We start from the raw sequence: 56,823 nt of genomic DNA on the forward strand, positions 1-56,823 counted from the left end.
AATATCCACGCTCGGTGGCCGCTTCAAGCTCGCTGCGCAGGCTTTGCATGAAGGTGTTTTCGTTATCCGGTAAAATGAAATCGAACTGATAAAGCCTGCCGCGTGCGAGATTGGCAGCGCTGACATCACGCACATAGCCAAGCGTGTTCATCGCGTCCGTTACACGCTCGCGGGTTTTCGCTCTTACGCCGGGGCGGTCGTTCAGCACACGGTCAACCGTGGCGAGACTGACGCCCGCAGTTCTGGCTATATCATGCACGGTAGGTTTCATTTTCACTCCTCGGAGCGCAACATATGAGCAAAAATGAGGTACGTAAATCAAAAAATGCTTGCTATTCATTTTTGTTTCCGTATCAATTGCACCTGAGGATGGGGTCGTGCGCTTGCGCGCGGTCCTGCTTTGGTGATCTTGGTGCATTGCACCGTGGGAGGATCAGCCAGATAAAGAATGAAGGGCCTCTTCGGAGGTCGCTTGTCGTGCCAGACTCCGGGGGCGGGTTCGTTCGGGGCGAGGTCTTTTATCAACCGGCATCAAGCCGGCGGTGATTGGAGGAAATGTGCATGAAACGTCGTAATTTTTTGACAGGCGCGCTTGTCGCAGCAGCGCTCGGTATCGGTGCCATGGGTACCACGAGCGCCTTTGCATCGCCTGAAAATCCGGTTATCGGTTTTTCTATTGACGATCTGCGCGTAGAGCGCTGGGCGCGTGACCGTGATTATTTCATCGCGGCAGCGGAAAAGCTGGGTGCCAAGGTCAATGTTCAGTCGGCTGATGGCAATGAAGAAAAGCAGGTTAAGCAGGTTGAAAACCTGATTTCGCAGGGCGTTGATGCCATCGTGATCGTACCAATGAACTCAAAGGTTTTCGATGCGGTCGTGGCGGATGCAAAGGCTTCGGGCATCAAGGTTCTTTCTTATGATCGCCTGATCCTCAACGCCGATATCGACGCTTATATTTCCTTCGACAATGAACGCGTTGGTTACATGCAGGCGGAAGCTGTGCTGAAGGAAAAGCCGGAAGGCAATTATTATCTGCTCGGCGGTTCTCCAACGGATAACAATGCGAAGCTGCTGCGTGCAGGCCAGGAAAAGGCGCTGAAGGAAGCAGTCGATTCCGGCAAAGTCAAGATTGTCGGCTCGCAGTGGGTTAAAGAATGGAGCCCGACAGAAGCGCTCTCCATCATGGAAAATGCGCTGACTGCGAACCAGAACAAGATCGACGCTGTTGTTGCTTCCAATGACGGTACTGCTGGTGGTGCAATTCAGGCACTCGCAGCACAGGGCCTTGCAGGCAAGACAGCTGTGTCGGGTCAGGACAGCGATCTGGCCGCTGTAAAGCGTCTGGTTGACGGTACACAGACCGTGACTGTTTATAAGCCGCTCAAGCTGATTGCTGAAGAAGCAGCAAAGCTCACGGTTCAGCTCGTTCGTGATGAAAAGCCTGAATTCAATGGCAAAATCGATAATGGTTCCAAGGAAGTCGACACACTTCTGCTGACGCCAACGGCTGTCACTAAAGATAATGTCGATATTTATGTAACCGACGGCTTTTACACGAAGGAACAGATCGAAGGAAAGTAAGCCTTTTCTTCTGCCTGTTTGATTGCAGACTATCGGACTGGGTGCGGCATTAAAGATATGCGGCACCCAGTTTAAGATCATTCCTGGTCTCCTGTCTTTGACAGCGTTGTCGGTACTGGCTTGCGCAAAGCAAGGTTTTTGAAATTTACTGCAAGGTCATTGTTGATGTCCGAATACCTTCTGGAAATGCGAAATATCGGTAAAGAGTTCAACGGCGTGAAGGCGCTCGATGGCATTTACCTGAAAGTGCGCGCGGGAGAATGTGTCGGGCTGTGCGGCGAGAACGGTGCAGGCAAGTCCACACTGATGAAAGTGCTTTCAGGGGTCTATCCCTATGGCACGTGGACCGGCCAGATTTTCTGGGAAGGCAAGGAACTCAAAGCCACTGGCATTCGTGATACGGAAGCTGCTGGCATCGTCATTATCCATCAGGAACTGATGATGGTTCCCCATCTTTCGGTGGCTGAAAACATTTTTCTGGGGTCTGAGCCCACCACTGGCGGCTTCATTGATTATGACCAGATGAATGCGCGTGCGGCAGAGCTGCTTGCACGGCTCAAGATTAACGACATCAATGTTGCTTTGCCCGTTTATCATTATTCCGGTGGCAAACAGCAATTGATTGAGATTGCGAAAGCGATCAACAAAAACGCAAAACTTCTGATCCTGGACGAACCGACATCGGCGCTGACTGCTTCTGAAACGCGCGTGCTGCTTGATCTGATCAAAGACTTCAAACAACAGGGCATGGCTTGTGTTTACATTTCTCACAAGCTTGATGAAGTGGCGGAAATTTCGGACACCGTTACAGTTATTCGCGATGGCGCACATATTGCGACACGCCCCATGGCCGAGCTTACAACGCCAGACATTATCACCATGATGGTGGGACGCGAGATGAAAAACCTCTTTCCGCGTGAGCCCCATGACATTGGTGAGGTGGTGTTTGAAGCACAGAATATCAGTTGCTGGGACGTGACCAATCCCGAGCGCAAGGTGGTTGATAATGTTTCCTTCGCTCTGAGACGTGGCGAGATTTTGGGTATTGCGGGCCTCGTCGGGGCAGGGCGCACCGAGCTGGTCTCAAGTCTGTTCGGCGTCTGGCCGGGTGCACATGAAGGAAAGGTTTTCCTCGAAGGGCGGGAAATCAAAATCAAAACTCCGCGGGATGCGGTGCGCCAGGGCATTTGCATGGTGCCGGAAGACCGCAAACGCGACGGAATTCTTCCGATCATGCCTGTCGGTCATAATATGACGATTTCCGTGCTCGAGCGGTTTTCGCTGCGCGCTTTGATAGACAAAGAAGCGGAGCTTGCAACAATTCAGCGCGAAATTCTGCGCCTTAAAGTGAAGACGGCTGATCCGATGCTGGAAATTGCTTCGCTGTCGGGTGGCAATCAGCAGAAAGCAGTGCTTTCAAAAATGATGTTGCCTGATCCTAAGGTTCTCATTCTTGATGAGCCAACGCGCGGCGTTGATGTTGGTGCAAAATACGAAATTTATAAACTTATATTCGAGCTCGCCAAACAGGGCGTATCCATTTTGATGGTTTCATCCGAAATGCCGGAGGTGCTTGGCATCAGTGATCGTGTTCTCGTGATTGGCGAGGGCAAATTGCGCGGCGATTTCCCGAATGAAAATCTCACCCAGGAGAAGGTTCTTGCCGCTGCAATTGGCAAGCCTGCAACCAATGCGGCCTAGTTTTTATAAGTCTAATTCCGCAGTCAATCTAACCGGTGCATGACATGACGTTGACAGGCAAAAGCCTCAGAAAATTTCTCGCAGAATACAAGATCGTGGCGCTTCTTATCGTTGTTGCGCTGATTTGGGCATTCTTTGCTATCATGACTTACGACCCGGAAATGGGGCGGTCGCAGTTTCTGACGGCGCGTAATTTCTCCAATCTTCTACGGCAGATGGCGATTACCGGGATGCTGGCCTCCGCCATGGTGTTTGTCATTGTAGCGGGTGAAATCGACCTCTCTGTCGGGGCTATGCTAGGCTTGCTGGGCGGTATCGCAGCCGTGCTCGATGTGGTTTATGGCTGGCCATTATGGGCAACAATCAGCACCGTGCTGGTTCTGGGCGTGATTTTGGGCGGCTTTAATGGATGGCTGACGGCTTATCTCGGCATTCCGTCCTTTATTGTTACGCTCGGCGGACAATTGGTTTTCCGCGGCATCGTGCTCGGCATTATGGGCGGTGTAACGATTGCGCCGATCTCATCAGACTTCAAATATCTGGGGCAGGGTTATCTGCCGGAATGGTTTGGGAATGTCTGCGCGATGGCTTTGTTCGCCGTGCTTATATTGATCACGCTGCGGACGCGCGCCAGCAAGCGAAAGCACAATCTGCAAACGCTGTCACCGGCAATGGAGATTGCACGTCTGATCGGTACAGGTATCCTGATCCTTGGTTTCATTCTGGTGCTCAACAGCTATCAGGGCGTTCCATTTCCGGTTCTGGTGTTGCTGGTCATTCTGGGTGTTTTCACAATCATTTCGCGACAGACGGTTTTTGGCCGGCATATTTATGCGGTGGGCTCAAATCTCGAAGCAACGCGCTTCTCCGGCGTTAATGTGAATTTTGTCAAAATGGCTGTGTTTGCGCTGATGGGGCTGATGGCGGCTGTCGCAGGGCTGACCACAACAGCGCGTCTTGCAGCCGGTACGCCATCGGCGGGTTTCGGTGGCGAACTTGATGCGATTGCATCGTGCTTTATCGGCGGTACATCCATGCGTGGTGGCGTGGGATCAGTCATTGGTGCGCTGGTCGGTGCGCTCATCATGTCGAGCCTCGACAATGGCATGTCGATGCTCGGCGTTGATACATTCTGGCAGCAGATCATCAAAGGCAGCATTCTGGTGCTGGCCGTCTATCTTGACATTGTATCGTCAGGCACGCGTCGCGCCTGACGGAGCGGGGGTAAGCGGCGCATGGAAGCTGGAATTGATAAGTTCTGCTTCCAATCAAAGACCTGAGAGCGCCGATCTGATCGGATCGGCGCTCTCAGCGTTAAACACAGAGTTTTTCTTCCCTGCTTTCGCCGGTCAGGCTTCTGGAGAGTATCCGAATGTCACGGCAGGGTTTTCCGCCGTTTCAACCCAGATGCTCTTTGCTTGCGTGTAAGCCATCAACGCATCCTTGCCACTGGAGCGGCCATAACCGCTGCGCCCAAAGCCGCCGAACGGGGACATAACAGAAATGGTCTTATAGCCGTTGATCCAGAACGTACCGGCACGCACATTTGCAGCAACGCGATGCGCGCGTGCAACATTTTCGGTCCATACCGCGCCCGCAAGACCATACGGATTATCATTGGCAAGCGCGACGGCTTCGGCTTCGTCATCAAATGGCATAACAGCCACGACAGGGCCGAAGACTTCTTCCTTTGCGATATTCATTGCAGGATCAACCTGATCGAGAATTGTCGGCGCATAATAATATCCGCCGGTTTCTTCAAGTGCTTCCGGCTTCTTGCCGCCCGCTGCCAATACGGCCCCATCTGCAACACCGTCGCGAACCATCTGGTCGATCTTTGACCATTGCTTTGCATTGTTGATCGGACCGATATGTGAATTATCATCATAAGGATCGCCGACAACGATGCGGTTTGCTGCATTGGCATAGCGCTCAACAAATTCCTGATGGATCGAACGATGCACGAGCAAGCGCGAACCAGAGACGCAGCTTTGTCCTGCACCACTGAAGATAGCCGATTGTGCACCGATAATCGCACGCTCGATATTTGCATCTGGAAACACGATGTTCCCGGATTTGCCGCCAAGCTCAAGAATACAGGGAACCACGTTCTTTGCAGCAGAAGCAGCAATGGCCGAACCGGCCTGAGCCGAACCGACAAAGACCACAAGTCCGGTTCGCGGATGCGAAATCGCAGCTTGCCCCGCTGTTGGCCCATTGCCCGCGATTACATTGACCAAACCGCGCGGTGCACCGCCCTGTTCACACATCAGGCCAAGGATAAGCGTGGACAGCGGTGTGAGTTCTGATGGTTTAATGACGACGGCATTTCCTGCGCAGATAGCAGGCGCGATCTGCCAGCCACCGGTAAACAATGGCGCATTCCATGGGGTGATTTGCGTCACAACGCCGATTGGTTCGTGTCGTGTATAGTTAAGGTGGCTGCTCGGCACAGGAATAACATCGCCGTAAAGCTTATCGCACCAGCCTGCATAATATTCGAACATTTCGGCAACGCGAACAGCCTCACCGCGAATATCGCGAATGGGGCGTCCGGCAGAGCGGCTTTCGATTTCCGCAATGCGCTGCGCATGTTCGCGGATATGCCGGGCGATCTCGTTCATCACGCGACCGCGACCGGAAGCCGTCAGAGCCATCCATTCCTTTTGCGCGCGCGCAGCACTCTCCATTGCGGCATCAATAACCGATTGATCTGCATCTCTGTAAGATGCAAAGACTTTGCCCGTCGCCGGATCAGTCAGGTTCTGCTCAGCGCCATTTCCAGTGATAATCTCACCATTCACAAAGCTACCGATCTCACCTGCGGGAAAGAAGCTTTTAAAAAGTTCCGCTATGCGTTCAGACTGTGCGTTTTTATCTACACTTTGCGTCATTGTTTCGCTCACTCTTTGGATGAATCGGGTTGAAAAGCACCCATGCGGGTGAAATCATCGCTGTCTTGGAGATGTTCTGCATTGGCCCAGAGTTTTGCGACCACTGACGTGAGAGGCGTATCCGCGCCGGTGCGCTCGGCCATTTCCTGAGCGAGGCGAACGTCTTTGCGCATCAACCCCATCGAAAAGCCGCTGTCGAAACGATCATTCATAACCCATGTCGGAAAATGGACTTCGCTGATCATGGACTTACCGGACGCCGCGTTCAAAACGCGCAATGCAGCCTCTGGGCTAATTCCGGCAGCAAGAGCCAGTTTCAGGCCTTCGCTGGTCGTGACCATGTGAGCGGCAGCAAGCAGATTATTGACAAGTTTCGCAACATTGCCAGCACCACTTGGTCCAACATGCAGCGCCTTGGCCGCCATCGATTCAATAACCGGCTGCGCAAGCGCCAGATCGGCATCACTGCCACCGATCATCATCGTCAGTTTTCCGGAAGCCGCACCAGCCGGTCCGCCACTGACAGGCGCATCAAGGAAGCCATGGCCGAGGGCATCAAGTTTTTGCGCTAAAGCGCGGCTGACATCCGGCTCAGACGTCGATGTGTCGATAATAACGACCCGTTTGCGATCTTGAGACAGTTGATGGAGTTGTGCATTAACAACCGCTTCAACATCACGGGCAGTTGGCAGAGAGAAAACCAGAAAATCTGCTTTTTCAAACAAAATATCGAGTGTGTCTGCGGGCGTTACATCTGCCTTTTGCGCCAATGCTTTGCGCTCATTTGACAAATCGAAGCCGAGGGTAGGAAAGCCTTTTGCCGCCAGTGTTTGCGCCATGCCTAGCCCCATGCTGCCGAGGCCAACAACACCGACAATTGGTTTTTCCTGTTGCGACATTCCACATCTCCATTGTTTTGCGAACAGACCCGCGTCCACCGCATTTTGAATGAAGAAAAGCTCGCATCAAAGCGTGCAAACGCATAGTCGGCCCGGCAACAACGTTGTGTCCCACGTGGTGCAACAGTCCCTTAAAGAACTTATACAAAGGTGCTAAGACGCTGGTGTATCACGCCTTGAAAATGCTCAATCGTCACACCGGCTTAACCAGGGCTCTATGAGCCATGCTTACCGATCCTCGGTATTTACCTGAACGCAGCCATATTATTGGCAAGAAAGCCACTCAGTCTTTCGACAGAAAGCGGCAAGCGACGGCGTGCTCTCACCAGCAGATGCGCACTTGCTTCCGCAAGTAGCGGATCGGACAGCTCTCTTACGGCGACTGCGTTGCGCGCCAATTCTGTGGAGACAGCGAAACGAGGCAGAAACGATATGCCAAGGCCAGCAATTACAAAACGCCGCAAGACATCGATCGATGTCGTCTCGACGAGTGGCGAAATAACGAAACCCCGGTCTGCAGCAACACGCGTAACAAGCTGTGTAATGCCATGCCCCGGCGCCAGCAGCGCGTTGGCTATGCCCGCACAGTCCGCCAGTTCCAGCTTGGCTTTCGTCAATAAAGCATGGTGCGGCGGCGTCACCACGCACAGCGATTGTTTTGAAATCGCCAGCGAGCGAACGCGTGCGTCCATCAGAGGGTTGTAAGCAATGCCGATATCGGCATCTCCATTGGCAATGCCGTCCAACACTGTTTGTGTCCCGCCCAGTTGAAGGTCGTATTGCACATCGGGGTAGATTTTGACGAAGGAACCGAGGCCATATTGAAGAACATCGGCAAGAAAGCCCTCACCGCATAAGATACGGACACGCCTTTGCTGCACGCCCTTGAGAAAGCCGAGTTGCTCAGTCAGCAAACTGTGCTCTTCAAGAACGCGCCTGCTGTGTTCCAGAACAAGTTCACCTGCCTCTGTCAAAGTCATGCCACGCGCCGTGCGTTCAAACAGAGGCAAACCGATATTGCGCTCTGTTTCAGCAATCTGGCGGCTGACAACCGATGGCGCAACGCGCACATGCTCGGCTGCGGCACGGATAGACCCGAACCGCACTACAGCCATGAACATGCGTAACTCTTTAGCGTCCAGTGTTTCCATGATCGTTTGTTGCTGAGAAGGCACCGCTAATCAATATGCATTGCGTATATTGCAACGCAAAACTCAAGCTGGTGCCAGCTCGCTTGCAACAAGTTTGATCCAGAAATTGGCCCCAATGGGCAAAAGGGCGTCGTTGAAGTCATAGTAAGGTGAGTGCAGCCCCGGATTGGAGCCATCGCGTCGGCTGCCCAGCCAGAAATAGCAACCGGGCTTTTCCTGCAACATAAACGCAAAATCTTCCGCGGCCATGCTTGGCGCCGCATCCAAAACGTTCAGACCGAGGTCGGGTGCAGCGGCAAGCGCACGAATCTTGCGTGCATTTTCTGCCGTATTGATCGTTGAAGGATAGCGCTCCTCATAATCCACACGTGCTGTGCAGCCAAAAGCTTCTGCAACCGAAGCAGACAAATTCTGCATACGACGTGCGATGATCTGGCCGACTTCAGGCAGAAACCAGCGTGTTGTTCCGCGTATGATCATCGTCTCAGGAATGACATTCCAGGCATCGCCGCCATGCATCTGTGTAACGGATACAACTGCCGATTCCAGTGGCGACACATTGCGGCTGGCGATAGTCTGTAGAGCGGTGACCAATTGCGCCGCCGCCACCACCGGATCGGCTCCTTCATGCGGCATTGCCCCGTGAGCGCCTTTGCCCTTCAGTTCAATCTCGAAAGTACCGAAAGCCGCCATCATTGCATCGTCGCGGGCTACACATGTGCCCACATCGAGTGCTGGCCAGTTATGCATGCCATAAACTGCATCGACCGGAAAATCTCTGAACAGACCTTCCTGCACCATTTCCCGACCGCCACCTTCATTTTCTTCCGCCGGCTGGAATATGAAGTGAACCGTTCCGTCAAAGTCGAGCTTACTAACCGCTTTCGCCGCCGCAAGAGCCATGGTGACGTGTCCGTCATGGCCGCAGGCATGCATTTTGCCGGAAGTCTCTGACACATAGGCAACGCCACTCTTTTCGACGATTGGCAAAGCATCCATATCGGCCCGAATGCCAATCGCACGTGGTGATGAGCCGCGTTTAAGGCTGCCGATGACACCCGTTTTCGCATAACCGGTTCGAACATCATAACCCCACAGCCGAAGTTTCTCGGCGATGAATGTTGATGTCCGGTTTTCCTCAAATGCGAGTTCCGGATGTCGATGCAGATCGTGCCGCCATGCTGTGGCTTCCGCAATATCGGCTTCACTCAAAACAGCAGCCATATTTGAACGCTCCCAATAGATTGCTGACGGGTCCTGTGACCGGACCCGCCGGAGAACAATTTAGCCTATGATACGCAACATCAGATCGGCCACAACAACCGAACCAAGATAGGTACCGATCATCACGCATATAGCGACGATGACGATTTTCCAACCGGAGCGACGGGCAATTTCAAATTCATTCCGCGTCAGTGCCAGACCACCATAGGCCAACGCCGGTGTTGCGAGCGCCAGAAAGTTAAGCTCACCCACCTTGGCCAAAACGAATTCTGATCCGGGAACGCCGGGGATCGTAATGATAATAGCGATAAGCGAAACCCAAGCCACACTTGGCAGATAAAACGGCATGTAGCGCGCCATAATCAGGCCACCAAGAGATGCCGCATAAAGCACTGCCATACCCGGCAAAGCCTGCACAGGCGTGACACCTGTGCCAACCCAGTTCGCAATCAGACCCAGAAAGCAAGCAATGATGAGAAGCAGCGCATTCTCAAGAATATCGATTTTGCGTTCGTCTGTGCTCTCGACAGACAAGGTCAATGTATCGACTTTGTTTTTTACTGATTGTGAAGTCATCGATCTCTCCCCTTATGCAGCGTTACGGTATTCATCGGGACGGCACTTTTTATAAAGCCATTCAGTCAGCGGCAGAGCCACAAACAGACCGACATAAAGTCCCGTTGCATAAGTGAGAATGTTACTGGCCGCAGCGAGCGCAAGAATGAGATCCTGTTGTTCGGGGATAACACTCACCAAACCGCCCGTACAGGCAGCAAGCATACTGCCAGAGCCCACGCCACACGACATGGCCAAAGCACGGACATCGAACACGCCCAGACTGTGCACCAATGGCGGCATAATTGCGAATACGAATGTACCGATAAGAGTTCCTGTCGCGTAAACACCCATGACACCTGCCCCTTCAGGGCTGTCGAGGCCATATTTATCCGCGATCAGTGCCAGATTGGGTTCACGATCAATCGAGTAGGTCGCCCCAATCGTCTCACGTCCCATGCGCAGCACGAAGACGGCAATCGGAAAGGCGATGGCGATTGTTCCCAGATTGCCTATTTCTTGCAAAATCAGTGCCGGTCCGGTTGCAATAATATTATCAATCTGTGGACCGACTGTTGTGCCAAATTTTGCAATGAATGGCATAATGGCGATGGTAATCATCGTGCCTGATAGCTTGATAGAATCAGATTTGAGGACTTTTCCAGTCGCTTTCAGGATATGTGGATTGAGAATCACACCGAGCGCAAACGCGTAAAGCATTGGCAGAAAGATAACCGCGCCAATGCCGATGGATATTTTACGAATGCCAATCAGCTCTGAAATACAGATGATAAGCAGGACGAATACGTGCAGCCAGATATGGCGCATCGCAAATACGTTATTCCCCTTCACGCGGGCCTCCTTGTTTTTGTCTTACCGCTGCCTAACAGTATGATCAGTTTAAAAGCAAGCACCAGACTGACATGCGCGAACGGAGCGTTGCTTTGCCAGCAACAGAACAAGCGATCAGAACGGTTCCGTGTTACGTCTTATCCGGTTCGAAAATGACATCCGCGGAAGCCCAAACTTTTACCTTATTAAAAAATGGCGATCGAATTGATTTGAACTGGTCATCAGCCGGGTTGCGGTTTAATCAGATTTATCTTGAAAAACTGGATGCATAAATGACTACCCAATCCGATCCAAATCTGTTGAACGATCTTTCATCATTGGTGCAAAAGCTTGCCGATGAGATTGATCCCCATCTGATTGAAATTCGTCGCGACATTCATGCGCATCCTGAAACAGGGTTCGACGTTGAGCGCACTGCAGGCGTTGTTGCACGCGAATTGGAAAGTCTGGGAATTGAGCATCAAACCGGTGTTGGTCGCACCGGTGTGGTTGGTTGGATAAAAGGCGGGCGTCCGGGCCCCACATTGCTGATCCGCGCCGATATGGATGCACTGCCGATTGAGGAGCAGACAGATCTTCCTTTCGCAAGCCAGTATCCCGGAAAAATGCATGCCTGCGGACATGATCTGCACACAGCAACACTCATCGGTATTGGCAAGGTTTTAAAAGACATTGCGCCACGTCTGAGCGGAAATGTGAAACTCATGTTTCAGCCAGCCGAGGAAACGCAGGAAAGTGGTGCGCGCGCCATGATTGCCGATGGTATTCTCGATGGTGTCGATTATGCTCTGGGTTTCCATAACCACCCGGATGAGCCAACCGGCACTTTCACCTTCGTTGAAGGTGTCGCTAACGGATCGTCCGACGAGTTCGATATTACGGTTCATGCCGCATCCGGCCATGCAGCACGACCGCATCAGGCAGTGGATCCCATTGTTGCAACCGCACAGCTCATCACGCAGCTTCAGACGATTGTCTCGCGTGAAGTCGATCCGATGCTGGCCGCTGTTTTAACGATCGGCTCAATCCATGGTGGTCACACGCATAATATCATCCCGGATTCTGTTGCCATCATGGGGACCGTGCGTTGTCAGGACCGTGGCGCACGCGATATTATCGAAGCAGCCGTTCGCCGCATTTGTGGGGGGCTTGAAGCGTCATTGCGTGTGCGCTGTGCCATCAACTATGTACGCGGAGTGCCATCAATGGTGTCGGATTCCTATTTGATCGAGACCACCGGAGCGGTCATTCGCGAGCATTATGGTGATGTGTTTTTCCAGCGCGGGGGGAGCCTTGGCGCAGAAGATTTCGCATTGGTTGGCGAAAGAGTGCCTTCGTTCCAGCTTGGCATTGGTGCAGCACAGCAAGGTCGCGACGACAAGCTGCATAATTCCGATTATCAGCCCGACGAACGCTGCATTGCCAACGGCGTTGTTGCGCTGTCGCTTGCTGCTGCGCGCATTTTGTCCTGAAATGAAGTGGGCGGCGTAGAGTGCTTTTCAATCTGATTTTATCAGATTGGCGCTCCCAGGCCGCCCTTTTATTTTATGCGCAGAGATATCGGTTCGATAATGCATGGATATGATTGGTGCCAATGCCACAGCATCCGCCAATAATGCCTGCACCGTTCTTGACCCAGCGCGTTGCCCATGCCCCATAGGCATCGGGATCAAGGTCTGCGCGAATTTCGGTCACTTTTGCGTTGGCTTCTTCATCGCCCTGCTGGGACGGAAATGCGTTGGCATAAACACCCACTGGAATATCCTTGCCCAACGCATCAAAGACCTGTTTTGCCGCGATGATTGCTGCATCCATCACTTCAGGCATCGCACAGTTGAAAAGAAGGGCTTCTGCACCCAGTTCGGCTGCAAGCCTTGCTCCATCGGCAACCGATTCACCAGAACGAAGCTGCGCTTCTGTCATGGCATCGGGCGCGATATCATCCCGCAATGTATAGGAAATCCAGAATGGCTTTCCTGTCGCGCGGATCGCTTCATGGGCGGCTTTCACTTCGATGAGGCTGCTTTGGGTTTCTGCAAGCCAGAGGTCAACGGATGGGGACAGCCCATCCACCAGCACATTGAGCAGTTCACCCGCACGCGCAGGATCGAAAAGCTCTGGCTGATAAGATCCAAAAACCGGCGGCAATGAACCGGCTACTTTCACATCGCGGCTGGCTGCATTGGCCGCGTCGCGTGCGATTGTGCCGGAGAGGCCAGCGAGTGCGTGGCCTTGTGATGCGAAACGGTCTTCACCAATGTGAAAAGGCACGACTGCATAACTGTTGGTGGTGATGACATCTGCACCAGCGGCGATATAGTCATCATGCACCTGACGAACAAACTGCGGTGCTTCCATGAGAGCGAGCGCCGACCATTCCGGCTGGCGGAAAGGCGCACCAACGCGCTCCAATTCGCGGCCCATGCCCCCGTCGAGAATGATTGTCTTCTTGCTCATCATTTTATGTCCTTGTTGTTATTCATCGCGGCAACATCTGTTCGCTGGGCAATGATACTATCCAGCCAGCCGGGCTTCATTTGCGGAACGGAGGCCAGAAGCTTTGCGGTGTAATCGTCATAGGGTGGGCTTAAGACGTCTGCCTTCAAGCCATAGCGCACCACGGATCCCTGATGCATGACGGCAATTTTGTCGGCAATGGCACGAACGATTGCGAGGTCATGTGTGACAAAAAGATAAGACGTGCCCGTCTCGCTTTGTATCCGACGCAGCAAGTCGAGAATGCCTTCCGCCACCAGTGGATCAAGTGCAGAGGTTGGTTCGTCGCACAAAAGCAACTTGGGGCGCGCGGCAAGGGCACGCGCGATACAAACCCGCTGCTTCTGACCGCCCGACAATTCTGCCGGATAGCGATCCAGAATAGTTCTTGGCAGCTCATTCAACTCAAGCAACTCATGAACGGCGTTTCGACGTTCCTCACGTCCCATGCGGAAGTAAAACTGCAACGGCCTGCCGATAATATCGGCGATGGTACGACGCGGGTTGAGTGCGAGATCGGGCAACTGGCTGATCATCTGGATATTCCGCAGCGTTTCTTTCGACCGCTGATCCACGCTTGGCGGCAGCTGCGCCCCGTCGAAACGGATGTCTCCGCCGGAGGGCTGAAGAAGGCCGCTGACCACGCGTGCCAGCGTCGATTTGCCGGAGCCGGATTCACCCACGATAGCCAAGGTCTGACCTTCCGCGAGATCTATCGTAACCGCCTTGAGCACCGGTGTTGCCGGGTCGTAGGCGGCAGAAATATTGGCAATAGAGAGAAGGGGGGCGGATGTTTGGGGCTTCCCTTCTATTTCCTTCTGGCGAACAGCAACTAGCTGACGCGTGTAGTCTTCGCGCGGCGCATCGAAAATTGCGCGAACAGAGCCTGTTTCAACCATGCGTCCATGACGCAATACCATAATGTCGTCGGCAATCTGGGCGACGACGGCCAGATCATGGGAGATATAAAGCGCTGCAGTGTGGGTTGTTTCAATCGCTCTCTTAATGGCAATCAGAACTTCAATCTGTGTTGTGACATCAAGCGCGGTCGTTGGTTCATCAAAGATTACAAGATCAGGCTTGGCACAGAGCGCCATTGCCGTCATCGCACGTTGAAGCTGTCCGCCTGATACCTGATGCGGATAGCGTTCGCCAAAATGCTTCGGGTCGGGCAGACCAAGCAAGGTGAAAAGTTCGATTGCGCGGGCTTTGGCTTCCGTGCGCTTCATCAAACCATGCCAGACCGCGGCCTCGGTAACCTGATCAATCAGCTTGTGCGCTGGATTGAAAGCGGCAGCAGCGGATTGTGCGACATAGGCAATGCGGCAGCCACGCAGTTTCTGCGTATCTTTACGGGACAGGGAAAGAATGTTCTGCCCATCCAGCGTGATGGTTCCGCCCGTAATCTCAAGACCACCGCGCGCAAAGCCAAGAGCTGCAAGACCGATGGTCGATTTGCCGGCACCCGATTCCCCGATAAGCCCAAGCACCCGGCCTTTTTCCAGCATCAGATCAACGCCATCAACGACAAGTGTTTCACCCGCGCTGATTTTCAGGCCATCAATTTTCAGCAGTGGGCTTGTGTCCTGATCAGCCATTGTTCTGCACGCCTTTCTTCAGGCTGGACGTGCGCTGCAAAATCCAGTCGACAACAAAATTGACGCTGATCGCAAGCAGAGCAATGGTTGCACCGGGAATAAGGGCCGCAAATACGCCGAACATCAGCCCATCCTTGTTTTCCTTGACCAGACTGCCCCAGTCGGCAATCGGCGGCTGCACGCCAAGCCCCAGAAAAGACAAAGTGGAAAGAAACAGGATCGAAAAAACGAAGCGCAGCCCAAACTCTGCCAACAAGGGTGACAATGCATTGGGCAGAACTTCATTGAAGATAATCCAGCGTTTGCTCTCCCCGCGCAGGCGTGCAATTTCGACGAAATCCAAAACCACAATATCAAGAGCGATAGCGCGGCTGACGCGGAAAACGCGAGTCGCTTCCAGCACCGCCATCACGGCTATCAGAATGAAGACGCTTTTGGGTAGAACGGCCAATACAACCAGCGCAAAAATAAGCGTGGGTATCGCCATGAGCAGGTCGTTGCCGCGCGACAGCAATTGGTCCGCCCATCCGCGCGCCAAGGCCGCAAGAAAGCCGAGCGGCACACCGATCAGAAAGGCAAGCATTGTCGCGGCTGCTGCAATCGATAATGTCAATCGGGTGCCCCAGATGAGACGGGACAGAAGATCGCGGCCAATATTGTCCGTTCCAAGCAGCGCCTCACGCGATGGTCCTTGCCAGACGGTACCGACCACTTCCGAGATAGGATGGGGTGCGAGCCAGTTGGCGAAGATGGCGACGCATAGGAAGAAGGCGATGCCACCAAAGCCGATAGCAGCAAGCAACCGCGAACCTTGTCTGTTTTTTTTCATCGTGGATGCCTCAACCGTGGATTGGTCAGAATGACAATGACATCCGCAATGATATTGAGGCCGATATAGACAGCCGCGAAAATAAGACCACAGGCCTGCACCACCGGTACATCACGCTTGGCGACATGATCGACCATATATTGGCCCATGCCCGGATAAACAAAGATCACTTCGACTACCACCACACCAACAACGAGATAAGCCAGGTTGAGTGCGATCACATTGATGACAGGTGAAAGCGCATTGGGCAGGGCGTGTTTGAGAAGAATGCGCCAGCGTGGCAAGCCTTTGAGCTGGGCGGTTTCGATATAGGGTGATGACATCACGGCAAGCAGCGATGCACGTGTCATACGGACCATATGCCCGGTTACAGCAATCACCAGCGTCATACAGGGTAGAGCAATTGCGGTCAGCCGCTGCCAACCGCTCATTGATGAGTTGACAAGGGCGCTTGATGGCAAAAGCCCGAGCGAAATCGCAAAATAGGCGATTAATATATAGGCTACGAAAAATTCGGGCAGCGATATGGTGCCAAGCGTTGCCACAGCGATGCCGCGATCAATTGCAGTCCCCGCATAGAGAACTGAAACCACCCCCAGCACCAAGGCCAGTGGAATAGCGAACAGGGCTGCCATCGCTGCCAGATAAAGCGTATTGGACAGACGCGGTCCTATGCTTTTCGCAATATTCTGCCTGTTGGAATAGCTGCGTCCAAGATCCCCCTGAACCGCATCGCCAAGCCATTCAGCATAGCGTTGGACAGCGGGTCTTTCCAGCCCCAGTTCCTTGCGGATATTTTCAACGGCCTGTGGGGTTGCCTGTTGCCCCAGCATTGCTGTTGCAACGTCGCCCGGCAAAATCTGCGTTCCGGCAAAAATAACAACGGAAATTGCCCACAAAAGCGCAATGCCAAGAAGGATGCGTCGGACAACCAAACCAAAAAGCGTGTTTTTACGCATAAATCCAATCGAATATCGCTGGCGTTTATCCGCTGCTGTCGTGATTACCGTTTGTGATTGGTGTGTTGGCACGTCTGTCATTGGCGGTCCAGGTCATAGGCGATCAGTGAAGGCGAGTGGTTGAAAGTCCGCCATGCAATCTTGCTGCATTATAAGGCGCCGATGGTGTTAGCCCTTCGACGCCTCTCTGCCAAGACTCTTATTCGGATTACTAAAAAGACGGTCGCTAACCCGTTACCTTATTCTTCAAGCCAAATTTTTTCGGCCAGTCGATAGCCGCTCATGTCACCACCACCGGGAACGGATACATAGCCCTTCACTTTGCCGCTGGCTGCCGCAAGATTGTCGGTGAACACAGGGATCAGCTCGCCACCATCGTCCACGATCAGCACTTGCATGTCGTGATAAATTTGTTTGCGCTTGGCTTCGTCAAGTTCAATACGGGATGCAGCAAGCAGTTTGTCGAATGTCTCATTGCTCCAGCCTGTTTCATTCCACGGAGCACCGCTTTGCAGCAGCATTGAAAGCATTGCATCGGCGGTTGGGCGCACCGACCAGTTGGATGCCACAAACGGCTTTTTCAGCCAGACTTCATCCCAATAGCCATCCGATGGTACGCGCTCGACATCAATGGTAATGCCGGCTTTAGCCGCAGATGCCTGATAAAGCTGGGCTGCATCTGCCGAACCGGTAAAGCCGTTGTCTGAAACGCTAAGTGGGATAGAACCAGAGAAACCTGATTTTTTCAGATGGAACGCTGCTTTTTCAGGATCATAAGCGCGTTGCGGAATATCCTTTGCATACAAGGCGTTCCATGATGGGATCGGATGATCGTTGCCGACCGCACCCGTTCCGACGAGCAGGCTTTTCTGCAGTTCTTCGCGGTCAATCGCATATTTGAGCGCAAGCCGCAGATCATTGTTTTTCAGAAGCTCGGAATCCGTGCGCATCGGAAAGCAATACATCGAATTTTCGGGCGTGCGTAAAATCTGAATGTCCGGACGCGCGCTCAGATGACTGACCATGCGTGGTTCGACCGCATTGATAATATGTGCCTGACCACTCATCAGCGCCGCCATACGTGCAGTCGTATCGTCCATTGCGATGGTTTCAACGGAATCGACATTTGCACGGTCCGGGTGCCAGTAATTCGGATTGCGGCGCGTCAACGCGCGGATACCGGGCTGGAAATCTTCCAGAATAAATGCGCCAGTGCCAATGCCTTTATCGAAGTCTTCGCCATCCGGTCCGATGCCAAGGTGATAATCGACGAAAGCAGCCGGAAAATCGACATTGCCTGCATTCAGCGTGACGGTCACTTCATGCGTGTCCGAAGCAACAATATCGGTTACGGCGAGCAACACACCCTTGCCACCTGATTTGGTGTCGTCTCCCCGGTGATGATTGAGCGAATAAACCACGTCCTTTGCAGTGAGTTCTTTGCCGTTATGGAATGTCACACCTTTGCGAAGGCGGAATATCCACTTGCTGGCATCTGCATTTGCTGGTTCCCAGCTTTCCACCAAAGCGGCCGTAAGTTTTCCGTCGGGGCCAAGTTCCAGCAATGTGTTGAAGAGCTGGAAGCCGACAGTATACATATAGGCCATTGTGTAGGATGCGGGATCAAGATGATCGGAACTCGATGCCGAGTGCATTGCGATTACCAGATTGCCGCCCTTGCGCGGCTGCATGTCCTGCGCGCGCGCCTGTGAGGGCAACAGCAAACCCGTAGCGGTCATTCCCATACCGGTTGCGATAGCTGCACTGGCCGACATGCTGAGAAACTGGCGCCGCGAAGGCTGTAGAGAAATGATCGGGCTCTTCTGGTGAGACATGCTTTGCACTTTGACGCTAGAGGTCTTCAATAGGGGTTTATAAGTCTTGTTAATCCCATTGGAGACAATCCTCAACAAGCAATAAATAAAATAATTGCACACCAAAAATAGAATAATATTCTAATGTCTTTGCGCGTCGTGAGGTTTCGCCTCGTAGGAGCCGTATCATGGCGAGCGCATGCAACTTATCGATTTGCTGCGCACAATCGCCATTGAAGTACGAATAAAGCCGGGATTGATCTTGTGGCGTAACGTCAGGGCTTTATCGTTATTGGATTGGTCTATGAGGGCCGAGAGATCAACAATTTTTGATAAACGGCTCGGCCGTTGTGGTCTTTCAGCTCCTAAGACACGATGCGCCCGAGAGGCGCCTCGCTCATCGTGCCCTGATGACCGTATGTTCGCTCCTCATTTCACTTGCAGGTCTGCCAGATTGTTCTCGACGGCGGCGATATTCAGTTCAAGCTCGGCGATCTGTCGAAGGATGTTTTTATTCGGCAGGTCGTCACACTCCGCAGCTTCTTTGAGAAGCTTTCGTTGCTCTGCCTGCAAAATGTCAGAAAGTCGTTTGAAACGCTTCACAAGCGGTTGATCGTCTGATGAACTCAATGGATTTTCCTTTTTTATTTTCCCGACTACATCTGCAAGCCAATGCGACATTGCAGACTGGAGCGTCTGAAACTGGAAACAACCCGCGTCATGCGCGTGCGCTGCAGGGTTGTCGAAGGTTAGACGATCAGACGCGCTTTATACGTGTCTCACCTTCTATATTCTTGTTGTTGATTTGCATATGGCCATTGTTTGTTCGCGGCACTTACGTAAAAAATCGAAATCAAAACGTTTATACAATAGTATAATGCCTTGTTTGCCCTTGTCGAGGGCATTGCATTCATATGTGTTGTGATGTCGCGAGCGTTTGCCCGCAACGTTGGTCCAGAATGAAAAGGGGCTGGCAGGCGTAGATGAAAAGGCCAACGTTCATTCAAAACGCTGGCCGGTCCGTTGCTTTCGGCTTGTGAATGCGATCAAGGAGCGATGAAATTATGCTTCAAAGAGATTAAAATGCACTCGAAAAGCCAAAAGCGCGATATATGTTTAAAAGCATAGGCAAGAAGGCCATAAATTTTGATCTTTATGGATGCTGTGCGCCCGTGACGGTCAGATAGACCGCATAGAGTGACTTCGTCGCGGTAATAAAAAGCCGATTACGGCGAGGGCCACCAAAGGTGAGATTGGCAACTGTCTGCGGCGTCTTGATCTTGCCAAGAAGCTTGCCTTCTGCTGAGAAGCAATGCACACCGTCGCCTGCACTGGTCCACAGGTTGCCGTCCGTGTCGAAGCGGAAACCATCCGGCAGACCATTATCAATCGTGCAGAAAACCTTGCCACCGGTCACGCGCTTACCTTCGTCTACGACATCGAACACCCGGATATGACGCGGTGCCTTTTCGTCGTGGCTATAGGCGCTGTCGGCGACAAAAAGTTTCGTTTCATCGGGCGAAAAGGCGAGGCCGTTTGGCTGTACGAAATCCGTGATAACCGCCGTTAACGCACCGCTTTTCGGATCAAGCCGATAGACATTGCGAGTTGGCTGTTCGGGATCAGCTTTATAGCCTTCATAATCCGCCATAATGCCGTAGGTCGGATCGGTAAACCACACTGTGCCGTCAGAACGTACGATGACGTCATTGGGTGCGTTGAGCTTCTTACCCTGATAGCTGTCCGCAAGCACGGTGATGCTGCCGTCCAGTTCTGTGCGGGTGACACGGCGTCCGCCATGTTCGCATGAAACCAGCCGTCCCTCGCGGTCGCGCGTATTGCCATTGGCAAAGTTCGAAGGCTGGCGGAAAACAGAAACGCCGCCCTCAGGCACCCAGCGCAGAATACGCTGGTTAGGAATATCGCTCCAGAGCAGGCAATTCAGATCGCCAAACCAGACCGGACCTTCGGCCCAGCGACAATCGCTGTAAAGTTCATCAAGATCCGCGCTTGATACGATCAGATTCTTAAAGCGTTCGTCGTGAATTTCGTAAATCGAATGATTTTGGGACAAGGAAATAACTCCGGGGAATGTTGTTTAACGCTCTGGTCTGCGGCTGCTGGCAAGGAAAATCACCGCAATGATGGTGAGCCCTGTCAGGACCAGACGAACACCGGCACCGAAGCCATAGGTGTTGAGCATCGAGACGATGAGGAACATGAAAAGTGCGGCACCCCAAATGCCGGGGATGTTGGAATCGCCGCCGGCGACGGCCGTGCCACCGATGATGACCACTGCAATCGACATCAGGAGATATTCAGCACCCATATTGAGTGCGGCACCGCCAGAAAAACAGGCAAGCAGGAAGCCGCAAAGCGAAGCCAGAACCGCGCAAAGTAAATAGGTGACGAAGCGTGTTCCATCGACCGGAACGCCTGCCATACGTGCGGCAAACGGGTTTTGCCCGATGGCCGAAATCCAGCGACCATAAATGCTTTTCTTGAGAAGCACCCAGCCTAAGACCGACAGAAGCAGCGCCACGATTGCGACATTGGGAATGCCAAAAACGGAAGACGTGGTGAACTGAGCCAACACTTCAGGCGGCTTTACGCGCAGGCCGCGATTGCTCCAGATAGCGGTCGACTGGATGAGGAAGCTCATCGACAGGGTTGCGATAATCGGCGGAATACGCAGCAGCTTGATCAGCGCATAATTGCAGATGCCAATGCCAAGACCGATCAGCAGTGCGACTGCAAGTCCCGCCAGGATCATGCTGTCCTGCGAGTCCATCAGCTTCAAAGCCAATGTTGCAGCAAGGGTCATGGTGGCAGGAACCGAGAGATCGATATTGCCGGGTCCGAGCGTGATCACGAACATCTGCCCGAGGCCGACAATCACCGAAAAGGATGCGAAGGTGAAGGCTGCATGTGACAATCCTCCGGCACCCGCACCACCGGTAAACAAGACGGTGATGATCCAGACCGCGATGGTTGCGATGAATGACCAGATCCATGGGCGGCTTGTAAGAACGGAGACAGCGCTCATTGCTTATTCCCCTTACGATCGAGGCGGTTGAGGAAGAGGCGAAGTGCAAGCACGAGGATGAGGATTCCGCCTTGCGCACCAATCTGCCAGTCGGGCGAAATGCGCATGAAAGAGAGGAATGAACCTGCGAGCGTGAGCGTCAGCGCACCAATGACAGCGCCAATCGGTGAAATGCGTCCACCGACAAATTCGCCGCCGCCCAGAATGACACCGGCGATGGAAAGCAGCGTATAGCGCAGCGCAATATTGGCATCTGCCGAAGTGGTAAGTCCCACAAGTGCGATACCGGCAAGCACCGCAAAAAAGGCTGCAAGCGCATAGGTTCCGGCGCGGATTGCGGTGATCGACCAGCCAGCGCGCTCAATGGAACGTCCATTGCCGCCAGCACCACGCATCAGCACGCCAAAGGTCGTGCGCATAACGATGAAATGCGTGATAACGGCAATCAGAATGCTTGCGACAATCGCCATGGGTATAAATGGCGGTTTTGTGGTCATGATCCAGCGCGCCCAGTCCGGGGCCTGGCCGCCGGGTGAGGGCAGCAGCAGAACTGCAAGACCACCCCAGACGAACGACATTCCGAGTGTGACGACGATGGAAGGCAGATTGCGCAGATGGATGATGGCACCGAGGGCCGCATAGGCGGCAATCGCTGCGGCAAGGATCAGAACGCCGATGATGGGATCCGTGTTGAGATAGGTCGCAGCCACGCAGACCACAAAGCTCACGAAGGTTCCCATCGAGAGGTCAAGATCATTGACCGCCATGATGAGCATCTGCGCAATTGTTGCGAGTGCAATCGGCACCGCGAGATTAAACAGCAGGTTGAGGCCGGTATAGCTCATGGCACGCGGCTGCATGTAGAAAACAGCAGCCAGCAGCAAAGCGAGCGAGAAAACCGGCGTCAGCAGGCGAAGGGATGAGGCCGAGAGGCGCATTATTCGTGTCCTCCCTCAAAAGATGCAGCAAGCACGTTCTTTTCCGTGATTTCGTCGCCGACGAGTTCTGTCACGATTGCACCGTCGCGGAAGACATAGACACGATCGCACAATTCGATCTCGTCCATTTCGGTGGAATACCAGACAAAGGTACGGCCATTTTCAGCTTCATGGCGCAGGATTTCATAGACTTCCTGCTTGGTGCCGACATCCACGCCACGCATGGGATCGTCCATCAGAATGGCATCGGCAGTGGTGGCAAGCGCACGGGCAAACAGCACTTTTTGCTGATTGCCGCCGGAAAGCGACAGGATGCGATTGCCCATATCCGGCGTGCGGATTTGAATCTTGTCTTTCCATTGTGCGCCAAGCTGATCTTCGCGGCTCTGATCGACAAGCTTCAGCGATGAAAGGCGATCAAGCGAACCGATGGTGAGATTGTGCAGAATGCTCCAGAGTGGAAACGTGCCATTAAGGCTGCGATCACCCGCCACGAAAGCGATTTCGCAATTGCGCGCAGGCAACCAGTTTGGTCGGCGGGCATAATAAAGATCAAGCAGCATTTTTGTCTGGCCATGACCGGCAAGCCCGGCAAGGCCGATCACCTCACCTTTGAAAGCCTGAAACGGCTTGCTGTCATTGGCGCGCTTTTTTGCAGAGAGAACGACGGTGCCTGGCATGTCCGCTTTTGCTGTGCGGCGCGCCGCCTTTTCGCGTTCGACGCTTCCCATCGCTTCGACAAGGCTGCGATTGGTGAAATCGCTTGCGGCGCGATTGGCGACAACCTTGCCGTCCTTCATCACAACGATGCGGTCGGAGGTTGAGAGGATTTCTCCAAGCATATGCGAAATGAGGATCACCGATCCACCCGTGCCGACAAAGCGACGGACATAGGCCATCAGCTGCGCGGCAATGCCTGCATCAAGTGAAGAGGTTGGTTCATCAAGAATGACGAGTTTTGGCGCTGTGCCGGGTGCAGTGAAGTTGATGGCGATTTCAACCATCTGGCGTTCGGCAATGGACAACTCATCAACGGTCGCGGAGCAATCGATCTTGTGGCCGGGAAAAATCTCGCTGAGCTTGTTTGCTATGAGATCAACAGCCTTGCCGCGCCAGTTGGCACCCGCAAGGTCGCGCTGCATGATGCGGACATTTTCGGCAATTGTCAGATTGGGGAAGAGCGACAGCTCCTGAAAGACGCAGCGCACGCCATGCTTACGTGCAGTCGCCACGCCATGACCCGCTTCGCCGTGATAGGTGAGGCTGCCTTCATGTGGGCTAAGGCCACCATTGATGACATTGACGATCGTGGATTTGCCAGCACCATTATGGCCGACAAGTCCGATACATTCGCCTTTATGGATCACAAGTTCGGCGCCATCGAGTGCCTTTACCGCACCGAACTGCACGCGGATATTGCGTGCGACGACGACCTCGCTTTTGTCGATTGAATTTGCCATGCACTCGAACTGTATTGGAGATGAGGGAGGGGTAGGCGTGAGACACGCCCACCCCCTGGGAGATAAGGTGATGAGGTTATTTCGCTTCCGCGATGACCTTCTGCGCGTCTTCAAGCGAATATTCGACATTCGCAACGCCACCCTTTTGGGTGTTGGCAAGCTCCTTATCGAGAGTTTCCTGGCTGACGCTTAGGAATGGAACAACGAGGTCTTTCTTGACTTCCTTGCCGTCAAGAATCTGCTGTGCAACCCAGAAAGCAAGCGTTGAAACGCCCGGCGCAATCGAAACCGACATGGTTTCATAGCCGTTTGCGTCTTTCTGCTGCTTCCACCACTGCAGTTCGTCTTCGCGGTTGCCCATGATGATGATCGGCGTTTCGCGCTTTGCCGCGGCAAAGGCTTGTGCTGCGCCATAGCCGTCACCGCCCTGCGTGACCACGGCGTCGATCTTTGGCAGGCTTGGCAGAACGCCTGCGACCGCACGCTGCGCAACATCAGCCGCCCAGTCGCCATGGACCGAACCGACAATCTTGAAATTCGGATGCTTCTTCACACCTTCCTGAATGCCGGCATGCAGCTCATCATCAACGGAGACGCCAGCAAGGCCACGAATTTCAAGCAGATTGCCACCTTCCGGCAGGCGTTTTGCCAGATAGTCGACCTGACCTTCGCCCATCTTCTTGAAATCGACCGCAATGCGCCATGCGCAAGGCTCGGTTACGATGCCGTCGAACGAAACGACGGTGATGCCTGCATCACAGGCTTCCTTGACGGCACCATTCAGAGCGGTTGGCGACGCGGCGTTGATAACGATCGCATCATAGCCTTGCAGGATCATATTCTGGATCTGCGCGGCCTGTTCCGTCGCTTGATTTTCAGCGGTGGTGAAAGCATCGGCTGCCGAAACTGTGCCAGCGCTGACGGCTTCCTTCGTCACCTTGTCCCAGCTCTGTAGCATCGCCTGACGCCATGAGTTGCCAGCATAATTGTTGGAGAAAGCGATCTTTTTCGATGATGTGTCAGCGAATGCGCTACCGCTCGTCATCAATAGGGCGAGTGCGGCGGATGCCAAAAGAGTTTTCCCAAGCTTCATTTCATTCCTCCCAGTTGCAAATATACGCTCCGCAACGCTTATGAGCGCTTCGGATCGTTCGAATTTGAATGTGGTGCGAAACCTCCCGCACCGCCGCTCCTCAACGACACCAACTCTCCCGTGACATTTCCTATTGTCTTGCGGGCAATTTTCTGGTGAAGCGAGGATGAAATAAATGCGCTGCGCTGTGAAGGCTGATCGAAGCAACCATGCTGCGGGTTCGCGCAGCAAAATTGCGGGAACCCGCAAGACGTGCCGGTAGAAAAGCGGCGTATTATACGTACAAAGCAACCTGTCTTTGGGAGGAGAGTCGCTTGCTGGAACTCGCGCCTGCGCGCCTGCTGGACCGCTACCTGAATATTTCCAGATTGTTAGCGGGGCAACTCGATTTCGATTCCATCATTCAGGCGGTTGCCGCCGAGATCAATCACATCCTGCCCTATGATCATCTCGATGTCTGTATCAAGATGATCGATGGCAAGTTTCACATTGCCTATGAGAGCGGGATTGAAACGGCGTGGAGCCGCAATCCGCCCGCACTTCTATCGGGAAGCCCTATTCGGACAGTGTTGTCCGGTGAAGTGGAATATCTGCTGACCGATGATGCCCGCACCGATCCGCGGTTTCATTTTGAGGGAGCATTTTCGACGCCAATCATCGACCACGACCTGAAAGGTCGTCTGCATGTGCCGCTGAAAGCACAGGGCAATATTATTGGTGCGCTTAGTTGTTCCAGTTTGCAGACGGGCAGCTATTCAATGCGTGATGTGGAAAACGCGCAATCGATTGCTGATCTTCTGGCGCCCTATTTCTTTGCTATCCGTGCCGCCGAACAGGCCAAACGCTCAGCCATCGTTGAGACGGAAGCACGGGCGCGCGAAGAGGGCTTGCGTTTTGGTGCACTCAAGCTCACGGAGGCACTGGAGATTGAGCGGCATCGTATTGGAATGGATTTGCACGATCAGACGCTGGCTGACCTCACGCGTCTCGCCCGTCATGTCGAGCGGTTGACGCGTGCGCCCGACCTTTCGGGCGAACAGCTTGAACCGCTGTTTCGTGGCTTGCAGCATTGTATGCAGGACTTGCGGCAGATTATCGAAGAAGCCAAACCTTCGGTGCTGCAATTGTTTGGTTTTGCGCAGGCAACGGAAAATCATCTTGATCGCTCTATCCGCGAAAGCGGCGCTGCCATTGATTGGTTTCTCGAAGACCAGAGCGAGGGCATGACTGACAGTCTTGAAGAGACGGTCGCGACTTCGCTTTTCCGCATTGTGCAGGAAGCCATCAACAATGCGATCCGGCATGCTCTTGCCGGAGAAATCCGTGTTCGCCTGCGCGATAAGGGTGGCAGGCTTTTGGTGGAAGTGATGGATGACGGCATTGGTATGGACCGTCAGGCCCAGCGTATCGGCCATGGCATTGATAATATGCGCACAAGAGCACGGCTCATCTCAGCGAGCTTTGCCATCAGGAAAAACTCGGAAGGCAGTGGCACTTGCGTGACCATCCATCTGCCGCCGGAAATGCATGAAACAAAGGGAGGGTAAGATGCAGGTTCTGATCGTGGAGGATGATCCGTTGCATCGCACCTATTTGGGGGAGGCGATCCGTGCAGCATTGCCGGAATGCAGTGATGTTTTGGAAGCGGATAATGGTTCAAGTGGCGAGAAGCTCGCACGTATGCATCGATCGGCGCATATTGTGATGGACCTGCAAATGAGCGGGCGCAATGGTATTGAAGCCGCACGCACCATCTGGAAAGAAAATCCGGAAACCCGCATCTTGTTCTGGTCAAATTATGCCGATGAAGCCTATGTGCGCGGTGTCTCGCGCATCGTGCCGGAAGGTGCTGCTTATGGCTATGTGCTGAAATCAGCGTCCGACGATAAGTTGCGGCTGGCGCTGCGCAGTATTTTTGTTGAAGCGCAATGCGTGATCGACCGCGAAGTGCGTGGTTTGCAACAAAAAAGCCTCGGCCACACCAGCGGGTTCAGTGAAAGCGAATATGAAATTCTGATCGACATCGCGCTTGGTCTGACCGACCGCGTTATTGCGCGTCGGCGTAACCTGTCGCTCAGAAGTGTGCAGAATAGATTACAGCAACTCTACGAAAAACTCGGCGTCTATCAGGAAAAGGGCGAGCCGGAGGAGGGGCGTTTTAACCTGCGCTCACGCGCGGTAACAGTCGCTCTGCTTCGGAAGCTTTTGAATTACAGCGCATTGGAGCGCGCCGAAATTGAACTGCGGGATTGGATTGGCTGACAAAGCAGTCGTTATGACCTTCTAGATCGGAGCGTGCTCTAACTGGGCATCAACCTCGCCGGCGCTGCTTCTCATAATGGTTCCCGCCACCAATTCATCGATGAATCGAAGAACAGGAATCCCAAGCTCAGTTGATTGGCGTGTTATGACTTCATAAGGCTCGCTTTTGGATCGCAGATGCATGGGCAAGATACAGGCCATGCCAAAATTGACGAAAAAGGCTGCGACATCGCTCGAAAGCAAAGCTACAGTATTTATGTCGGACTGCATCAGCGACATGGTTGTAAGAGCTGAGCGAGTTTCCAACAAGGCTGTGGGAATGGTTAGTCCCGATTGCCTGAACTCCTGCTCTAACGACAAACGCATGGGCATTGATGCGGTGTAAACAATCCAACGTGAATCAACGAGATCCTTTAATTTGACACGCTTTCGACCGACCAGCGGGTGTGATGGATTTGCGACGACAGCCAGCAGTTCGTCGTGAAAAGCCGTCACATTATAAAGTTGCGGTGTCGCGCTTACCGAACTGCGACCGATGACAAGGTCAAGCAAGCCGCGATCAAGCTGACGCAGCAGCTCGACACTCGTGTCTTCAAGAATCTCTATTGAGGTGCGCGGGTATTGCCGTAGATAATTGCTGATCGTTTCTGTAATGTAGGGCACCGCGCCCATGATCGTCCCGATCCGCAGTCTGCCCCACTCGATATCGGACGCGCTCTGAACCTCCTGTTCCATAACTGTCAGTTGGGACAGCATCGTCTTAGCATGCCGAATCATACAATCCCCTGCGGCTGTCGGTGTCAGTCCGCGATTGGTGCGATTGAAAAGTTTACGGCTTAAAAGCTCCTCCGCCTCCCGTAATGCCTTTGTTGCGCGCGGTTGGCTCATGCCGATTAATTCCGCAGCACGTTTCAGCGATCCGTTGTCATCGATGGCCGAAATCAACAGCATCTGACGGAGAGACAGCCGTAATATCGGCTTGGCATAGGAACGCGGCATCGATAGTAAGTTTCCTTTTTGTTATACCAGTATCATGAAATAGCGGATTTACAGCATTAATGTCACCAGTATTTTGCCTCTCCAGAAAAGCATCCATCGCGTCGATATTCCAATTCGTGACCGGATTGCCATTTTGGAATACAAAGGGAGAGGCGCATGAGCCTAATCAACTATGTGACCCGTGTTCAATTCGGTTTCGGTGAGATCGCAACGCTGAAATCGGAGCTGGCGCTTGCGGGTATTAACCGTCCGGTTATTGTAACTGACAAAGGTGTGCGCGCACTGGGTATGCTCGAGCGGATAGAAGCTGCAACGGGTGTTACACCGGCGGCTGTCTATGATGAAACCCCTGGTAATCCGAACGAAGCCGCCGCCATAAAGGCCACGGAACTCTTCCGTGAAGCAAATGGTGATGGCATCATTGCGATCGGTGGTGGATCTGCACTGGATCTGGCAAAAGCTGTCGCTGTTTTGGCGGCGCATGGCGGTCCTCTGAAGACCTATGCAGTTATTGAAGGCGGTATGGAAAAAATCGCCGCCAAGACATTTCCGATGATTGCAGTGCCGACGACCGCGGGAACGGGCAGTGAAGTCGGTCGCGCCGCAATCATTATTCTGGATGATGGACGCAAGGTTGGGCTGCTTTCACCCTATCTCATTCCCAAGGCAGCAATTGTCGACCCTGAACTCACACTCAGCCTTCCACCGATGCTGACAGCAGCGACAGGTATGGATGCCCTTTCACATTGCATCGAAACCTTTCTTGCACCTTCATTTAATCCGCCGGCCGATGGAATTGCACTTGAGGGTTTGCGCAGGGGCTGGGCCAACATCCGCCGCGCGGTCGAAGAGCCGAACAACCGAGATGCACGCGCAAATATGGCAATCGTCGCGACGATGGGCGCGATGGCTTTCCAAAAAGGTCTGGGTTGTGTTCACAGCCTCAGCCATTCATTGGGCGGTATCAATCCAAAGCTTCATCACGGCACGCTGAACGCAATCTTCATGCCGGCAGTTCTTGAGTTCAATCGCAGCGCGCAGACGGCGATCGACGAGAACAAATATGCGCGTCTTGCAGATGCTATGGGCCTTGAAGCTGGCGCAGATATTGGCGCTGCAATCGAAACAATGACCCAAGCTATTGGTTTGCCCTCCCGTTTGTCGCAGATCGGTGTCACCGAAGACCTGTTTGATCGGGTCGTAATCGGAGCACTCGCCGATCACAGCCATCGCACCAATCCGCGCGACGCATCGTCAGAAGATTACCGCGCAATGCTGCAACAAGCGCTGTGAGAGTGTATCTGTAGGAGAAAAACATGACTTTTAAACCGCATGGCAAACATCTCATTGCTGGTGAGTGGGTTTCTACCGACGAAACTTTCAAAAATGAGCCTGTTTCGGGTGAAGCCTATGCGTTTTCGCTGGGAACGGTCGAACTGGTAAATCGTGCTGTTGAAGCAGCGGAAGATGCGTTTTGGTCTTACGGTTATTCCACAATCTCGGAGCGCGCGGCTTTTTTGCGCGCCATCGCGGATGAGGTCGAAACACGTGGCGAAGCCATTACCCAGATTGGCACTCAGGAGACTGGTCTGCCCGCAGCCCGTCTTCAGGGTGAGCGTGGACGCACCTGTGGGCAGTTGAGGCTTTTCGCCGACCATATTGAGAAGGGTGAATATCTCGACAAGCGCCATGATGCTGCTTTGCCGGATCGTCTGCCCGCGCCGCGTCCTGATATTTGGTTGATACAGCGCCCCATCGGTCCTGTCGCAGTCTTTGGAGCGTCCAACTTCCCGCTGGCCTTTTCAACAGCTGGTGGTGATACGGCAGCGGCACTTGCAGCCGGTTGCCCTGTTGTCGTGAAGGGGCATTCCGCTCATCCCGGCACAGGTGAAATCATCGCTGAGGCCATTTTCGCAGCCATCCGCAAGACGGGCGTCAATCCCGGCGTATTCAGTCTGGTACAGGGTGGCAATCGTCATGTCGGCAGTGCGCTGGTCACGCATCCATTGATCAAGGCGGTGGGGTTCACCGGTTCGCTGGCGGGTGGACGGGCATTGTTTGATCTCTGTGCGCAACGTGCTGAACCTATTCCGTTCTTCGGTGAATTGGGCAGCGTCAATCCGATGTTCATTCTGCCTGAAGCACTCAAAGTACGCGCAGAGGCAATTGGTTTCGGCTGGGCAGGCTCTCTTGTGATGGGCGCCGGCCAGTTCTGTACCAATCCCGGCATTGCCGTGGTGCTCGATGGCCCGGATGCTGATGGATTTGTAGCCGCAGCCAAAGAGGGGCTTTCCAGCGTAGGATCACAGCTCATGCTGACCGGCGGCATCGCAAGTGCCTATCGCGATGGCCAGACGCGTTTCCAGAATAATGATGCTGTTGATGTCGTTTATGAGACTGTGTCGGAAGGGCGGGAAGTAACCCCCAACCTCTACGAGACGACCGCAGAACGTTTTCTTGAAAATCATGCGTTAGCCGAAGAAGTCTTTGGACCGCTTGGCCTTGTTGTCCGGGTGAAGTCACTTGAAGACATGCACAAACTGGCGCGAAATTTCGAAGGCCAGTTGACGACAACAATCCACATGGACGATGCGGATATCCATGCAGCAAAAGCGCTTCTGCCTGTGCTGGAGCGCAAGGCTGGTCGTGTTCTCGTCAACGGCTTTCCAACGGGGGTTGAAGTGGTTGATTCAATGGTGCATGGGGGACCATACCCCGCTTCGACAAATTTCGGGGCGACCAGTGTGGGCACGATGTCTATTCGGCGCTTTCTTCGCCCGGTTAGCTACCAGAATTTTCCCGCAGCTCTGCTGCCGGAGGGGGCGCTTTAGCGTCCTCTCTATATTCATTTCCCTGCGGCGATTATTCGATATGGAGGAGGAACCATATGACACTTCGAACTAAAGTAAAAACAGCGGTCCTGGCCAGCCTGCTGCTGGCCGGAACCACGCTCACCGCGACGGCTCAGACCGTATTGACCATCACGCATTCGTCACCCATCGACAGCCATTTTGGCGAAGGGGCGCTTGCCTTTAAAAAAGTAGCCGAGGAACGCTCCAATGGGACGTTGAATGTTGTGATCCAGCGTTTGGACAACGAACGGGAAGCCATCGAGAGCGTGCAGCTTGGTTCACAGGAATGCGCTATCGGTTCGGCTGGGCCTCTGGGTAATTTCGTTCCCGAGACCCGCGTGATCGACATTCCGTTTTTGTTTAATGACTACGCACATGCGCGTGGTGTTCTGGATTCGGACGTTGGTCAGGAATTGCTCGCTCTGTTTCCAGCGCGTGGACTTTACGGTCTTGCCTGGACGGAAAATGGCTTCCGTAATCTTACAACGGGCACCAAGCAGGTGAATTCGCCTAAAGATCTGCGCGGCATGAAGATTCGTACTATGGAAAACCAGATCCATATGCAAGCCTGGCAGGCTGCCGGTGTGCTGCCGACACCAATGGCCTTTTCTGAGCTGCCTTCGGCACTGCAGCAGGGCACAATTGATGGACAGGAAAATCCGATCCCGGTTATTCTGTCAAACAATCTTGATATGATGCAGAAACATCTGTACCTCACCCGGCACGTATACTCGCCCGGCATTTTTGTCTGCAATCCAGACTTTATTGCAAGCCTGACAGAAGAACAGAAAAAGGCTGTTGATGAGGCTGGCGTTGCGGCCACTGCTGCCAATCGCGCGCGCGTTGAGCAAGACGATACAACTGGTATCGAAACATTGCGCAAGCGTGGTATCGAAGTTATTGCGATTGAAGATCGTGACGCTTATCGCGATGCCATGGCGAGCGCGAACAAAGGCTTCGAAGATCAGTTTGGCGCCGAGTTTCTGCAGCGCATTCGTGACTGGAAAGCCAAATGAGTGCAGTGTCCAGGTTCATCCGTCAAATCGACGGGGCTCTGGCAGCAGCGGTGGCTGTTGCCGCCTCCATCGCGCTTGCGATAGCTGTCGTATCAAGCTTCTGGCAGGTGATGGGGCGGTTTGTTTTTCATTCACCGTCTACCTGGTCTGAAGCGTTAACGCGGCTTTCTTTGGTTTGGATGGTTCTTCTGGGAATTTCTACAGCGCTTCGTAAAGGTGCGTTCATTGCGATTGATCTGGCGCGGGAAAACACATCAGGATTGCTTCGTCGTAGCATTGAAGCAACGACGCTGGTCTCCTGCATGATCATGTTCGCAACGCTGTTCTGGTTCGGCCTTGCAATGGCCCAGCGCGTCCGGTTTCAGGAAATGGCGGGTCTCGATATTTCCATTGCATGGGGCTATGCGGCGATTCCGGTTGGATCAGTGTTTGCAGCACTCGGGGCAATTGTCCATTTCATAGATCTGGGCAGGGAGAGAGCAGAATGACCGCTGCAATGATTACTGCCATGATGGTGTTGTTTGCCATCTCGGTACCCGTCGCTATTTCTGTGGGCCTTGCATCAATGATCGGGCTTATTGGCTTTACCAGCCTGCCATCGATCATCATACCCCAGCAGATATTCATCGCACTGGACAAGTTTCCACTTGCCGCCATTCCATTTTTTATTCTTGCCGGTAATCTTATGGAAGTGGGTGGGCTTTCGAGCCGGTTGGTCGAATTCGCCCGTTCTTTTGTCGGGCAGATTCAGGGGGGACTTGCGGCAACCTGCGTCCTGACGTGCATGCTGTTCTCCGCAATTTCCGGCTCAAGTGTTGCCACGACATTTGCAGTTGGCGCTGTTCTTATTCCCGCTATGCGCAACTATGGATATCCGGTGGGTTTCGCTGCGGCCCTTATGGCTGCATCTGCGGAACTTGGTGTGATCTTCCCACCATCCATACCCATGATCCTTTATGGTGTTGCAACGCAGACCTCGATCCCGGAGCTTTTTCTCGCTGGCGTATTGCCCGGTTTGATGATCGCTGGCGCATTGCTTCTAACAGCAATCATCTGGTGCCGCATGAAGGGTTGGGGCAAGCGTGATGGAGAAGGTCGTCAGCCACGTCTGGTTGCGATGCGCCGCGCGGTCTGGGCGCTTCTTATGCCAATTTTCATCATGGGTGGTATTTATGGTGGCATCACCACGCCAACCGAAGCCAGTGTTGTTGCCGTTGTCTATGCCTTGCTGGTCGGTCTTTTTCTGCACCGTGAAATGACGTTCAGGGATGTTGTTAACGCCTTCCGCAAGACCGTTATCACCTCTGCTGTAATTATGTTTATTATTGGTGTTGCAACGCTGATGGGGTATCTGCTGAACAGACAGGGCGTTCCTGATGCTGCAGCGCTTTGGCTTACCAGTACGTTCGATGGACCGGTATCGTTGATGTTGGCAATCAACGCAATGCTCTTTACCGTCGGTATGTTCATCGAAACAGGCGCAAGTATCATCGTTCTCGCTCCGATCTTGCAAGAAGCTGTAGTTCGGGTCGGCATCGAGCCAGTTCATTTTGGAACTGTGATGGTCATCAATCTGGCTCTCGGCATGATCACACCGCCACTGGGCGTCAATCTGTTCGCTGCCGCACAGATCGCAGGATGCTCGGTGACGGCTATGCTCAGGCCACTGATTGTCTTCGTTTTGGTGATTATTGCGTGTCTGATGGTCGTATCCTTTGTGCCGGCAATTAGTATGACATTGCCGGGGCTGATGGCGCGCTAAGCCGTATAACCAGAACCCAAAACAGCCTGCCCCGGATCCGGAGCAGGCTTTATGAATTGTTTTTACGAGGCTGGAGTGCCATGACCGCAACCCTGATCCAAAAACTGCAGGAAATCGTTGGCCGCCGCTATCTTCATATTGGCGACACTTCCACACGCCGCTTTCGCAAGGGTTATCGCTATGGCGATGGTCAGGTTTTGGCTGCGGTTGAGCCGGGTACGCTCGTTGAGCAATGGCGGGTTCTCGAAGCTTGCGTGGCTGCCGATGTTGCAATCATCTTTCAGGCAGCCAATACCGGGCTGACCGGCGGCTCTACGCCGTTCGGTGATGGTTATGATCGCCCGATTGTCATTGTCTCCACCCTTCGCAATACGAGAATTGACCTGATAGATCACGGCAGGCAGATTCTCAGCATGCCTGGCGCGACGCTTGATCAGCTCGAAAGGCGACTTAAGCCACTCGGTCGCGAACCGCACTCTGTCATCGGCTCAAGCTGTATTGGTGCCTCTGTTACTGGTGGTATCTGCAACAATTCCGGCGGGTCGCTGGTGCAGCGTGGCCCGGCTTATACGCAACTGGCTCTTTTCGCGCAGGTCGATGCCGAAGGGAAACTGCATCTTGTTAATCATCTCGGAATTCGTCTCGGAGATAATCCTGAACAGATGCTCGCTCGGCTTGATGCCGGAGACTATACCGAACAGGATATCGACTTCCCTCAAGGCGCGCAGGCCTCGGATATTGAATATAAAGAGCATGTGCGCGATATCTCCGCAAAAACTCCCGCCCGCTTCAACGCGGATCCGCGCCGACATTATGAAGCATCGGGCTCTGCCGGAAAAATCGGGGTCTTCGCGCTACGTCTTGATACTTTCGCGACCGCCAGCGAAGAAAAAGTATTCTACATCGGTACCAACGATCCGGCTGAACTTCAGACAATCCGCCGTCATGTCCTTGCCAATTTTCAAAACCTGCCTATCGCGGGGGAATACATGCATTCGGATGCATTTCGCGCTGCGCAAATATGGGGTAAGGACCTGTTTCTTTTCATTCGAACTTTTGGAACGCTGAACGTTCAGCGCGCTTTTAAAGCCAAAAGCTGGTTTGACGGCGTGACGGAGAAGCTGGGTCTCGGCAAGTCAGTTTCGGACAATCTGCTTCAGTTTTTCAGTCGTTTCTTACCAGAGCATATGCCAGCCCGTCTTGTGGATTATCGCAACCGTTATCCTCACCACCTGATGATCCGGGCAGGGGATGCTTGTATCACGGAGATGCGTGAGTATCTTGCATCCGTATTTCCGAGCGCCAGCGGTAATTTCATCGAGTGTGGCGATAGAGAAGGGAGTGCCGCTTTCCTCAACCGCTTTACCGTGGGCAGTGCCGTTGTGCGCTATCGTGCTGTTCACCGGCGGACTGTTGAAGATATTGTTGCTCTCGACGTTGCGCTACCACGTGATACGATTGACTGGTTCGAGACTCTTCCGGCACCAATCGATAAGCAAATTGCGCTCAAAATCTATGTAGGCCATTTCTTCTGCCAAGTGATGCATCAGGAGTATCTTGTCAAAAAGGGGACGGACTGCGCGGCGTTGGAGCATGAAATCTGTGCGCTTCTTGATGCGCGTGGCGCGGAATATCCAGCAGAGCATAATGTCGGGCATCTTTACGATGCAAAACCCGCCCTCAAGGATTTTTATCGCTCACTTGATCCTACCAACAGCTTCAATCCCGGTATTGGCAAAACGTCAAAATGCCGCCACTGGCATTAGAACGCGTTCCGATCTGATTAAATCAGATCGGCGCTCTAACATTTTATACTTCAAGCATAAATTTATTGACCCTTGTTTTACTCTGGTCAGATTATGCCTCCGATTGGGTAAGATAAAAATTGCCTCTCGCGATCAGGGTACTCGTTAACCGCACTTGGCTTGCTGGACGCCGTTAGCTGAACGCCCAAACGTCTTCGCAATATATACCTACGTCGTAGCCCGCAGCCTTCAGTTTTACGATAACATTACCAATGTCCGTTGGAGATAGAGCTCCAACTTCCACCTTGATCATGCCGGGACGATAGCGTTGCAGGTCAAGCTGGTCGAAAACAATCCAGTCCGCTCCTTCGCAGTCGACTAAGAATGCATCGATATATTCAACGTTATTGCGGTCCAGAACAGCCTGTAATGTGTCGGACGGAACAACAATTTCCTTTAAGTAAGGTTCAAATTTATGGAAATTCGGATCGTCCGGCCCCCATACATTCTTGCCAGACATCAGATTCGTGTCTGTGACAGAAGAACAACCTATAAACTCTATGGGTAATGCGCCTTCTTCTAGCGCTTTGGCATCGAAGGTCTTAACAGTGATCGTGCCCGGCTCCCGAGTAATCGCTATGGGCTCAATTTTAAACCGTTCCGTATCGGGATAGTTTTTGCGCAGTCTGATCAAGTTATATGGCACAGGTTCGACTAGAACTGCTTTGGAACGGGGAATCCGGTGAAGCCAAGGCGTCACATCGTCAAAGAGAACACCGTCACAAGCGCCCACATTGACCATCTGAAAGGGGCGCTGTTTACCGGACTTGGCGAGGCTGGCGGCATGGGCGAGAAAACGCGTCCCGCGCAAGGCAGCACTTCGATTCAAGACTCCATTCGGAATGCAGCGTGCTGCCAACGTGCGTGCGTAGCCTCTGAATTTCGATGTTCCATGAGCATTCATGCTCGAGTCCTCTCATATCGGGTTTTAAATCAAATCATGTAGAGCGCAGGCAAAACTGCGCTTATCTATGAGGATAAAGTTGATAGCTTTCCTATCAGAATGAACGCATGTGCGAATACATGAGATAAGCGCCCTGCATCGGCATCGCGCCTCGCGTGTGCCGTGAGGCTTGGCGGGTCAACTGGCGATCGAAGCCGCTGTGTTCGTCGATGTATCGGCCATCAAAGTGCTGAGAAAGGGTGCAGTTTTCTGTCCTTTGCGCGGTGCGGCTGCGGTTCCTTCTTTGCGGTGCTTTGAAAGTTTTCAGCTTTGAGCCGGTCACATTGCCCAATTCAATATGGTTTTGGATTGTGTCGCGCGATGTCAAAATTACGTTCGCAACTGTGTTCTGCATCAATGCCCCCGCTGTTAAATACAGCGATACGGTATAGGGAAATTAAGTGTCAAGTTATACCTGTTGTTTGATTTAATATTAACAAAGCTAACAATCAGAAATGGGCGTTCTGGTGGATCGTAATATTAGTTTTTACTTATATTATGATCTGGGGTGTTGATTGATGCTTAAACGAATTAAAGTGTTTTAATCATCTTAAGATCGAATGGGCATTTCCGCGGCTTATTCCTGCCGCCGCATTATTGATATTGATAATTTCATCGTTGTGGGACTTGTGGCAGCGGCAGATTAACCCCGATGCATGCGGGCCGAAAATGCAGCCCGCAACGTTTAAACCCCAAGTCAGACCGGTTGCCCACAGACAGCAAGACTCTATCGAAAAAAGCGAAGAAATTTAAAGCTCTGCATGTCAGATGAGACAGTTATTCAACATCAATGGTTCTAATCCAACGCGTCAATAATTTCGCATCGTCTCTCGATAAGTTGGCTTTGGATGAATTAGTTGGTGGAGCAGCTGATTATTAGATGACGTATGTGCGAAGAATATGGAATAAGCTTGAGCTAAGGGACGATGCTACGCTACGCTAAGGGGACTGTATCAAGTGCATACTGATAAACCAATAATCGACAGGATTCTCTCGCTTGGTTCAAAGTGCCTATCAGATTATGCATCCCGACAGTTGCTTCGAATAGCCGGCATATTATCCGTTATAATTGCTATGGCTGTTGTCGTGATCTATTCAGTTGAAAAGCCCGACAATAATTGGGACATGATCCCATATGTTGCGACTGCGCTTGAGGATCGATATCCCGATGCGACTGCGCTTCATGCCGAAACATGGCGTCAGATTGAAGCGGCGGCGTCATCGGATCAGCTTAGCCAGTTGAGGTCAAGTGATGGTTGGCGTCGAGCTCAATGGGAAAACCCTGAATTTTTTAAGTCTCAACTCGTCATGTACCGCGTTAAAGCAGGCTATGTCCAATTGCTGCGGTGGATTGAGCCTTTTACTGGATTGGTCCGTGGTGGACACTTGATCAGCCTTGCAGCGGCGCTTGCATTGGGCTTCGTAATCCTCTTGATGCTCTGGCGTTATAATGCCTTTGAAGCTGGGCTGTTCATCGGTCCCGCGCTTCTCATCGCAGGCTATGGGCCAATGAGTGCAGCGGTGTTTCCCGATGTCGTTATGGCGGCTATTTCTTTGGCGGCGATATTTGCATTTATGCGAGAACGGGATTGGGTTGCCGCAATTCTTTTGCTGCTGTCGTTTACCATCCGGCCCGATAATATCATCATGATCTTCGCTCTGTTGATTGCTTCTGTGATGTTCGGTTGGCGCAAACTCCCTCTGCTTGTTGCTTTTGTTGCTTCAGCCGTTGCGGGTGCGATGATTTCACATGCTGCCGAGCATCCCGGTTGGTGGGCGCACCTCTATTTCAGTTGTATCGAACAACAGAAAAATATGGTTGGATTTCACCCGGATTTTTCGCCGTTATTGCTCGTAAAAGCCTATATTCGCGGCGTGATATTCGCGCTTTACAGCGAGACCTGGTTGGCGATGCTGGTTGTGATGTTGGTTGCTTGGGCGGCCACTTACAAAGCTGAGGTCAGAGCGGCGTTTCCCCGTTTTCATGGTATCTTGTTTGCTATGACCATCGGAGTATTGGGAAAGTTTGTTTATTTTCCTCTGCCCGATGACAGGTTCTATTTCAATATGATTATTGTGATCGCAATATTGCTGTCGATGAAATTCACAGCACATTTGAAGAATGGAGCATTTCCTATCATTCAATCAAAGTAGGAAATGCTCTATTGCAGGATTTGGCGACCGTTTTTGTCGCCAAATTGGCAGACGTTGCCTCTGACTTGCAAGAGCCTTGCAGCAGGGGCTTTTTCTGTCACCTTATTCCTTAACGCCGGAAGCCTTCGCTGGCTGTCATCAGGTTCTTTGTGTAATCGGCATGGATATTACCGTTGACCAGATCGCCAGCTTCAAGCTGCTCGACCACTTCACCGTTGCGCATCACGGCAAGCCGTTCACACATATGGGTGACAACGCCAAGATCATGACTGACCATAACAAAGGTCAGTTTACGGTCGCGGCGCACCTGTTCGAGCAGGTTAAGCACTTCGGCCTGCACCGATGCATCAAGTGCGGAGGTTGGCTCATCAAGAAGCAGAATGCTCGGCTCGATGATGAGTGCGCGTGCAATCGCGATACGCTGCCGCTGACCGCCCGAAAGCTGGTGCGGATAGCGGAAGCGGAATCCAGAGCCCAAGCCCACTTCATCAAGCGCGCGCACGATACGCTTTTCGGCATCACCAATGCCATGCACGGCAAGCGGCTCAAGCAACAGGCGGTCGACCGTCTGGCGTGGATGCAGTGAGCCGTAAGGGTCCTGAAACACCATCTGGACATTGCGATAAAATGCCTTGTCGCGCGGTGTTCTGAGCGGCTTTCCATCAATACGGATTTCACCGTCGTCAACAGGGGCAAGCCCGGCCACAGCACGCAGAAGTGTGGATTTACCGGAGCCGGATTCGCCCACCAAGCCGTAGGATTCTCCGCGCGCCACATCGATACTCACCGATTTCAGCGCGTGGAATTCATCAAAGAACACGTCGATCTTATCAACACGAAGTGCTGGAGTGGTGCTCATAGACGCCATGCCTCCTCACGCTGCAATGTGGGAAGCGGATGACGGTCTGTTCCAAGTGTCGGCATGCAGTTGAGTAGTCCTTGTGTATAGGGATGCTTTGCATTGGCAAGATCGCTCGCAGCGATTTCCTCAACGATCTTGCCTGCATACATCACGATCACGCGGTCGCAGAAGGATGAGACAAGGCGCAGATCGTGACTGACAAAGATCAGCCCCATCCCACGCTCTGCAACCAGCTTGTCGAGAATGCCAAGCACTTCAAGCTGCACCGTCACATCGAGCGCTGATGTCGGTTCATCAGCAATCAGCATTTCCGGTTCTGCAACCAGCATCATGGCGATCATGACGCGCTGCCCCATGCCGCCCGAAACCTCGTGCGGATAGAGTTTCATCACGCGTTCAGGATCGCGGATCTGCACGGCTTCAAGCATGGCCATTGAACGGGAGCGGATTTCCGCCCTCGAAAATTTGCCATGGGCTTTGAGTGTTTCAGCAATCTGCTTGCCGATGGTCATCACAGGATTGAGCGAATATTTCGGATCCTGCAACACCATTGCGATGCGTCCACCACGCAAGGAGCGGCGTTCGCGTGCAGATGTGTTGAGAAGGTCGATACCGTCAAACTCAAGTTTTTTGGCGGTGATTTGCGCATGTTGAGGGGTAAGCCCCATGATAGCGCGTCCGGTTTGGGATTTACCTGAACCGGATTCGCCCACAATCCCGAGACGCTCACGGCCAAGCGTAAAGCTGACGCCGCGCACGGCTTCAATAGCACCCGTTCGGGTTGGGAAAGTGACGCGCAGGTCTTCAACTGTCAGAAGGGGCTTCATTGGTTGTTACCCCGCGGATCGAGCGCATCGCGCAGACCATCACCAAGGAAGTTGAAACCAAGGCTGACGATGAGGATCGCAATACCCGGCATGGCGGCCACCCACCACTGATCAAGAATGAAGCGGCGGCCCGAAGCAATCATGGCACCCCATTCAGGCAATGGTGGTTGAGCGCCGAGGCCAAGAAAGCCAAGACCCGCGGCGGTGAGAATTATGCCTGCCATATCGAGCGTGACACGCACGATCAGCGACGAGGTGCAGAGCGGCATGATATGGCGCAAAACGATACGAAATGGTGAAGCCCCCATCAGTCGCACAGCAGATATGTAATCCGAGTTGCGAATGGTCAGCGTTTCAGCGCGCGCAATACGTGCATAAGGCGGCCACGATGTTATTGCGATGGCGATAATGGCGTTTTCAATGCCCGGTCCTAAGGCTGCGACGAAGGCAAGTGCCAGAATGAGCTTTGGGAAGGCAAGGAAAATGTCGGTAATGCGCATGAGAACAGCATCGACCCAGCCACCAGCATAACCGGCTACCGTTCCAACCAGCAGACCGATTGGCGCTGCGATGATAGCAACGAGAAGCACGACATAGAGTGTCAGCCGCGAGCCGTAAATTAGCCGCGAAAGAATATCGCGGCCCTGATCATCAGTACCGAGCCAGTAACCCGGTGTTCCCGGAGGGAGCAGGCGGGCATTGGCGAGATCACCCGTATAGGGTGAATGCGGTGCCAGCACATTCGCGAAAGCTGCAACCAGCAGCAGCGCGATGATGATTAGCAGGCCAAGGACGGCCAGCTTGTTGGCGATAAAGCGACGCCAGATCATATAGGAGCGGCCGAGGCGCGCTTGCATACGCGATTGTGGGCGCTCCGAGAGCAGCCAGTCGCGCCACGAAAGATTGGATGTTTGTGTCATTTGGCTCATCGTGCGCGCGTCCTTGGGTCGAGAAGCCGATAAAGAAGATCGGAGACAAGATTGAGCGCGATGAAGACCGATCCGATGATGATTGTGCCACCGAGAACGGCGTTCATGTCAGCATTTTGCAGGGAGTTGGTGATGTAAAGACCAAGACCCGGCCATGAGAAGATCGTCTCGGTGAGAACCGAGCCTTCAAGAAGACCTGCGTAGGACAGTGCAATCACGGTCACAAGCGGCACCGCCGCATTGCGAAGTGCATGACCCCAGATGATCCGGGTTTCCGAAATGCCCTTTGCGCGTGCCGCCACGATATATTCCTGCTCAAGTTCGTTGAGCATGAAAGAACGTGTCATGCGGCTGATATAAGCGAGAGAGAAATAGCCAAGCAGAGCCGACGGCAAAACAAGGTGCGAGACGATGTTGCGCAGGGCTTCCCAGTCGCGTTGAATGATCGCATCAATCACATAAAAGCCGGTAATCGGCGTGAATGTATATTCAAATGTAATGTCGATGCGACCGGGGCCGGAGGTCCAGCCGAGGCGTGCATAGAAGATCAGAAGGGCCAGCATGCCAAGCCAGAAGATTGGTACGGAATAACCAACAAGGCCAATCACACGCACAATCTGGTCAATGATGCTGCCGCGCTTGACGGCTGCCAGAACGCCAAGCGGAATGCCGAACAAAGCACCGATAATCGTGCCGATGGTTGCAAGTTCCATCGTCGCAGGGAACACGCGGCGAATATCGGTCATGACCGGATTGGTGGTCAGAACGGACGTGCCGAAATCGCCTTGCAGGACGCCTTTCACATAAAGGAAGAACTGCTGGTAATAGGGCAGGTTGAAGCCCATTTCCTGACGCACGCGCTCAACCACATGGGCGGGAGCACGGTCGCCAACAATGGCCAGTACAGGGTCAATCGGCACAACGCGGCCGATGAAGAAGGTGACGGCCAGCAGGCCGAGATAGGTGGTTATCACGATCGCCAGAAAACTGGCAATTGCCATAGCGATGGAAGAGGAGCGCCGTCGGGCGCCCCTCTTTTTCTTTACAGGTGTTGTTGTATTCAATTGTCTGACCGTTCTTCAGATCAGTCTTTGCTGACTGGTGCGAGGAAGTTCGAATCGAATGTTGGTCCGAGCTTGTAGCCCTTCACGTCGCCGCGAAGACCTGCAACTTCGATCTGCTGGAACACCAACACAAACGGGCTTTCTTTAAGAGCTTCTTCCTGAAGCTTCTTGTACTCGTCCGCACGCTTGTCATTGTCGCGTTCAAGCAATGCTGCCTGCGTCTGCTTGGTCAGTTCCGGAATTGCCCAGGCATTGCGCCATGCGAGTGTCTTGGTGGAAGCATCGTCGCTATTGTCGGGGTTTGATGTGAAAGCTTCAGCATTCGAATTCGGATCCCAGTAATCCATGCCCCACTGCCCGATATAGAGATCATGATTACGTGCACGATACTTGGTCAGTGTCTGCTTGCCATCACCCGGAATGATGTCGATCTTCACACCGGCTTTTGCCGCAGACTGCTGGAAAGATTCGGCAATACCGGTCACTGGCTGCGTGTTACGCACGTCGAAGGTCACCGACAGACCGTCTTTCAGACCCGCTTTTGCAAGCAGTTCCTTGGCTTTTTCGACATCCAGTTTGTACGGGCTTGCGTCAAGTGCGCCGAGAACACCCTTTGCCTGATAAGTCTGACGGATCTCACCAATACCCTTGATAAGGGTCGAGCCGATTGCATCGTAATCAACCAGATATTTGAAAGCTTCTCGCACTTCCGGCTTTGCCAGTTCGGGGTTCTTCTGGTTGAGGCTGATATAATAGACAGTGCCCTTTGGAGCGCTGGCAACGGCCAGATCCTTGTTCTTTTGAACGGCTTCGAGATCACCCGGTTCGAGGTTACGTGCGACATCGACGTCACCCGATTCAAGCATCAGGCGCTGCGTGGCGCTTTCCTTGACATGACGATAGAAGACGCGGGCGAGCTTGGCCTTTTCGCCATAATAATTCTCGTTGCGTTCGAGAACGACGACTTCATTGGCGCGCCAGTCACGGATTTTGAACGGGCCAGAACCGGCATAGCCGGTTTTGAGCCATGCAGCGCCATAGTCCGTGTCATATTTGTAATCATCTGTTGGCGTGACCTTGACCGAATGCTCTTCCAGCAGCTTCTGGTCGACAATCGCGCCGATGGTGGCGGTGAGGCAGTTCAGCACGAAGCTTGGTGCATAAGCCTTGTCCACTTTCAGAACGAATGTCGCGTCATCGACAGCCTTGGCATTTTCAATGACGTTTTCGCCATTGAGACCGAATTGTGTGAGAATGAAAGCCGGGCTTTTGTCGAGGCGCACAGCGCGCTCAAAAGTGTAAGCCACGTCTTTTGCAGTCAGCGGGTTTCCGGAAGCAAACTTGATGCCTGGCTTCATCTTGAACGTATAGGTGAGGCCGTCATCCGAAATGGTCCAGCTTTCAGCAACACCGGGAACAACCTTAGAAGTGTCGTTAATGTCGAGACGCACCAGCATGTCATAGGCATTACCGATGAATTCCGCAGGCGACAGCTCGAAGGATTCAGCCGGGTCAAGCGTAATGGTGTCATCGATGGCCCATGCCTGAACGAGCGTATCGGCAGGCGTTGCCGACAATGCTGGATTTGCAGCCATGACCGCTGCAAGGGCAGCACTTGCTGCGAGAAGACGAAAACGTCCGAGATTCTTCATTTTAGTTCCCTTTCTATATTTCTGTTTTCGCTCAGGCGGCTTCGTGCCATGCCTGTTTTAAAACGCGTATCCAGTTGCCACGGCAGAGCTTTGTCAGTTCTTCGTCATTGTAGCCCGCCGTTTGCAAGGCAATAACGAGGTTCTGTTGTCCTGCTGCATCACCGATTTCGGCTGGAATCGTTGCACCGTCGAAATCGGAGCCAAGTGCTACACAATCAATACCCATACGCTCGACCATATAGTCGATGTGGCGCACCATATTGGAAAGCGGCATGTTGGCGTCTTCTTTGCCATCGTTGCCCAGCATGGTGGTTGCATAATTGAGGCCTGCAATACCTTTGCGCTCGCGGATCGCATCCATCTGGCGGTCTGTGATATTGCGCGCAACCGGCGTCAGAGCATGGGCGTTGGAATGGCTTGCAATCAAAGGCTGGTCACTCAGCCTCGCCACATCCCAGAAACCTTTTTCGGTGATATGAGCAAGGTCGATCAGAATGCCCTTGCGATTGCATTCTTTAACCAGACGCTCACCAGCTTCAGTCAGGCCAGGACCGGTGTCCGGGCTCATTGGGAATGCAAACGGTACGCCATGTGCGAAAATATTGTTGCGGCTCCAGACCGGACCAAGTGAGCGCAAACCGGCTGCATAGAACACATCAAGCGCCGCCAGGTCGGCATCAATGGCCTCACAGCCTTCCATATGAAGAACGGCGGCAAATGTGTCACCCGCGAGCGCTTCGTCCAGATCTTTCCCGTTGCGGCAGAGCTTCCAGCCACCCGCTTGTTCAAGGCGCAGTGCCAGCGAAGCAAACTCCAGCGCAATGTCAAGGGAAGGGGCACGTTGAAGCGGCGGCGATAGCGGCGTTACGTAGTGGCCATTTTCGTCGGGTTTGCCGAGTTCGATATGGTGGCCGGATGGGATATAAATCGCGCAGATACCGCCAGCCAAACCGCCTTTGCGTGAGCGGGGCAGGTCTATGTGACCAACCTTTGTGCCGTGGATAAATTCTTTGATCGGGTCACCACCGTTACGCTGGTTTTCCCAAAGACGCAGAAGGACATCATTATGTCCGTCAAAAACGCGCTGCATATTTCATTCCTAGCTGAATGACGTGCTGCTGCCCGCCATTCAATTGAAAACCTGTTCCATACAGGACGCCAGTACCGACCAACTTTCAAAGAGAAATATCGGTGATCGCCGCCCCGCACGAACTTCTGATATATAAGAAGTTGCTCCCGACAGGAGTCAAGCGCCCAACTGCTCAAGCCAATGTTTCTTGCTGTCGCAGTTGTGCAAAACCGACATGGGTTCATGCGTATACAGAATGAACCCATGTGTGAGGGTGTTTAAGTGAGCAAAACAGACTTCATTCGGTGCGACTGAAGGTGTTCACAGGCGAAAAACGGGCAGATATCAGCGGCTACAGAACCAGGCGCCAAAGTCGCCTCGTCCAAAGCCGTAAAAGCGATAAAGGACGTATAGACAGGAAGCTGAAATACTGCGGTCATTCAGTGGGTTCCCAACTGACAATGGATTGATGATCTGCGAGTGTTTTCTCGCAGATCGTGTTTCGAATACGGGATAGGGCACTTTAGCCGCCACGATGCTCATAACCGTCTTCACGCAGCGCTCTGCTGTTGAGATGTTTTTTAAGCGCCTCAATGTCTTCAGCTTTCCAGCTGTCTATTCCCGTTGCATTCAACCACGCATTTAAATAGTGATCGGGCGCGTAAACGTGTCCATAACCTATCGGCACTGTGTCCGCTAAGGGCATGTCGATGAGCAATTGCAACATGCTTACAACCGGATACCAAGCCAGCATCGGGGAGACATCCGGGCCTCTTGGCGATTTCATCCAGTCGGCTTCCCGGTAGGCGAGGCTTTTATCAAAAAATACGATCGCATCGCTGGCATATTGTAAATACACGAAACGCGTATTGCCCCATTGCGCTGTATTGCCTTCAGGCGTGCCATTCTGGTTCATGAAGCGCACGAACCGTCCATTTTGAAAAACAGGCAACCATTCGGTGGAGCCAGCATCGCGATTTTTGGTCAGCGAGCGCCATTTTTCACTCGGGAATGGTGGGCCACTCCAGACTGCACCATTGATTGGATCCCCCAGAATATCAAAGAAAGTTATAGACCGCTGGGAATTGAAAGCACCAAGGCTCAGTCCATGAAGATAGAGCTCCGGACGCTGATCAACCGGAAGCTTTTTCCAGTGATCATAAACGGCACGGAAAAGTGCCTGCGACGACGCAAGTCCCTTTTCGGGCTGAAATATCAGTGAAAGCGGACTGTTTAAATAAGAATATTGCAATGCAACGCTCGCGACATTGCCATCAAACAAAAACTCCAGTCCATCAATCGCAGATGGGTCCACCCATCCTGTGCCGGTCGGTGTAATAACAACAAGCACAGCCCGATCAAAAGCACCTGTCCGAATTAATTCACTCAGCAGCAATTCCGCTCGTTCTTCGGGCGTGTCGGCAATCTGCAAACCAGCGTAAAGCCTTATAGGTTCAAGAGCGGTTCGCTTGTTAAAATGACTGATTTCTGATGCGGTCGGCCCTGAAGCAACAAATTCTCGTCCGGCACGACCCAATTTTCGCCAATCAAGCTTTGATTGAGGGTTGCCAGCGCGCTCTGCGATGAGGGGCTGCGGCCGGTCCGGTTCGACCAGAGCGTCAAATCTTTGAAAAGAACTGTCCAGAACACGGAACGCATACTCCACCAAGACGCCATTTGCGATGGTAAAGATAAGCGCAAACGTCATTGCTGAGCCGATGATAATGGAAACCCTGCGCGGAAGATAACGATTGAGTGTGTTGATTATGATCCGGCCCAGAACGATCATCCCGCGCGCCAGAAGAAGCAAAACGCCAAAGCTTATAAGTGCAAGCGCGCTGACACTGAACGGATAACCGCTTTCTACAGGCTCCATATTCATAACGCTGCGGATGGAGTTTTGCCAGCTTGCCGTTTGATACAAGGCCACAAGCATGATGCTCAAGCAAATGACAGCTGTTATTGCTTTTGCGTATTTTAATGCCTGCGTATTCAGGGTGGGTAGCTCTAAATATAACCACAACCATCGCAGCAACACGCCGATACCATAGCCCGAACCAAACGCCACGCCAGCCAAAATGCCCTGAAAGACATAATTACGGGGTATGAGGCTCGGTGTCAGGGAAGCAGCAAAAAATAACGCTCCAATGATAAGGCCTGTGCCGCAGAACGAGCTTCTTATACGAAATTGCTTCTTACGCATTTAGCTAGATTATCCACCTCTAAATCCCCCGATCAAAGACGGTTATTCATTTGGTGGCACATTTGCAAATGAAAGCGATAAAAACACTGATTTTAGAGCATAATCCCCGCCGCGCTCCGGTGGGGATTATGCTCGAATGCTATTGTCTGGGTTAGATCAAAGCAGCGTCGAATGTGCGAGATACGTCCTTAAAAAAGCACGGGTGCGATCATTCTGAGGGTTTGACAATATATCTTTCGGCGCTCCTTGCTCCACAACCACACCTCTGTCCATAAAGATGATCTTATCTGCAACTTCGCCGGCAAAGCGCATTTCATGGGTTACAATCAACATGGTCATATGTTCAGCGGCAAGCTGCTTCATGACAAGATTGACTTCCTCAACCAGTTCCGGGTCCAGCGCAGATGTGGCTTCATCAAAGAGCATGACCTTGGGCTGCATCGCTAAAGCGCGGGCAATAGCGACACGTTGCTTTTGGCCGCCCGAAAGGCGTGATGGATAAACATCCACTTTCTCTGAAAGTCCCACCTTGGAAAGCAGCTCCTTGGCGAGTTCACGCGCCGCAGACTTCGACATTCCCTTCAGCTTCATCGGCCCAAGCGTAATATTTTCTACGACAGTCAGATGCGGGAAGAGATTGAAATGCTGAAACACCATTCCCATCTGCTGGCGCACGGCATTGATATGCTTTTCAAAGGCCTGTCCTTTGAGCGGTTGATTAACCTGCATCCCATCAAGCCATACCTCTCCGCCATTAAGGGTTTCAAGATGATTGATAGAACGCAACAGTGTGCTCTTGCCTGATCCACTTGGGCCAATAATGGCAATGATCTGGCCGCGTGACACAGAAAGGTCGATCCCTTTGAGAACCTCAAGCGCGCCATAGGCTTTGCGGGCACCTTTAACTTCCACCATTGGGTTTAGAGTGCTCATCGCGTCACCTCCACTTTTCCTTCAATGCGCCTTAGACCTGCTTCCATCACAAGATTAGCCAGATAATAAAGTGCGGCAGCGGTCAGATAAAATTCAAACGGGCTATATGTTTCACTGATGGCGATCTGGGCGCTGTGAACAAGCTCTGCAATGCCGATGATTGAAACGAGGGATGTATCTTTCAACAATACGATCATGTTGTTGCCGATGGGCGCGATGGTGTTTCTGACGCCTTGGGGAATGATAATGTAGCGCAAAGCCTGCGCACGGCTCAGTCCGATTGATCGCGCGCCTTCTGTCTGCCCCTGATCAACAGAGAGAATGCCAGCGCGAATGACGTCAGCATTGTAAACGGCGAAATGCAGGCTCAGACCAATGATGCCCGCAAACAGTGCAGGAATATCGACGCCGATCTGAACCAGACCATAATAGATGAGATAGAGTTGCAAAAGCAGCGGCGTTCCCATGAACAGCCACATGAAAAAGCGTATCGGATATGCAAGCACCAACGGCGCATAAAGGACGATGAGCGCGAAAAAGATACCGAGGGCAAAACTTAAAATACTGGACGAGACGGCGAGAACAAGCGTCCACCACAATCCAGTCAGCAGCAATTCGGCATAGGGAGGGACAATACTGAAGTCGAGAGCTGGCATTTGATCCTCCCTCAACGCGGCGCAAAACGTTTGTCGAGAAGATCGACAATCATGATAACGATATAGACAATGATCATGTAAAGAATTGCAGCAACGGCGAATATCTCGAAGGGCTTATAGGTCGAGCTGATGAAGCGTTGCGCTGTGTAGGTCAGTTCCACAACAGAAATTGTTGAAACCAATGCTGACCCTTTTACGAGTGCCACTGCATTGACGCCGAGCGGACGGATCATCAGGCGGGCGGCTTGCGGCAGAACAATCAAACGAAGTGTGCGTTCGCGATCAAAGCCAATAGAGCGAGCAGCTTCCGTCTGTCCTCTATCCACACTCGCAATTGCACCACGAATGGATTCAGCCATATAGGCGGCAATATTCAAACCGAGCCCGACAATACCCGCCGCATAGGGGTCCAGTTCAAGACCAATTTGTGGTCCGCCGAAGTAAAGCACGAAAAGCTGCACCAGACAGGGCGTTCCCCGAAAAACACTGACATAGGCACCAGATAAAAAGCGCAGTGCTTTATTGTTGGACAAACGTGCCGCGACGAGAAACCCTGCAATCGCAAACCCTAATAAAAGAGCAAGCACAGAAACCTGGATTGTGACCCACGCAGCCTCCAGAAAAAACGGGAGGACACGCTGCATTAGCGCTAGATCCATAAAATCACTCCGAAAACTCGTATGAACCGGCCCGCATCCGCTGACAAAGAGCAACCGGGCCGGATTGGATGTCGATCAGCGAATGTCGCTGCCGATCCATTCCATCGAGATTTTTTCGTAGCTGCCATCAGCAAGCATCTCGTCGAGGGCTTTCTGCATGGCTGCCTTGAGTTCCGGGTTATTTTTGCGGATCGCAATACCGAGCGCTTCGCGCGCGCCTTCAATATTTGGCGTTTCGAGAATACGAACCTTCTGGCCCGTTTCCTTCACAGCAATCATCACTGGAATGCTGTCCATAACAAGCGCATCCAGACGACCTGCATCAAGGTCGATCAACATTTCAGGCAGACCCTTATAGGTGCGAACAGTCAGATCACCTTGTGCTTTGGCCCATTTTTCGTGGGAATCGCCCATTGTGACACCAACAGTTTTGCCGTTAAGTTCTTCGAGCTTCTGAATAGGGGAGCTGTCTTTGACAACGATCGTGCGGCCCGCATGATAGTATGGTCCAACAAAATCGACTGCCTTCTCACGTTCCGGCGTAATCGTCATGGAGGCAACAACGGCATCGTATTTTTTGGCCAGAAGACCGGCAATAATACCGTCAAAAGGCGTTGTCACGATTTTGGGCTTAACACCGATTTTTTCGGCAATGGCCGAGCCAATCGCCACATCGAAGCCCACCACTTCATTCTGCTCATTGGTAAAGCTGAACGGGGGGTATTGACCGCTCATTGCAATACGCATTTCGCCAGATTCTTTAAGCTTTTCCAGCTCATCAGCTTGTACTGGAGCTATTGAAAAAGTTGCAGAAATTGCCAAAGCAGCAACGGCAATCAAACGCTTGAGCCTGGAATTCATTTTTTGGTTTCCTCTGGATTTTTCTTTTTCTTCTAGGGTTATGGTTTGCCATCAACCTTCATCAATGAGCTTCGCACAGGCTCTGAATTCAAGCATCCAGCAATATGTCTGCCGGCCCGACACATTGCCGGAATTAACCGGCATATTGTCGGAGGGCTGGCCGGGGGACATGTATGAATTGTTGTGATGGGCGCCGGGAAATCCGGCCAATAAAAAAGGCTGTATTTTTGCCCGGCAAACCGAACAAAAATACAGCCTTAAAATCAGCGTTCTCTTAAAGTGATTATTTCAGGGCTGCTGCAAAGCTGTCATTGAGAACATCAAGAAGATCATCGGCATTTGCGCGGCTGAAAACCATCGACGGGCGCATTTTCAGCACATTGTCATGTGGCCCTTCTGTCCCCATCAGAATACCGCGCTCTCTTGCACCATCATTGATCTGTCGTGCCAATGCGGTTGCGGGAGCTTTGGTTTTTCTATCCGTGACCAGTTCGATTCCCAGAAACAGACCACGCCCACGGACATCGCCGATAATGTCGTAACGCTTCTGCATCTCTTTAAAACCAGCAAGCAGATAATTGCCCACATCGAGGGCGCTTTCGCGCAATTTATCCCGTTCAATCACATCAAGAACAGCAAGCCCGGCGGCGCAGGATACCGGATTGCCTCCAAACGTGTTGAAATATTCCATTCCATTGTTGAAGCTGTCGGCCACTTCGCGCGTTGTCACAACCGCAGACATCGGGTGACCATTGCCGATGGGTTTGCCCATTGTCACGATATCAGGAACGACATCCTGCATTTCAAACGCCCACCAATGGCTGCCGACACGGCCAAAACCAACCTGCACTTCGTCGGCAATGCAGATGCCGCCCGCAGCGCGCACCATGGCATACACTTCTTTAAGATAGCCCTCTGGCAGAAAGACCTGTCCGGCGACACTTGGGATGGATTCCGCCAGGAAATACGCCGGAGAGCGACCTTGAAGGCGCATTGTATCAATGTGTTCGGCAATGTTCTGAGCAAAGCGTTTGGCATGTTCTTCAACAGGCCAATCTTCCGGTGCATGATAGCTATCGGGAATGATCCCTTCATATACATGATCAGGCCGTCCCTTACCGCCTTTGCGTTTATATTTATAAGGGCTTAGGTCGATCAGTTCCTGCGTCGTACCATGATAGGCCCAGTCAAGAACGATAGCTTCCTTGCGACCGGTATGTGTGCGGGCCATGCGCAATGCCAGACTGTTGGCCTCGCTGCCAGAACAGGCAAAAGAGGCCACCGTTAGTCCTTCCGGCAATGTTGCCGTCAGGCGTTCAGCGTAATTGACGATATTATCGTGCAAATAGCGGGTATTGGTATTCAGCAATGCCGCCTGCCGGGCAATTGCCTCCACAACGTCCGGATGAGCGTGGCCAATGTGGCAGACATTGTTGAAACAGTCGAGATAGGCACGCCCCTTGTTGTCAATGAGCCATGCGCCGTCACCGCGAACGAACTTGATCGGCTCCGAATAGGAAATCGTCAGGTTTGGCAGCAAAATTTCTTTGCGTTTTTTAATAATCTCAGCGCGGGTATGTCCGTCCTGGTGGAATGTTTCAGGCGGAATACCTGCAAGGGCTGAAGCGTCGGGAAACAAATCCGCCCAGACATCGAGATAGGCTGCTTCACCCACCCCCAGAATTTCCGTTGCGGTGAGATGGATGTCGGTGGTTATTTCGAAATGCAGATGCGGCGTCCATCCACCATTTTCGTGAATATCGCCCATATGCCCGACAAGATCGCCAGCCTGAAGTAACTGGCCTGGCTGCAGGCGTTCAAGTGCTTCATGCGCCATATGTCCCCAAAGGGTCACGAAAGGAGGGCAGCCGTCAGGACGGTGTTCAAGCTTGATCAGGCCACCATATCCAAGGGGTTCGTGCTCGATTTCGACACTGATAACCGTTGCAGCCAAGGGTGTGTAAAGTGGCGTTCCGGCGGGCATGAATAAATCGACGCCGAGGTGATGAATACGGCGCTGCCCTTCGATGAAACGAGATTCAAAAGCCTTGTCAGTGTAGACCGTGCGTTTTTCACCCCATGCGCCAATGCCCAGTTCGATATTGTTGTCTGAGCAGAATTCATCCCACCATTGTGTCGCTTCGAGCGCGCGCTGCTCGGCCGATGCGACTGTCATAAAGTGGGTTGCATCACCGTAAGGGACAATCGCCTTCTTCATGGTTGCCGCCGCCGGACGCAGCATCGGAGCAAAAGACGTCTTGTTCTCTGCAATCCAATTTCGAACAGCGCCAGCTCCATCAATGGCGTCAAACCCACATGCTTTACGCAAAATGGCTGTTGCGAAGCGCGGATTCATTGCATCCATTTTTTCCAGCAGGCGCCATGCAGGCGCTTCACTGATTGCAAGATATGGATTGTCGTCGGTCTTATCGTGACGGGACGCGGAAAACGTAACGCTGGTTACAAGGCGCATAGCAATGAGATCGAACAGAAGGTCAATTTCTTCTGGCTGAAGCGGGTATTTTTCGTGGAACCCCGCTGTCAGCGCTGCTGCCGCACCGATCGGGTCTTCCATATCGAGTGCAGCATAGGCACAAGCGATGGCGACTTCTGCAATCAAAACAGTATAAACGGCATCGCCGAAATCAATCAGGCCAGCGATTTTTTCGTTGTCATTCTTGTCGACCAGAATGTTCCAGTCATTGGCATCATTATGAATGACCTGAGCGCGCAGGCTCGACAGTTTGGGTGCGACTGATTTTTCAAAGCGCGTGATAAAACGATCAAGGAGCGCTTGTTTTTGCGCATCTCGAACAAAATGCAGGCGCGTGCGCGCACGTGCTGCATGGCGTAAATCCCAATCCAGCTCGCGCAAGGCCCCTGGATGAATGAAGCCCTGCAATGCATGATCAAGTTCGCCAAGCGCGCGACCGAGATTGCGCATAAGATCAAATGTTCTCGGCACCTGAGCAAGCGGTGTACCGGGGAGCCAGCCAACCAGCCGCAGCGCATGTTTCTCACCATCCTCTGCAACAGCAGAGGCCAGAAAATCGCCCGAAAGACTCGGTTTCAGGAACGGCACCGTTAAATTTGAATTGGCATTGGCAAGGTGGTTTAAGAGTGCGGTCTGAAACTCACTTTCAAGCCTTGGTTCACTGGCATTAACGATTTTCAGAATCCAACCGGCATCTGTTACAGTTTTGAGCCGATAATTGCGATCACGTTCGCTATCGAGTGCTGTCGCGCTTGCCGTTACGCCGAAGAGTTCCCTGGCGAGCCTTTCAGCATCGGCAGCAGAGAACTGGGGAGCAGGATGGGAGAGATCGGTCATAGTCAGAGTTTTTCCAAGTTTGATTTCTTATCTGCAGCTTGGCATGCAATGTATTTTCGGGCATCAAGTATCCTGTCGGGATAACCGGCACTTTGTCGGAATGGACCGGCACATGTCCGGTCATGTGAATAGGTAAATAATGCGGGAACTTGACGCAAAAGATCGTGAAATACTGGCAATTTTGTCCAAGGAAGCCCGCATAGCGCTTAAAACTTTGGCCGGACGTATCGGGCTGTCACGAAGTGCAACAAGCGAACGCGTCACCAATCTTGAGAAAAGTGGTGTTATCCGCGGCTACCGCGCTGACATTGGCGAAATCGACCCGAATGTTATTCATGCAACGTTTTTGATCAATTTGCGACGGACCCCAGCACATGAGTTGCTGGACATCCTTGCGCGGCATCCGGAAGTGCGCCGGGTATCATCGGTCAGCGGTCAGCTTGATCTTATTGTTGAGCTGGAAACGGGATCGATTGACGGGCTCAATCGCGTTCGCGATCTGATTGCGGTGCATGAAACTGTGGAAGACCTGACAACTGCGATTGTGCTCAGACGTGATATTGATCGTGAGATGAGATAGACAGTTTTGTCTTCAAAAGAACGCCCGCCCGCTGTCGCCAAGGTGATGATGGGGTCGGGAGACGTTACATCGGAGCGCGTTTTGCACTTTTTCTGAAACGCTTCAGAGCACAATCCGGTCGGCGTGAAATGCGTGTTTGACATTAATACGGCACCATATTATATGGTGCCGTATGATAAATCTGGATCAAAAATATACCGCTCTGATTGATGAGGCCCGTCGGCGTGGGGAGGCGAATATTGATGATATGCGTCTTTGTTTCGAAGTGCTTGCATTGGCGACTGCGATTGATCGCGCTTGTGCTGCTCGGCTGGCGCCGTATCAATTGTCAGAAAGCAAGTTTGTATTGCTTTTTCTTTTGCGCAATCAGGATGACGGCCTTTCACCGCACGAGCTATCAGAACTGTCCGGGGTAACGCGTGCGACAATTACCGGGCTGCTGGATGGTCTTGAGCGCGATGGATTTCTTGTCCGCCACGGCCATATTGAGGATCGGCGCAAGGTGCTGGTGCGTTTGACCCCAAAGGGTGAGGCCGTGGCGCTGGATCTGTTCAATGAACACAGTCGGTGGATAGCCTCGTTGTTTTCGGGGTTTAACAGTCAGCAGCGAGAGATGTTGAGCAGTTTGCTCGAAATGGCAAAGAGCAATCTGACAACGAGCAGCCAAAGCCCATTCGCTTCGCTTTCGGAGGAAAAATCGTGACGAAAGTGCCAAGTGGCAGGGGGGTGAGCGCGATTGCGCCCGACCGTCTGGATGCCCTCAACAGCGGGACAGCTGAAGCTGCGGTGCTGACCGAATGTTTGGCTGTCGATTTTGCTAAACTCATGCACCACGCAATACCTCAATTGGGTGCTGGAGCTGTGGCCACGCTTAAGCAAGCGTCTGGCGAAGGTATTTCACGCAGAATGACTTTAGCCGGGCGTTTAATTTACAATGGCCTGGGCCTTGGCATTGCAGAGACATTGCGCAGTCACCCCTCTGACACCGTGAGGGGATGGGCGTGCTTTGTCATCGCAGCAGATGAAAGCCTGACCCTTTCCAACAGTCTTGATCTGATGAAGCCTTTGGCAGACGACAGGCATTTTGGTGTTCGCGAATGGGCATGGATGGCAGTGCGAACCGATATTGCACAAGACATTGGAAACGCAATCAGCGAGCTTGCGGTCTGGACAAGAGAGCCATCCGAGCGGCTACGCCGCTTTGCGAGTGAAGCGACAAGACCGCGAGGCGTGTGGTGCAAACATATTGATGCGCTCAAACAGGCACCGGAACTGGGCTTGCCAATCCTCGAACCGCTGCGCGCAGACCCTTCGGCCTATGTTCAGGATTCAGTGGGAAACTGGCTCAACGATGCAAGTAAAACACAGGCTCTTTGGGTAAGAAATCACTGTGATCGTTGGCTCCATGAAAGCAGCAATCCCATTACAGCACGCATTTGCAAGCGCGCTTTGCGCTCGCTCCCTCGTAACACCTGAAGATGGATATCAGAATGACATATTATCTGGCGGAACTCTACAGCCCTAAATCAACTTGGCTTTCACTGAACAAGGCCGAGCGCGGCCAATTCTTTGAAAAAGTGGGTGCGGGCATGGCGCCGTTACTGGCAATGGGGATCGAACCTATCGCCGCGGGGCAAACAGAAAGCAATGTCGAATATCCAGCCTCGCAACAATTTTTCGCGGTTTGGCGCGCGCCCGATCGGGAAGCCATGGACGCTCTGCTATCCGCAATAACAGCGACTGGATGGCACGACTATTTCGAGACGGTGAATGCAACCGGTATCGGAGGAGATCTTGTTTCACATCTCAGTCAGCTTGCTGCGGTATAAATGGCACCGTTGAACTGACGGATTGTCCGATACTCGCTTCAAATTGCAGCGCAGTCTCAGATGCGCAAGCATTCTACGGCTCATTTTTGGCGCGTTGGTGAAACCAATATAAAGATTAAAGTTAAATAGACTTATCGCTATCGAGCCAGTGATCGGGACGGTCAGACTTTTGATCTCGTGCTGTTTAAGCACTGGAATCCCGGTGTAGCGCGGCATTTCTTCAAGCAGTCCATTGCTAGGCTCAGGACTCATTGCTTTCCGAGCCAGAATATAACGGCTGCTGCGAGATCTATTGCTGCACGGAACACGACCGGGCAGCGATCATAACGGGTAGCAATTCTTCGCCAGTCTTTCAGTCTGCCAAACATGATTTCGATACGATTACGCCGCTTGTATCGACGTTTGTCATACTTGATAGGCTTCTTACGGTTTTTGCGACCCGGGATGCACGGCTTTATCTCTTTGTCTTTTAACCGTTTTCTGAA

At 52.7% G+C, this 56,823-nt stretch carries 51 protein-coding genes (1 of these 51 cut by a window edge); 17 read left to right on the plus strand and 34 right to left on the minus strand.

What is annotated here, in order from left to right; translation table 11 throughout:
* Positions 1–271, minus strand: partial view of a LacI family DNA-binding transcriptional regulator gene (locus tag ABE527_RS15170; protein WP_499697424.1) — the 5' portion only. It extends 764 nt beyond the left edge of the window; 271 of the gene's 1,035 nt are visible here — the first part of the coding sequence; it begins with the start codon at positions 269–271; the stop codon falls past the left edge of the window.
* A 290-nt stretch (positions 272–561) separates the two neighbouring features.
* Between ABE527_RS15170 and xylF the strand changes: the two genes are divergently transcribed.
* The 3 genes from xylF to ABE527_RS15185 all read left to right on the plus strand — a co-directional run bounded on the left by xylF (position 562) and on the right by ABE527_RS15185 (position 4,496).
* Positions 562–1,581, plus strand: a complete 1,020-nt coding sequence (gene xylF, locus ABE527_RS15175; protein WP_396996817.1) for a D-xylose ABC transporter substrate-binding protein — start codon at positions 562–564, stop codon at positions 1,579–1,581.
* Between the two features lie 165 nt (positions 1,582–1,746).
* Positions 1,747–3,282 carry a xylose ABC transporter ATP-binding protein gene (locus ABE527_RS15180; RefSeq protein ID WP_265985096.1) on the plus strand — a complete coding sequence of 512 codons (1,536 nt, stop codon included), beginning with the start codon at positions 1,747–1,749 and terminating at the stop codon, positions 3,280–3,282.
* A gap of 44 nt (positions 3,283–3,326) precedes the next feature.
* Positions 3,327–4,496: a sugar ABC transporter permease gene (locus tag ABE527_RS15185; protein WP_265985097.1), complete on the plus strand. Its 1,170-nt coding sequence runs from the start codon at positions 3,327–3,329 to the stop codon at positions 4,494–4,496.
* A gap of 135 nt (positions 4,497–4,631) precedes the next feature.
* Here ABE527_RS15185 and ABE527_RS15190 read toward each other — a convergent pair whose 3' ends face one another.
* The 6 genes from ABE527_RS15190 to ABE527_RS15215 all read right to left on the minus strand — a co-directional run bounded on the left by ABE527_RS15190 (position 4,632) and on the right by ABE527_RS15215 (position 10,833).
* Positions 4,632–6,176, minus strand: a complete 1,545-nt coding sequence (locus ABE527_RS15190; protein WP_265985098.1) for an aldehyde dehydrogenase family protein — start codon at positions 6,174–6,176, stop codon at positions 4,632–4,634.
* A gap of 8 nt (positions 6,177–6,184) precedes the next feature.
* Complete coding sequence (locus ABE527_RS15195; RefSeq protein WP_499695017.1) at positions 6,185–7,126, minus strand: NAD(P)-dependent oxidoreductase; 942 nt, start codon at positions 7,124–7,126, stop codon at positions 6,185–6,187.
* Positions 7,127–7,320: 194 nt separating this feature from the next.
* The gene (locus tag ABE527_RS15200) at positions 7,321–8,196 is read right to left on the minus strand and encodes a LysR family transcriptional regulator (protein WP_499697425.1); all 876 of its coding nucleotides are present in this window, start codon (positions 8,194–8,196) and stop codon (positions 7,321–7,323) included.
* A 93-nt stretch (positions 8,197–8,289) separates the two neighbouring features.
* Positions 8,290–9,450 carry a M20 aminoacylase family protein gene (locus ABE527_RS15205; protein ID WP_499697426.1) on the minus strand — a complete coding sequence of 387 codons (1,161 nt, stop codon included), beginning with the start codon at positions 9,448–9,450 and terminating at the stop codon, positions 8,290–8,292.
* Positions 9,451–9,510: 60 nt separating this feature from the next.
* Entirely contained in the window at positions 9,511–10,026 is a 516-nt protein-coding gene (locus ABE527_RS15210; protein WP_499697427.1) for a hypothetical protein, read from the minus strand.
* A gap of 12 nt (positions 10,027–10,038) precedes the next feature.
* Complete coding sequence (locus ABE527_RS15215; protein WP_499697458.1) at positions 10,039–10,833, minus strand: DUF3100 domain-containing protein; 795 nt, start codon at positions 10,831–10,833, stop codon at positions 10,039–10,041.
* A 296-nt stretch (positions 10,834–11,129) separates the two neighbouring features.
* On the opposite strand from ABE527_RS15215, the gene ABE527_RS15220 reads away from it, so the two are divergent.
* The gene (locus ABE527_RS15220) at positions 11,130–12,329 is read left to right on the plus strand and encodes a M20 metallopeptidase family protein (protein ID WP_499697428.1); all 1,200 of its coding nucleotides are present in this window, start codon (positions 11,130–11,132) and stop codon (positions 12,327–12,329) included.
* A 73-nt stretch (positions 12,330–12,402) separates the two neighbouring features.
* Here the strand turns inward: ABE527_RS15220 and ABE527_RS15225 are convergent, their stop codons facing one another.
* The 11 genes from ABE527_RS15225 to ABE527_RS15275 form a co-directional block, all read right to left on the minus strand.
* Complete coding sequence (locus ABE527_RS15225; protein WP_499697459.1) at positions 12,403–13,314, minus strand: homocysteine S-methyltransferase family protein; 912 nt, start codon at positions 13,312–13,314, stop codon at positions 12,403–12,405.
* Positions 13,314–14,951, minus strand: a complete 1,638-nt coding sequence (locus tag ABE527_RS15230; RefSeq protein ID WP_499697429.1) for an ABC transporter ATP-binding protein — start codon at positions 14,949–14,951, stop codon at positions 13,314–13,316. Before ABE527_RS15230 ends, ABE527_RS15225 begins: the two co-directional genes overlap by 1 nt.
* Positions 14,944–15,780 (minus strand): ABC transporter permease, encoded by an 837-nt coding sequence (locus ABE527_RS15235; RefSeq protein ID WP_499697430.1) that lies wholly within the window; start codon positions 15,778–15,780, stop codon positions 14,944–14,946. The genes ABE527_RS15230 and ABE527_RS15235 overlap by 8 nt, the downstream gene beginning before the upstream one ends.
* Positions 15,777–16,739 carry an ABC transporter permease gene (locus tag ABE527_RS15240; protein WP_265985151.1) on the minus strand — a complete coding sequence of 321 codons (963 nt, stop codon included), beginning with the start codon at positions 16,737–16,739 and terminating at the stop codon, positions 15,777–15,779. The genes ABE527_RS15235 and ABE527_RS15240 overlap by 4 nt, the downstream gene beginning before the upstream one ends.
* Before the next feature lie 239 nt (positions 16,740–16,978).
* Positions 16,979–18,574 (minus strand): ABC transporter substrate-binding protein, encoded by a 1,596-nt coding sequence (locus ABE527_RS15245; RefSeq protein ID WP_265985152.1) that lies wholly within the window; start codon positions 18,572–18,574, stop codon positions 16,979–16,981.
* Positions 18,575–18,982: 408 nt separating this feature from the next.
* Positions 18,983–19,183, minus strand: coding sequence for a hypothetical protein (locus ABE527_RS15250; RefSeq protein WP_499697431.1), 201 nt, complete (start codon positions 19,181–19,183; stop codon positions 18,983–18,985).
* A 523-nt stretch (positions 19,184–19,706) separates the two neighbouring features.
* Complete coding sequence (locus tag ABE527_RS15255) at positions 19,707–20,627, minus strand: SMP-30/gluconolactonase/LRE family protein (RefSeq protein ID WP_499697432.1); 921 nt, start codon at positions 20,625–20,627, stop codon at positions 19,707–19,709.
* 24 nt (positions 20,628–20,651) lie between these two features.
* The gene (locus ABE527_RS15260; RefSeq protein WP_499697433.1) at positions 20,652–21,599 is read right to left on the minus strand and encodes an ABC transporter permease; all 948 of its coding nucleotides are present in this window, start codon (positions 21,597–21,599) and stop codon (positions 20,652–20,654) included.
* Positions 21,596–22,537 carry an ABC transporter permease gene (locus tag ABE527_RS15265; RefSeq protein WP_499697434.1) on the minus strand — a complete coding sequence of 314 codons (942 nt, stop codon included), beginning with the start codon at positions 22,535–22,537 and terminating at the stop codon, positions 21,596–21,598. Before ABE527_RS15265 ends, ABE527_RS15260 begins: the two co-directional genes overlap by 4 nt.
* Positions 22,537–23,997, minus strand: coding sequence for an ATP-binding cassette domain-containing protein (locus ABE527_RS15270; RefSeq protein ID WP_499697435.1), 1,461 nt, complete (start codon positions 23,995–23,997; stop codon positions 22,537–22,539). Before ABE527_RS15270 ends, ABE527_RS15265 begins: the two co-directional genes overlap by 1 nt.
* Positions 23,998–24,073: 76 nt before the next feature.
* Positions 24,074–25,090 carry an ABC transporter substrate-binding protein gene (locus tag ABE527_RS15275; protein WP_265985162.1) on the minus strand — a complete coding sequence of 339 codons (1,017 nt, stop codon included), beginning with the start codon at positions 25,088–25,090 and terminating at the stop codon, positions 24,074–24,076.
* Positions 25,091–25,404: 314 nt separating this feature from the next.
* Here ABE527_RS15275 and ABE527_RS15280 point away from each other — a divergent pair, with 314 nt between their 5' ends.
* Together ABE527_RS15280 and ABE527_RS15285 are read left to right on the plus strand one after the other, a co-directional pair.
* The gene (locus ABE527_RS15280; RefSeq protein ID WP_499697436.1) at positions 25,405–26,637 is read left to right on the plus strand and encodes a GAF domain-containing sensor histidine kinase; all 1,233 of its coding nucleotides are present in this window, start codon (positions 25,405–25,407) and stop codon (positions 26,635–26,637) included.
* A 1-nt stretch (position 26,638) separates the two neighbouring features.
* Positions 26,639–27,352: a response regulator gene (locus tag ABE527_RS15285; protein WP_499697437.1), complete on the plus strand. Its 714-nt coding sequence runs from the start codon at positions 26,639–26,641 to the stop codon at positions 27,350–27,352.
* A 21-nt stretch (positions 27,353–27,373) separates the two neighbouring features.
* Here ABE527_RS15285 and ABE527_RS15290 read toward each other — a convergent pair whose 3' ends face one another.
* Complete coding sequence (locus tag ABE527_RS15290; RefSeq protein ID WP_499697438.1) at positions 27,374–28,303, minus strand: LysR family transcriptional regulator; 930 nt, start codon at positions 28,301–28,303, stop codon at positions 27,374–27,376.
* Positions 28,304–28,507: 204 nt separating this feature from the next.
* Here ABE527_RS15290 and gbd point away from each other — a divergent pair, with 204 nt between their 5' ends.
* The 6 genes from gbd to dld all read left to right on the plus strand — a co-directional run bounded on the left by gbd (position 28,508) and on the right by dld (position 35,747).
* On the plus strand, positions 28,508–29,644 hold the full coding sequence (gbd, locus tag ABE527_RS15295; RefSeq protein ID WP_499697439.1) for a 4-hydroxybutyrate dehydrogenase: 1,137 nt from the start codon (positions 28,508–28,510) through the stop codon (positions 29,642–29,644).
* A gap of 23 nt (positions 29,645–29,667) precedes the next feature.
* The gene (locus ABE527_RS15300; protein ID WP_499697440.1) at positions 29,668–31,182 is read left to right on the plus strand and encodes an aldehyde dehydrogenase (NADP(+)); all 1,515 of its coding nucleotides are present in this window, start codon (positions 29,668–29,670) and stop codon (positions 31,180–31,182) included.
* A gap of 56 nt (positions 31,183–31,238) precedes the next feature.
* Complete coding sequence (gene dctP / locus ABE527_RS15305) at positions 31,239–32,219, plus strand: TRAP transporter substrate-binding protein DctP (RefSeq protein ID WP_499697441.1); 981 nt, start codon at positions 31,239–31,241, stop codon at positions 32,217–32,219.
* Complete coding sequence (locus ABE527_RS15310) at positions 32,216–32,707, plus strand: TRAP transporter small permease (RefSeq protein WP_499697442.1); 492 nt, start codon at positions 32,216–32,218, stop codon at positions 32,705–32,707. Before dctP ends, ABE527_RS15310 begins: the two co-directional genes overlap by 4 nt.
* Positions 32,704–33,981 (plus strand): TRAP transporter large permease, encoded by a 1,278-nt coding sequence (locus ABE527_RS15315; protein WP_499697443.1) that lies wholly within the window; start codon positions 32,704–32,706, stop codon positions 33,979–33,981. The genes ABE527_RS15310 and ABE527_RS15315 overlap by 4 nt, the downstream gene beginning before the upstream one ends.
* Positions 33,982–34,061: 80 nt before the next feature.
* Positions 34,062–35,747 (plus strand): D-lactate dehydrogenase, encoded by a 1,686-nt coding sequence (gene dld, locus ABE527_RS15320; RefSeq protein ID WP_499697444.1) that lies wholly within the window; start codon positions 34,062–34,064, stop codon positions 35,745–35,747.
* A 172-nt stretch (positions 35,748–35,919) separates the two neighbouring features.
* On the opposite strand, the gene ABE527_RS15325 is transcribed toward dld, so the two are convergent.
* Complete coding sequence (locus ABE527_RS15325) at positions 35,920–36,690, minus strand: FkbM family methyltransferase (RefSeq protein ID WP_499697445.1); 771 nt, start codon at positions 36,688–36,690, stop codon at positions 35,920–35,922.
* Between the two features lie 94 nt (positions 36,691–36,784).
* Positions 36,785–37,084 carry a hypothetical protein gene (locus ABE527_RS15330; protein WP_499697446.1) on the minus strand — a complete coding sequence of 100 codons (300 nt, stop codon included), beginning with the start codon at positions 37,082–37,084 and terminating at the stop codon, positions 36,785–36,787.
* 602 nt (positions 37,085–37,686) lie between these two features.
* Here ABE527_RS15330 and ABE527_RS15335 point away from each other — a divergent pair.
* Entirely contained in the window at positions 37,687–38,883 is a 1,197-nt protein-coding gene (locus ABE527_RS15335) for a hypothetical protein (protein WP_499697447.1), read from the plus strand.
* Positions 38,884–38,992: 109 nt separating this feature from the next.
* Here the strand turns inward: ABE527_RS15335 and ABE527_RS15340 are convergent, their stop codons facing one another.
* The 12 genes from ABE527_RS15340 to ABE527_RS15395 all read right to left on the minus strand — a co-directional run bounded on the left by ABE527_RS15340 (position 38,993) and on the right by ABE527_RS15395 (position 53,929).
* On the minus strand, positions 38,993–39,742 hold the full coding sequence (locus ABE527_RS15340) for an ABC transporter ATP-binding protein (RefSeq protein WP_265985876.1): 750 nt from the start codon (positions 39,740–39,742) through the stop codon (positions 38,993–38,995).
* Entirely contained in the window at positions 39,739–40,572 is an 834-nt protein-coding gene (locus ABE527_RS15345) for an ABC transporter ATP-binding protein (RefSeq protein WP_265985875.1), read from the minus strand. The genes ABE527_RS15340 and ABE527_RS15345 overlap by 4 nt, the downstream gene beginning before the upstream one ends.
* Positions 40,569–41,501, minus strand: a complete 933-nt coding sequence (gene nikC / locus ABE527_RS15350) for a nickel transporter permease (RefSeq protein WP_499697448.1) — start codon at positions 41,499–41,501, stop codon at positions 40,569–40,571. The genes ABE527_RS15345 and nikC overlap by 4 nt, the downstream gene beginning before the upstream one ends.
* Entirely contained in the window at positions 41,498–42,502 is a 1,005-nt protein-coding gene (locus tag ABE527_RS15355; RefSeq protein WP_265986004.1) for an ABC transporter permease, read from the minus strand. The genes nikC and ABE527_RS15355 overlap by 4 nt, the downstream gene beginning before the upstream one ends.
* Before the next feature lie 83 nt (positions 42,503–42,585).
* On the minus strand, positions 42,586–44,217 hold the full coding sequence (locus ABE527_RS15360) for an ABC transporter substrate-binding protein (protein WP_499697449.1): 1,632 nt from the start codon (positions 44,215–44,217) through the stop codon (positions 42,586–42,588).
* A gap of 31 nt (positions 44,218–44,248) precedes the next feature.
* Positions 44,249–45,307 carry a dipeptidase gene (locus ABE527_RS15365; protein WP_499697450.1) on the minus strand — a complete coding sequence of 353 codons (1,059 nt, stop codon included), beginning with the start codon at positions 45,305–45,307 and terminating at the stop codon, positions 44,249–44,251.
* A gap of 502 nt (positions 45,308–45,809) precedes the next feature.
* Entirely contained in the window at positions 45,810–47,489 is a 1,680-nt protein-coding gene (locus ABE527_RS15370) for an alpha/beta hydrolase (RefSeq protein WP_499697451.1), read from the minus strand.
* Between the two features lie 156 nt (positions 47,490–47,645).
* Positions 47,646–48,422: an amino acid ABC transporter ATP-binding protein gene (locus ABE527_RS15375; RefSeq protein WP_323054559.1), complete on the minus strand. Its 777-nt coding sequence runs from the start codon at positions 48,420–48,422 to the stop codon at positions 47,646–47,648.
* Positions 48,419–49,078 (minus strand): amino acid ABC transporter permease, encoded by a 660-nt coding sequence (locus tag ABE527_RS15380; RefSeq protein ID WP_499697452.1) that lies wholly within the window; start codon positions 49,076–49,078, stop codon positions 48,419–48,421. Before ABE527_RS15380 ends, ABE527_RS15375 begins: the two co-directional genes overlap by 4 nt.
* Before the next feature lie 11 nt (positions 49,079–49,089).
* Complete coding sequence (locus tag ABE527_RS15385; protein ID WP_265985869.1) at positions 49,090–49,737, minus strand: amino acid ABC transporter permease; 648 nt, start codon at positions 49,735–49,737, stop codon at positions 49,090–49,092.
* A 75-nt stretch (positions 49,738–49,812) separates the two neighbouring features.
* The gene (locus ABE527_RS15390) at positions 49,813–50,598 is read right to left on the minus strand and encodes an ABC transporter substrate-binding protein (protein WP_499697453.1); all 786 of its coding nucleotides are present in this window, start codon (positions 50,596–50,598) and stop codon (positions 49,813–49,815) included.
* Positions 50,599–50,881: 283 nt separating this feature from the next.
* Complete coding sequence (locus tag ABE527_RS15395) at positions 50,882–53,929, minus strand: aminotransferase class III-fold pyridoxal phosphate-dependent enzyme (protein WP_499697454.1); 3,048 nt, start codon at positions 53,927–53,929, stop codon at positions 50,882–50,884.
* Between the two features lie 139 nt (positions 53,930–54,068).
* Between ABE527_RS15395 and ABE527_RS15400 the strand changes: the two genes are divergently transcribed.
* The 4 genes from ABE527_RS15400 (at position 54,069) to ABE527_RS15415 (ending at position 56,338) form a co-directional block, all read left to right on the plus strand.
* Entirely contained in the window at positions 54,069–54,509 is a 441-nt protein-coding gene (locus ABE527_RS15400) for an Lrp/AsnC family transcriptional regulator (protein WP_265985866.1), read from the plus strand.
* 172 nt (positions 54,510–54,681) lie between these two features.
* Positions 54,682–55,212 carry a MarR family winged helix-turn-helix transcriptional regulator gene (locus ABE527_RS15405; RefSeq protein ID WP_499697455.1) on the plus strand — a complete coding sequence of 177 codons (531 nt, stop codon included), beginning with the start codon at positions 54,682–54,684 and terminating at the stop codon, positions 55,210–55,212.
* Complete coding sequence (locus tag ABE527_RS15410) at positions 55,209–55,985, plus strand: DNA alkylation repair protein (RefSeq protein ID WP_499697456.1); 777 nt, start codon at positions 55,209–55,211, stop codon at positions 55,983–55,985. Before ABE527_RS15405 ends, ABE527_RS15410 begins: the two co-directional genes overlap by 4 nt.
* A gap of 14 nt (positions 55,986–55,999) precedes the next feature.
* Positions 56,000–56,338 (plus strand): DUF6616 family protein, encoded by a 339-nt coding sequence (locus ABE527_RS15415; RefSeq protein ID WP_265985863.1) that lies wholly within the window; start codon positions 56,000–56,002, stop codon positions 56,336–56,338.
* Between the two features lie 248 nt (positions 56,339–56,586).
* Here ABE527_RS15415 and ABE527_RS15420 read toward each other — a convergent pair.
* Positions 56,587–56,823: transposase (locus ABE527_RS15420; RefSeq protein ID WP_499695429.1), on the minus strand; the 237-nt coding region annotated here is incomplete at its 5' end.

This window comes from Brucella sp. TWI432 (assembly GCF_039674445.1).
In the GTDB taxonomy this organism is placed as follows: Bacteria; Pseudomonadota; Alphaproteobacteria; order Rhizobiales; family Rhizobiaceae; genus Brucella; species Brucella chromiisoli.

Coding starts and splice junctions, on each gene's coding strand:
- ABE527_RS15365 (WP_499697450.1), bottom strand. CDS start 45,307: ATGCAGCGCGTTTTTGACGGACATAATGATGTCCTTCTGCGTCTTTGG.
- ABE527_RS15360 (WP_499697449.1), bottom strand. CDS start 44,217: ATGAAGAATCTCGGACGTTTTCGTCTTCTCGCAGCAAGTGCTGCCCTT.
- dld (WP_499697444.1), top strand. CDS start 34,062: ATGACCGCAACCCTGATCCAAAAACTGCAGGAAATCGTTGGCCGCCGC.
- ABE527_RS15275 (WP_265985162.1), bottom strand. CDS start 25,090: ATGAAGCTTGGGAAAACTCTTTTGGCATCCGCCGCACTCGCCCTATTG.
- ABE527_RS15190 (WP_265985098.1), bottom strand. CDS start 6,176: ATGACGCAAAGTGTAGATAAAAACGCACAGTCTGAACGCATAGCGGAA.
- ABE527_RS15235 (WP_499697430.1), bottom strand. CDS start 15,780: ATGAAAAAAAACAGACAAGGTTCGCGGTTGCTTGCTGCTATCGGCTTT.
- ABE527_RS15230 (WP_499697429.1), bottom strand. CDS start 14,951: ATGGCTGATCAGGACACAAGCCCACTGCTGAAAATTGATGGCCTGAAA.
- ABE527_RS15215 (WP_499697458.1), bottom strand. CDS start 10,833: ATGCGCCATATCTGGCTGCACGTATTCGTCCTGCTTATCATCTGTATT.
- ABE527_RS15375 (WP_323054559.1), bottom strand. CDS start 48,422: ATGAGCACTCTAAACCCAATGGTGGAAGTTAAAGGTGCCCGCAAAGCC.
- ABE527_RS15225 (WP_499697459.1), bottom strand. CDS start 13,314: ATGAGCAAGAAGACAATCATTCTCGACGGGGGCATGGGCCGCGAATTG.
- ABE527_RS15400 (WP_265985866.1), top strand. CDS start 54,069: ATGCGGGAACTTGACGCAAAAGATCGTGAAATACTGGCAATTTTGTCC.
- ABE527_RS15245 (WP_265985152.1), bottom strand. CDS start 18,574: ATGTCTCACCAGAAGAGCCCGATCATTTCTCTACAGCCTTCGCGGCGC.
- ABE527_RS15315 (WP_499697443.1), top strand. CDS start 32,704: ATGACCGCTGCAATGATTACTGCCATGATGGTGTTGTTTGCCATCTCG.
- ABE527_RS15370 (WP_499697451.1), bottom strand. CDS start 47,489: ATGCGTAAGAAGCAATTTCGTATAAGAAGCTCGTTCTGCGGCACAGGC.
- ABE527_RS15180 (WP_265985096.1), top strand. CDS start 1,747: ATGTCCGAATACCTTCTGGAAATGCGAAATATCGGTAAAGAGTTCAAC.
- ABE527_RS15260 (WP_499697433.1), bottom strand. CDS start 21,599: ATGAGCGCTGTCTCCGTTCTTACAAGCCGCCCATGGATCTGGTCATTC.
- ABE527_RS15185 (WP_265985097.1), top strand. CDS start 3,327: ATGACGTTGACAGGCAAAAGCCTCAGAAAATTTCTCGCAGAATACAAG.
- nikC (WP_499697448.1), bottom strand. CDS start 41,501: ATGAGCCAAATGACACAAACATCCAATCTTTCGTGGCGCGACTGGCTG.
- ABE527_RS15265 (WP_499697434.1), bottom strand. CDS start 22,537: ATGCGCCTCTCGGCCTCATCCCTTCGCCTGCTGACGCCGGTTTTCTCG.
- ABE527_RS15270 (WP_499697435.1), bottom strand. CDS start 23,997: ATGGCAAATTCAATCGACAAAAGCGAGGTCGTCGTCGCACGCAATATC.
- ABE527_RS15330 (WP_499697446.1), bottom strand. CDS start 37,084: ATGCAGAACACAGTTGCGAACGTAATTTTGACATCGCGCGACACAATC.
- ABE527_RS15300 (WP_499697440.1), top strand. CDS start 29,668: ATGACTTTTAAACCGCATGGCAAACATCTCATTGCTGGTGAGTGGGTT.
- ABE527_RS15405 (WP_499697455.1), top strand. CDS start 54,682: ATGATAAATCTGGATCAAAAATATACCGCTCTGATTGATGAGGCCCGT.
- dctP (WP_499697441.1), top strand. CDS start 31,239: ATGACACTTCGAACTAAAGTAAAAACAGCGGTCCTGGCCAGCCTGCTG.
- ABE527_RS15200 (WP_499697425.1), bottom strand. CDS start 8,196: ATGTTCATGGCTGTAGTGCGGTTCGGGTCTATCCGTGCCGCAGCCGAG.
- ABE527_RS15205 (WP_499697426.1), bottom strand. CDS start 9,450: ATGGCTGCTGTTTTGAGTGAAGCCGATATTGCGGAAGCCACAGCATGG.
- ABE527_RS15285 (WP_499697437.1), top strand. CDS start 26,639: ATGCAGGTTCTGATCGTGGAGGATGATCCGTTGCATCGCACCTATTTG.
- ABE527_RS15345 (WP_265985875.1), bottom strand. CDS start 40,572: ATGAAGCCCCTTCTGACAGTTGAAGACCTGCGCGTCACTTTCCCAACC.
- ABE527_RS15390 (WP_499697453.1), bottom strand. CDS start 50,598: ATGAATTCCAGGCTCAAGCGTTTGATTGCCGTTGCTGCTTTGGCAATT.
- gbd (WP_499697439.1), top strand. CDS start 28,508: ATGAGCCTAATCAACTATGTGACCCGTGTTCAATTCGGTTTCGGTGAG.
- ABE527_RS15210 (WP_499697427.1), bottom strand. CDS start 10,026: ATGACTTCACAATCAGTAAAAAACAAAGTCGATACATTGACCTTGTCT.
- xylF (WP_396996817.1), top strand. CDS start 562: ATGAAACGTCGTAATTTTTTGACAGGCGCGCTTGTCGCAGCAGCGCTC.
- ABE527_RS15380 (WP_499697452.1), bottom strand. CDS start 49,078: ATGCCAGCTCTCGACTTCAGTATTGTCCCTCCCTATGCCGAATTGCTG.
- ABE527_RS15220 (WP_499697428.1), top strand. CDS start 11,130: ATGACTACCCAATCCGATCCAAATCTGTTGAACGATCTTTCATCATTG.
- ABE527_RS15325 (WP_499697445.1), bottom strand. CDS start 36,690: ATGAATGCTCATGGAACATCGAAATTCAGAGGCTACGCACGCACGTTG.
- ABE527_RS15415 (WP_265985863.1), top strand. CDS start 56,000: ATGACATATTATCTGGCGGAACTCTACAGCCCTAAATCAACTTGGCTT.
- ABE527_RS15355 (WP_265986004.1), bottom strand. CDS start 42,502: ATGGCAATTGCCAGTTTTCTGGCGATCGTGATAACCACCTATCTCGGC.
- ABE527_RS15290 (WP_499697438.1), bottom strand. CDS start 28,303: ATGCTGTTGATTTCGGCCATCGATGACAACGGATCGCTGAAACGTGCT.
- ABE527_RS15385 (WP_265985869.1), bottom strand. CDS start 49,737: ATGGATCTAGCGCTAATGCAGCGTGTCCTCCCGTTTTTTCTGGAGGCT.
- ABE527_RS15340 (WP_265985876.1), bottom strand. CDS start 39,742: ATGAGCACCACTCCAGCACTTCGTGTTGATAAGATCGACGTGTTCTTT.
- ABE527_RS15395 (WP_499697454.1), bottom strand. CDS start 53,929: ATGACCGATCTCTCCCATCCTGCTCCCCAGTTCTCTGCTGCCGATGCT.
- ABE527_RS15240 (WP_265985151.1), bottom strand. CDS start 16,739: ATGCGTAAAAACACGCTTTTTGGTTTGGTTGTCCGACGCATCCTTCTT.
- ABE527_RS15310 (WP_499697442.1), top strand. CDS start 32,216: ATGAGTGCAGTGTCCAGGTTCATCCGTCAAATCGACGGGGCTCTGGCA.